This window comes from Puniceibacterium antarcticum, from assembly GCF_002760615.1.
GTDB lineage: Bacteria > Pseudomonadota > Alphaproteobacteria > Rhodobacterales > Rhodobacteraceae > Puniceibacterium > Puniceibacterium antarcticum.
Genome location: NZ_AWWI01000116.1, coordinates 1 through 45216, shown reverse-complemented (window position 1 = coordinate 45216; position 45216 = coordinate 1). Strand labels below are relative to the sequence as shown.

The 45216-nt window shown below is 59.6% G+C and carries 43 protein-coding genes and 1 pseudogene; 12 read left to right on the top strand and 32 right to left on the bottom strand.

Annotated features, from left to right (window positions below):
* Nucleotides 1–296 precede the first annotated feature (296 nt).
* Nucleotides 297–1574, bottom strand: coding sequence for a hypothetical protein (locus tag P775_RS16110; protein ID WP_143520934.1), 1278 nt, complete (start codon nucleotides 1572–1574; stop codon nucleotides 297–299).
* Between the two features lie 373 nt (nucleotides 1575–1947).
* Here P775_RS16110 and P775_RS16105 point away from each other — a divergent pair, with 373 nt between their 5' ends.
* The gene (locus tag P775_RS16105; RefSeq protein ID WP_099911929.1) at nucleotides 1948–2883 is read left to right on the top strand and encodes a 2OG-Fe dioxygenase family protein; all 936 of its coding nucleotides are present in this window, start codon (nucleotides 1948–1950) and stop codon (nucleotides 2881–2883) included.
* A gap of 109 nt (nucleotides 2884–2992) precedes the next feature.
* On the opposite strand, the gene P775_RS28130 is transcribed toward P775_RS16105, so the two are convergent.
* The 13 genes from P775_RS28130 to P775_RS16050 form a co-directional block, all read right to left on the bottom strand.
* Complete coding sequence (locus P775_RS28130) at nucleotides 2993–3160, bottom strand: Pam3-gp28 family putative phage holin (protein WP_180287473.1); 168 nt, start codon at nucleotides 3158–3160, stop codon at nucleotides 2993–2995.
* Between the two features lie 11 nt (nucleotides 3161–3171).
* Complete coding sequence (locus tag P775_RS16100) at nucleotides 3172–3825, bottom strand: NlpC/P60 family protein (RefSeq protein WP_099911928.1); 654 nt, start codon at nucleotides 3823–3825, stop codon at nucleotides 3172–3174.
* Nucleotides 3826–3911: 86 nt separating this feature from the next.
* Nucleotides 3912–4220, bottom strand: coding sequence for a hypothetical protein (locus P775_RS16095; protein WP_099911927.1), 309 nt, complete (start codon nucleotides 4218–4220; stop codon nucleotides 3912–3914).
* A gap of 10 nt (nucleotides 4221–4230) precedes the next feature.
* Nucleotides 4231–6162 carry a DUF2793 domain-containing protein gene (locus tag P775_RS16090; RefSeq protein ID WP_099911926.1) on the bottom strand — a complete coding sequence of 644 codons (1932 nt, stop codon included), beginning with the start codon at nucleotides 6160–6162 and terminating at the stop codon, nucleotides 4231–4233.
* Nucleotides 6163–6200: 38 nt separating this feature from the next.
* Nucleotides 6201–10145 carry a baseplate multidomain protein megatron gene (locus tag P775_RS16085; protein ID WP_099911925.1) on the bottom strand — a complete coding sequence of 1315 codons (3945 nt, stop codon included), beginning with the start codon at nucleotides 10143–10145 and terminating at the stop codon, nucleotides 6201–6203.
* A gap of 6 nt (nucleotides 10146–10151) precedes the next feature.
* Entirely contained in the window at nucleotides 10152–10577 is a 426-nt protein-coding gene (locus tag P775_RS16080) for a C40 family peptidase (protein ID WP_099911924.1), read from the bottom strand.
* Nucleotides 10574–11458: a DUF2163 domain-containing protein gene (locus tag P775_RS16075; protein WP_099911923.1), complete on the bottom strand. Its 885-nt coding sequence runs from the start codon at nucleotides 11456–11458 to the stop codon at nucleotides 10574–10576. The genes P775_RS16080 and P775_RS16075 overlap by 4 nt, the downstream gene beginning before the upstream one ends.
* Nucleotides 11455–12081, bottom strand: a complete 627-nt coding sequence (locus P775_RS16070) for a DUF2460 domain-containing protein (RefSeq protein WP_099911922.1) — start codon at nucleotides 12079–12081, stop codon at nucleotides 11455–11457. The genes P775_RS16075 and P775_RS16070 overlap by 4 nt, the downstream gene beginning before the upstream one ends.
* A complete protein-coding gene (locus tag P775_RS16065; RefSeq protein ID WP_099911921.1) occupies nucleotides 12081–14501 on the bottom strand; it encodes a phage tail tape measure C-terminal domain-containing protein in 2421 nt (806 codons plus the stop codon). The genes P775_RS16070 and P775_RS16065 overlap by 1 nt, the downstream gene beginning before the upstream one ends.
* Nucleotides 14494–14652, bottom strand: a complete 159-nt coding sequence (locus P775_RS27650; protein WP_425439916.1) for a DUF7697 family protein — start codon at nucleotides 14650–14652, stop codon at nucleotides 14494–14496. Before P775_RS27650 ends, P775_RS16065 begins: the two co-directional genes overlap by 8 nt.
* A gap of 68 nt (nucleotides 14653–14720) precedes the next feature.
* Complete coding sequence (locus P775_RS16060; protein WP_099911920.1) at nucleotides 14721–15158, bottom strand: hypothetical protein; 438 nt, start codon at nucleotides 15156–15158, stop codon at nucleotides 14721–14723.
* Between the two features lie 2 nt (nucleotides 15159–15160).
* A complete protein-coding gene (locus P775_RS16055) occupies nucleotides 15161–16099 on the bottom strand; it encodes a phage tail tube protein (protein ID WP_099911919.1) in 939 nt (312 codons plus the stop codon).
* A gap of 24 nt (nucleotides 16100–16123) precedes the next feature.
* The gene (locus P775_RS16050) at nucleotides 16124–16546 is read right to left on the bottom strand and encodes an acyl-CoA transferase (RefSeq protein ID WP_099911918.1); all 423 of its coding nucleotides are present in this window, start codon (nucleotides 16544–16546) and stop codon (nucleotides 16124–16126) included.
* Nucleotides 16547–16742: 196 nt separating this feature from the next.
* Here P775_RS16050 and P775_RS16045 point away from each other — a divergent pair, with 196 nt between their 5' ends.
* On the top strand, nucleotides 16743–17744 hold the full coding sequence (locus tag P775_RS16045; protein ID WP_099911917.1) for an RES family NAD+ phosphorylase: 1002 nt from the start codon (nucleotides 16743–16745) through the stop codon (nucleotides 17742–17744).
* Between the two features lie 95 nt (nucleotides 17745–17839).
* Here P775_RS16045 and P775_RS16040 read toward each other — a convergent pair whose 3' ends face one another.
* From P775_RS16040 to P775_RS16005, 8 genes are read right to left on the bottom strand one after another with little or no spacing between them, the layout of a single operon-like run.
* Nucleotides 17840–18475, bottom strand: coding sequence for a DUF6441 family protein (locus tag P775_RS16040; protein ID WP_099911916.1), 636 nt, complete (start codon nucleotides 18473–18475; stop codon nucleotides 17840–17842).
* Nucleotides 18472–18786: a head-tail joining protein gene (locus P775_RS16035; RefSeq protein ID WP_099911915.1), complete on the bottom strand. Its 315-nt coding sequence runs from the start codon at nucleotides 18784–18786 to the stop codon at nucleotides 18472–18474. Before P775_RS16035 ends, P775_RS16040 begins: the two co-directional genes overlap by 4 nt.
* Nucleotides 18783–19124: a DUF2190 family protein gene (locus tag P775_RS16030; RefSeq protein ID WP_099911914.1), complete on the bottom strand. Its 342-nt coding sequence runs from the start codon at nucleotides 19122–19124 to the stop codon at nucleotides 18783–18785. Before P775_RS16030 ends, P775_RS16035 begins: the two co-directional genes overlap by 4 nt.
* Before the next feature lie 35 nt (nucleotides 19125–19159).
* Nucleotides 19160–21166, bottom strand: coding sequence for a prohead protease/major capsid protein fusion protein (locus P775_RS16025; RefSeq protein ID WP_099911913.1), 2007 nt, complete (start codon nucleotides 21164–21166; stop codon nucleotides 19160–19162).
* A gap of 12 nt (nucleotides 21167–21178) precedes the next feature.
* Nucleotides 21179–22723, bottom strand: a complete 1545-nt coding sequence (locus P775_RS16020) for a phage portal protein (RefSeq protein WP_099911912.1) — start codon at nucleotides 22721–22723, stop codon at nucleotides 21179–21181.
* Nucleotides 22720–22929, bottom strand: coding sequence for a phage head-tail joining protein (locus tag P775_RS16015; protein ID WP_050520797.1), 210 nt, complete (start codon nucleotides 22927–22929; stop codon nucleotides 22720–22722). Before P775_RS16015 ends, P775_RS16020 begins: the two co-directional genes overlap by 4 nt.
* A 1-nt stretch (nucleotide 22930) precedes the next feature.
* The gene (locus tag P775_RS16010) at nucleotides 22931–24862 is read right to left on the bottom strand and encodes a phage terminase large subunit family protein (RefSeq protein WP_099911911.1); all 1932 of its coding nucleotides are present in this window, start codon (nucleotides 24860–24862) and stop codon (nucleotides 22931–22933) included.
* Between the two features lie 37 nt (nucleotides 24863–24899).
* Complete coding sequence (locus tag P775_RS16005; RefSeq protein WP_099911910.1) at nucleotides 24900–25508, bottom strand: elements of external origin; 609 nt, start codon at nucleotides 25506–25508, stop codon at nucleotides 24900–24902.
* 94 nt (nucleotides 25509–25602) lie between these two features.
* On the opposite strand from P775_RS16005, the gene P775_RS16000 reads away from it, so the two are divergent.
* Nucleotides 25603–25812 carry a hypothetical protein gene (locus P775_RS16000; RefSeq protein ID WP_099911909.1) on the top strand — a complete coding sequence of 70 codons (210 nt, stop codon included), beginning with the start codon at nucleotides 25603–25605 and terminating at the stop codon, nucleotides 25810–25812.
* Between the two features lie 11 nt (nucleotides 25813–25823).
* The gene (locus tag P775_RS28125; RefSeq protein WP_180287472.1) at nucleotides 25824–26363 is read left to right on the top strand and encodes a class I SAM-dependent methyltransferase; all 540 of its coding nucleotides are present in this window, start codon (nucleotides 25824–25826) and stop codon (nucleotides 26361–26363) included.
* A gap of 3 nt (nucleotides 26364–26366) precedes the next feature.
* Here the strand turns inward: P775_RS28125 and P775_RS15990 are convergent, their stop codons facing one another.
* The 9 genes from P775_RS15990 to P775_RS15955 all read right to left on the bottom strand — a co-directional run bounded on the left by P775_RS15990 (nucleotide 26367) and on the right by P775_RS15955 (nucleotide 33292).
* Nucleotides 26367–27371 (bottom strand): hypothetical protein, encoded by a 1005-nt coding sequence (locus tag P775_RS15990; RefSeq protein ID WP_099911908.1) that lies wholly within the window; start codon nucleotides 27369–27371, stop codon nucleotides 26367–26369.
* 2 nt (nucleotides 27372–27373) lie between these two features.
* Entirely contained in the window at nucleotides 27374–28240 is an 867-nt protein-coding gene (locus P775_RS27645) for a hypothetical protein (protein WP_143520932.1), read from the bottom strand.
* Between the two features lie 414 nt (nucleotides 28241–28654).
* Nucleotides 28655–29359, bottom strand: a complete 705-nt coding sequence (locus P775_RS15985; RefSeq protein WP_099911907.1) for a pyridoxal-phosphate dependent enzyme — start codon at nucleotides 29357–29359, stop codon at nucleotides 28655–28657.
* Entirely contained in the window at nucleotides 29356–30309 is a 954-nt protein-coding gene (locus P775_RS15980; RefSeq protein ID WP_099911906.1) for a DNA methyltransferase, read from the bottom strand. Before P775_RS15980 ends, P775_RS15985 begins: the two co-directional genes overlap by 4 nt.
* Complete coding sequence (locus P775_RS15975) at nucleotides 30302–31093, bottom strand: ParB/Srx family N-terminal domain-containing protein (RefSeq protein ID WP_245875724.1); 792 nt, start codon at nucleotides 31091–31093, stop codon at nucleotides 30302–30304. Before P775_RS15975 ends, P775_RS15980 begins: the two co-directional genes overlap by 8 nt.
* A gap of 319 nt (nucleotides 31094–31412) precedes the next feature.
* The gene (locus tag P775_RS15970) at nucleotides 31413–31934 is read right to left on the bottom strand and encodes a DUF6362 family protein (protein WP_180287471.1); all 522 of its coding nucleotides are present in this window, start codon (nucleotides 31932–31934) and stop codon (nucleotides 31413–31415) included.
* A gap of 17 nt (nucleotides 31935–31951) precedes the next feature.
* Nucleotides 31952–32821: a helix-turn-helix domain-containing protein gene (locus P775_RS15965; RefSeq protein WP_099911905.1), complete on the bottom strand. Its 870-nt coding sequence runs from the start codon at nucleotides 32819–32821 to the stop codon at nucleotides 31952–31954.
* On the bottom strand, nucleotides 32818–33012 hold the full coding sequence (locus P775_RS15960) for a hypothetical protein (RefSeq protein ID WP_099911904.1): 195 nt from the start codon (nucleotides 33010–33012) through the stop codon (nucleotides 32818–32820). Before P775_RS15960 ends, P775_RS15965 begins: the two co-directional genes overlap by 4 nt.
* Nucleotides 33013–33022: 10 nt before the next feature.
* Complete coding sequence (locus tag P775_RS15955) at nucleotides 33023–33292, bottom strand: helix-turn-helix transcriptional regulator (RefSeq protein ID WP_099911903.1); 270 nt, start codon at nucleotides 33290–33292, stop codon at nucleotides 33023–33025.
* Here P775_RS15955 and P775_RS15950 point away from each other — a divergent pair.
* The 5 genes and pseudogenes from P775_RS15950 (at nucleotide 33291) to P775_RS15930 (ending at nucleotide 37817) form a co-directional block, all read left to right on the top strand.
* Nucleotides 33291–33473: a hypothetical protein gene (locus tag P775_RS15950; RefSeq protein WP_099911902.1), complete on the top strand. Its 183-nt coding sequence runs from the start codon at nucleotides 33291–33293 to the stop codon at nucleotides 33471–33473. The genes P775_RS15955 and P775_RS15950 overlap by 2 nt on opposite strands.
* Before the next feature lie 131 nt (nucleotides 33474–33604).
* Entirely contained in the window at nucleotides 33605–34198 is a 594-nt protein-coding gene (locus P775_RS15945) for a hypothetical protein (protein WP_099911901.1), read from the top strand.
* A 145-nt stretch (nucleotides 34199–34343) separates the two neighbouring features.
* Nucleotides 34344–35609 carry a tyrosine-type recombinase/integrase gene (locus tag P775_RS15940; RefSeq protein ID WP_099911900.1) on the top strand — a complete coding sequence of 422 codons (1266 nt, stop codon included), beginning with the start codon at nucleotides 34344–34346 and terminating at the stop codon, nucleotides 35607–35609.
* A gap of 253 nt (nucleotides 35610–35862) precedes the next feature.
* Nucleotides 35863–36324, top strand: a pseudogene (locus P775_RS15935) (transposase); the annotation flags it as partial.
* A gap of 86 nt (nucleotides 36325–36410) precedes the next feature.
* Entirely contained in the window at nucleotides 36411–37817 is a 1407-nt protein-coding gene (locus tag P775_RS15930; RefSeq protein WP_099911899.1) for an esterase/lipase family protein, read from the top strand.
* Between the two features lie 28 nt (nucleotides 37818–37845).
* Here P775_RS15930 and P775_RS15925 read toward each other — a convergent pair.
* Nucleotides 37846–38774 (bottom strand): IS630 family transposase gene (locus tag P775_RS15925; protein ID WP_099911898.1). Its coding sequence is split into 2 segments (ribosomal slippage): nucleotides 37846–38460 and nucleotides 38463–38774, totalling 927 coding nucleotides; the frame shifts between segments, so codons are not numbered across the junction.
* Between the two features lie 338 nt (nucleotides 38775–39112).
* Here P775_RS15925 and P775_RS15920 point away from each other — a divergent pair.
* The 3 genes from P775_RS15920 to P775_RS27640 all read left to right on the top strand — a co-directional run bounded on the left by P775_RS15920 (nucleotide 39113) and on the right by P775_RS27640 (nucleotide 44594).
* Nucleotides 39113–39913, top strand: a complete 801-nt coding sequence (locus P775_RS15920; RefSeq protein WP_483880069.1) for an IS110 family RNA-guided transposase — start codon at nucleotides 39113–39115, stop codon at nucleotides 39911–39913.
* Between the two features lie 536 nt (nucleotides 39914–40449).
* Nucleotides 40450–42171 (top strand): glycosyl hydrolase 108 family protein, encoded by a 1722-nt coding sequence (locus P775_RS15915; protein ID WP_099911897.1) that lies wholly within the window; start codon nucleotides 40450–40452, stop codon nucleotides 42169–42171.
* A gap of 194 nt (nucleotides 42172–42365) precedes the next feature.
* On the top strand, nucleotides 42366–44594 hold the full coding sequence (locus tag P775_RS27640; protein ID WP_143520931.1) for a hypothetical protein: 2229 nt from the start codon (nucleotides 42366–42368) through the stop codon (nucleotides 44592–44594).
* The last annotated feature ends 622 nt before the right edge of the window (nucleotides 44595–45216 follow it).

The window sequence follows — 45216 nt, the reverse complement described above, 5'->3', positions numbered from 1 at the left end:
TACCAGTAACTACAATGCATTACGCCCCGCCTTCCGCGGGGCTTTTTGCTGTCCAAAATCCAGGTCAACAATAAGTCAACAAAACAACCCAAACTGGGGGCCAAAACCGTAACGTCCGGCGACCATCACCATCCACTCATACGATTGGCCTTGTATCGCCTGGCTGGAGGCGTTCTGTCGAGCTCACACTTAGACCCTAACTTGCGCGGAAAACTTCTCATTCCTGCTTGCACGGGCGTAAAGTGTATCCGATCACGCACCAGGTCGGGGCAGCCAGCGCTAAAGTATCAAACCAACTAGCCGCCCCGCTTCAAAGCGCTGTTGAAAGTGTAATGCATTGTCCTCGCCGGATTGAAAAGAGTCCCCTCTGAATCCGCCAAAAGGACTTTGTCTCCATCGTAAAGACGCTTTTCTACGATTGAAACCATACCTTCTTGCGACACCTTCTCACCATTATGATCAAAAACAGGGTCTTCCATGCTGAAATCGACCTTGTTCCTAAGCCGATCAACCCACTTCGGTTCGAGAACCTTCTTCAAATCGCCAATCTCGATTGGACCGGTATCAACATCTTGGTGTTTGGATATCTCGGTTCGTATCATTACAAATCTGGATGCCAGGGAACCATCTTCAGGATCATTGGTCATTAAAATGCCGTAGTACCCTTTGAGGGGACGTGAGGCGTTTGCAAAGCTCATGACCTTGATCGACGCTCCATGGTCGGAGTGTCCAAGAAACACTACCTCCTGTTCGAATGATATTGCGATCCCATCTGATCTCCGAGGTGCTCCTCCTGCGTCGATGAAGTTTGCAAAACGAACCACAGGAACTTCTTGGCTTGGTCTATGCACCACAGTAAATGACCGTTGCACGATCCCTCGATTGGCTGAGAAGCGATATGTGATAAAGAATATTTTGTCGGAATCTCTTTCGAAAAACAGCTTCTTTTCAAGATCAGCCGAAGCAGTTGCTGGCCGCTTGAAGTAGGAAAGAAACGACTCGGCATCGCGACGCCGGTCGACATCTGTCCTGGGCTTGAGTGGAAAAGGTTTCCGCAAGTCACTTGCGACAACATCTTCATCGGGGTTTTCTTGATCGCCCTCAACGCGCCGATCAGGCTTTATAGACGTCAAGAAAAATTCGACTCGATCATCCACCTCGCCAAATTTCGCTTGTTGGAAAACGCGATACAACGCGACCAGACCACCGCACTTGATGCAATCTGATGTGGTCAGATCCTTTCGAAGCAAAATGTTCTCGCCGACTCCGATCAGTAGTGCAGAGAGAGTGTCGTTTTCGGTCTTATGGCGTCCAGCAAGAAACCTACTTATTGTTCTCACGTCAGGTTGTTGCCAAGGATCAACGTCTTTGTCGACATCGTGTTGTTTGGGCACAGGTTCATTCACAACCGTGCCATCCGCATCGATGATCCTCACCGATCTCGGGCTGCTTACCACGTTGTCGAAAACCGCTGCAATTATGTCCGGATTTGATAACCCAAATGCCTGCTTGACTTCGCCCAATATGGCGCGAAATGATTCGCGCCTTGATTCTGTCCAAAACGTGCCCTGCAACATCCCCCCTTTGGACAAAACTTGTCACTTTCGTGTCACCTGTGTGTCACTTTCGTGTCCGCAGGACGAAAAGGCAAGCTAAGGTTAACATTTAGGCGACTTGACCGACGTTTCACCGAGTCTTTTCTGGCGAATTTGACTCAGTCGATGGCGCGTGAACCCTCGCGCCATGTCTCGCCCGTGGCATTCCCAGGAATGTGAAGGTCTGGTAAATAAGAAGGCCTGTGGTGGTTGCACACCACAGGCCGGGCCCGGACCCGATCTTGTGAGAACAGCCAGCCGAACGGCCTGCTTGTAATCCGGACGATCCAGCTTAGCGCATTTGCGCTGTGTCTGGCAAGCAGGTCGATCGGCTCCAAAATGGAGCGAAACGATGAGAAACTTGGAGAATAACGCCGGGCGATGCCCCGGCTTCAGCAAGTGCGAACAAGCAACGCACCGCTGTGGAAAGCACTGCAAAACGGGCACGCCAAATGATGCGCCTCCGTGCTGGCCCGACCCTACTTCAGCACCATATTCGGCAGTCAGAAGCGACTTGGAAAAACAAGGGTATGCTCGGTTCAACCTTCGCAACCTCAAGTCGGACTATGCCGGAGCGCTAACAAAGCTACGACAAGCCGCCTCCGAAATGCCGATCGACCGTACAGACGGCGGTGCGGGGCGCGCACGCCTTTATGGCCGGTTCCATCTGCACCCGTGGGCAGAGATTGGATCGGACTTGCATCCTGAACCGGCCAGACATCACGAGTTCAACGGACAGTTCGGCTTGGAATACACCCAACCCGCAGCCGTTAATTCTGTGGCCGGGGGAAAGCGCCGCGTGTTCAAAACGTTCGACGAGCAGCTCTACGACAATATCTTGCTTCGAGATCTGATTCGGAACCTCTTTCGATCCGTTCCGTTTGATCCCGATGTGAAGGCAGGTATCTTTGTTGTGGGTGTTCACCTCATCAAGTTGTCACCGACCGGTGCCTGCAATGCTGTTGCATCGCCAGACCTAGTGCATCGAGATGGGGAGCCCTTCACGGCCGGAATATTGATCGAACGGATAAATGCAAAAGGGGGGTTCAACGCTATCACTCACACGCGCTGGCACGATCATCGTTTTGATGATGTCGCCAACAAGGACGTTTACGACATTTTCACCTTGGAAACGCCACTTGAGGGGTACATCGTCGCTGACAGTCGGGTTGCACACTATGTTTCGCCGGTTGCATCTGCAGATCCGCATCTTCACTCGGAACGGACCATCTTGCTTGTGGACTTCACGCCGTCTCGCCCGATGATCGACATGTCGGGTATTGCCTGATCAAAGAATTTGCATGGGGGAGGACTATTCTCCCCCATGCTGCTTTAGCGTGCTAATTGACCCAAAAATTAATCACACAATCGGCACACAATTTTCAGGGTGATGCCTACTAGCGCCAGCGCTTTTCAGCAACCGACCAAATCACTGATCCAAGAGTTAAAAGCCCTCCGATCACCGGTTCAACATCGCTTGCCTGAATGTAACCTTTGGTAACCAGCGTGGCGCCCAACACAGTCAGTGTTTGGCGGATCAACGCATAAATTGCAGGTCTCAGCATACTGATCTCCTTCAGACTTCATTGGTGGTTGAGAGGAATTCGCCGGGCTTCATGGTCGGTAGGCGCCGTAGAAGGGGTGGGTAAGTTGCGGGCCATCGCGCACCGAGGAGCCGGGACTTGGCGATCCGGGCGATGGTGACGGCGTCGGATTGGTTTCCGCCCAGCACGTAGAAATGCGTGTCATCCTGACCGATCGCAAAACCGACATGGCCGCCGGACCCGCGTTCGAAGATCAGCACGGCGCCGGTGATCGGCTGCACCTCGCGCCCAAACAGCAGCCAGTTGCGCGCCCAGTAGGGATTGGTGCCCAGCGCGCCGAGCAGCGGTTCGTCGGGCAGCCCCATGCGAATGCTCGTTTCCACGAAATCCCCACACCAAGGGTTCTTCGACGGATCGCCCAATGAGCGGCCATCCCTTTTCAGCCAATCCATCAGCCAGGACCGGTCACGGGCTTCGTGACGCCCGAGTGCTGATTTGGCCTCGGTGATCCAGGGCAAAGCGCCCGGCGGCGCAACAGATGCTGTGCGGCCGTTCGCGGCCAGCAGTGCTTTTATGGCGCGCGCGGTGCGCAGGCCCCAGAGGCCGTCGATGGCACCGGGGGAATGTCCGAGTTTGTCGAGCCCGCTTTGGATCAGGCGGATGGGTTCACGGGTATCGGTTGGCATGGGGAGGCTCCTTTCGCCCGTCGCCGGGCATGAAAAAACCCGCCTTGCGGGCGAGTGCGGGTAGATCGGGATTGTTGGTGGGGTGGTCAGTCGGTACGGCCGCGCTGGAAGGCTTCAAACATCAGATCGCGCATGGCTCGGATATCGGTTTCGATGCGTTCGAGCCGGTCCGCATCGTCGTCGCGATCTTCGCCACGCTGGCGATCGACGCGGTCACGTTCGGCGGCCAGTTCGCGATCAAGGCGTGCGAGCATGGCGTCGTTGGTGAACGCCTTGCGCGTGACTGATGCCAGAAGTGCGATGGTGCCGCCGATCAATGCAGTGATGGCGGCGGCGATTCCGTTGTCGCGCAGGGCCTCGGCAACCTCCTGCAGAAAGCTGGTTTTCTCAGTCATGGAGAGTCTCCTAGAAGTCAGTTTCGACGTAGACGCCGGAGCAGTCGTAGGCGACGGCCGCAGCGGTCGCGCCGGTGTTCATGTAATTGCGCGGGCTGAGCAGCTGGGTGGCCGCGGGCATGTCGGCGGTGATGGTGAACTCGACAGCTACGCCGCTGACCTCCTCAACGATGCGGACGCCGATATCTGAGCCATTCGGGGCGGCAGCGATATAGAGCGACAAGACGTTGGTGGTGCTGGCCACCGGGAAGCTACTGCCCAGATCGGTCAGCGTTGGCGCACCGCTGCTATCATTGTGCACCAGCTGCCAATTGGTGTGGGTGCCGCGCTGGAAGCCGATGCCGATACAATTCACCGCGGCGGCCAGTGTCAGGGTCGTCGCCAGTGCTGCTGTCGACCCGTAAAGCCCGAAGAACCCCATGCCCGTTGCCTGCAAGGTCGTCATCGAGAGGCGGTTGACGTAGCTCCAGCCGCCGAGACCCTCCGCATTGCCGCGCCAGCAGACCCAGCCTGCTGATCGCTCCTCGGCTACGGCATCGGCCGTCGCGGCACTCGTCACGCGCCAACGGCGCATGCTGGTCGATAGGTTGGTGGTCGCCAGCGTTGGCGTAGCCACGGTGCCGACCGCGGTGCGCGGCATCCCGTTGGTGTTGACGGTCGTGCCGGATGACGGGGCCCATGTCGCGATCCGGTTCACCCCGAAATGCGGTTGCAGGGGGAAAAACCGGCCGGAGGGACGCTGCACATCCAGCCAACCAGCCCCAGCGCGGTCGCGGGCATAGATCGCCAGTTTGCCAGCCGGTGGCGGGGCTGGCACCTCGCTTTGACCCTGCATCAGAAGTGGTTCGGCAAGATCGACCCGGCCAGATGTGCGGTCGACTTTGATTGCCTCAAAGAAAGCCGACCCATCCGGACTGACCTTGAAGCTGAAATCATCGCTGCCCAGGAGCCCGATCAACGCTCGTGTCGAAAACCCGGTCTTGAAAGCGACGGCCGCGTCATTGGCGGGGGCGGCCTTGTTTACCGTTGCCTCGATCCCGGCGCCTGCGTTGTTGAACAGCATGGCCGGGGCGTTGATTGACAAGCGGTTGTAGCTGTCTGCGGTGGCCCCGCCGAGGCCAAGCAGTTGCGCGGTCAAGTTAGCCTGAGGCATCGCCACCGCCGTCACGGTATTGGCAAAGGTCACCGTCGGCGTATTCACCACTGTGGTGCCGCCAGCGCCCGCGGTGGCCGATCCGATGTTGACCACCGTGTTCGATCCCGACGCGCCGCCAGTGCCGATGTTCAGGGTTTTGGTGACGCCGGTTGTCGTTCCGCCAGTGCCCATCCCATAGGTGGCCGTGCCTGTCGCAGTGCCGATCGTTGCAGCGGCGGCCGACACCGTCACGGTTCCCGATGCAGTTAGCGTTCCCGCAAACGTCTTGTTGCCCGTAAAAGTCTGCGTGCCCGCAAGGATCGCCAATTCGCTGGAGGAGTTAGGCAGCGTAAAGGTCCGGGTTGTGCCTGTGCTGATCCCCGCGAGCTCAAACGTGGCCTTCTTGGTCGGATCTGCATCATCGGTCAGCATGAAGGCGGTATCGGTCACGCCAGCCGCCAGCAGCGCGCCAATCAGCGAGACCCAAACCCCTGCGCTGAAAATCAGCGACGTCAGTGTCGCTTCATTCCAGGCGAGCCAGCCATCTTTCGGGGCATAGAATACCCATGCCCCATCCTGCCAGGCAGCGATCTGGGTTGCCCGGCCTGCCCAAAGACCCGTGGGGGCAGGTCCAATAATCCAGCGCTGGCCATCGCCGGGCGACCCTGGCGGCGCAGATAGGGCGGCGCTCTTTACCGAAATCTGCACCAGCACATCGAGAAAGCGCAGCCCCTCGTTTACGGTGACATGCTTTTGCGATTGGCTCGCCGCGAGATAGGGCAGCGCAAGGTTCGTGGATTGGCTCATGCCAATGCCTCCAAGGTTTGTGGTCTATAGGGAATGGATCAGACGAGGGCTTCGGCGGCGGCACCACGGCCCAGCGCGCCGATCTGATAGACGCGGAAACGCAGGGTGGTGACCGGCCCGCCGAAATCCGCGACCATCATCGCGGTTGTGTAGAGGAACGAAGGGGTCGCGATGCCGGACACCGTCCGCGCCACCGACATGCCGTTCAGGATTTCCAGATCATAGGCCTCGGTAGTTTCGCCCAGAGGCACCTCGACCAAAACCCAACTGTCGCCACTGCTGGCCCGGGTGCGCCGCAACCACGTCAGCAGCAGATCGCCGCCGGGCTGCGGCACCCCGCGCAACTGCGCCGGGCTCAGGGGCCGCAGCCCGCGGCCGGATGGCGTGAATGCCAGTTGCAGGTTCAGCGGGTCTGCCGCCGCTGCTGTTGATGGCCCGATCCGCCAGTTGGCAGGCAGTCCGATTTCGCTTTCAGTGATGGCGATCGGCGTGACGGCGGTGTTCAGTATTACGACCCGTGCCCCGGCCGGGGCAGGATTGCCGATCGCGCCCTCAGTTCCAAACTGCCCGCGCAACAGGTGGATCAATCTCCAACGCCCCGGGCTTTGTAGCAATGCCGTGCCGAACTGGACAATTTCCCAGGCATCGGGGGCAGTCTCGATCGCAAGCGCATTGCCCCCGGCCAAGAGCGCCTCATTGTCGAGACTACTGAATGTGCCGGAGGCCATATCGATCCAGAGCTCGTTACCATCATCGAAGCGCCAAACCGGGCCCGCATAAAAATCAAATGCCAGCGTCCCGAGCCGCGAAGGCTGGCCGACCGTGCCCAGCGCGGTGAAGCCATCAGTCGACGGGCTGCGCCAGATCAGGGCTGAGCCATACCATGGCGTCGCGAAGACCGCCGCATAGGGCCGGTGCGCCGGAATCTCGTCGGCAAGTTGCGGCAGGTTCATCAGAATGACTGCCGGTGGGCCAAAGACGGTCGGGGCAATGAACGCAGGCGTGCGTTCGGGTCCGGGCGGCAGATCATAGAGGGTCTGGTCCGTGCGCCGGGCCTCGATCCGCCGCGCACCGCCGTCGGTGATCCGGGCCAGCACATAATCCGGGGTGCGACCGTCATGTTCCAGACGGATCACATCGGTCGGGTCGAGCGCCAGCCGCGAGGGTGGCAGGGCGAACGCCGCATCCTCACGGCCCACCCATTCCTCGTGCAACGCCCGGCGGGCAGCGCGATCGGCGAGTGCGGCTGGGTAGACGATCGGGAACTGTTCAGTGCGGACCCGGGCCGTATCGACGGTGATCCGCCGCGCTTCAACTGACAACGCGCCATAATCTTCGTCAGGCATCATCAGGCGCCATTTCAACGCGCGGGGCAGCTCGGTTTCCTGCGCGCGGGTGAAGCTGATGTCCTCGGCATTGCGCTCGGTGATCACCAGTGTCTCAGCAGCGATCTGGGCCACGGCAGGCTGCCCGCGGGGCACGAAGCGCAATTGCCCGCCGGTCTCAACCACGTCAAATCCGTAAAACTGCGCCAGCGTTGCGATAGACGCGCGAGCGCTTTCAATCGCCGTGATCGCATAGCCCGGCACGGTCGCGGCCAGTTGCGTCACATCGATCAGCGCGTCAGGCACGCCACCGGTGCGGCAAAGCTCGCGGACCAATTCGGCGAGACCACAACCACCGATCCGACCCGTCAACCAGTGACCAAGGCGGTAGTTTTCGATATCGGACCAGACGTCTGAGCGGACCGGAAAGGCCGGGTATGGCCGTGCGTCCCATGTCCAGATCGCGATCTCTGCGGTGTCGATCATCCGGCCTGCGTAGAGCCCGGAGGCCGGGTTGTTCGCGGGATCGCTCCAATATGGATAGAGCGCCTCGATGTAGCGTCGCTGCACCAGATCATCCTGATAGCCCCGCGAATTATAGGGCAGGAAGGATTCTGAGGATTTCGGATCATAAAACACGTTCGGCTGGTTGGTGCCGCGATCGACGGCAGGTGCCCCGGCCTCGGTGAAGCGGATCGGTTTGGATTGCGGCGCCCAAGGAGTGGGTGATCCGCTCTCAACGCCGCCGGGACGGTTGTTGTGCTGGTTCGTCCACCAGCTGCGGATGTCCTTGGTCCGAAACACCCAATTTTTGCCATAGGCGCCATCGGTGATCGGCGTGCGGATTTGGGCGGTGCGATTGCCTTCTGAGGCATAGAACCAATCAAACCCTTCACCGCCTTCGATATTGGATTGCAGATAGGGCAGATCATAGATCGCGGGCCATCCCGCCAGGGCGTCGAGGTGCTGATCACCATCGCGCCAATCCGACAGCGGCATATAATTGTCGATGCCGACGAAATCGATGTTGGCATCGGCCCAGAGCGGATCGAGGTGGAAGAACAGATCGCTGGAGCCATCCTGCGGCTGGTGGCCGAAGTATTCCGACCAGTCGGCCGCATAGCTGATCTTGGTGCCCGCGCCCAAGATCGACCGGCAGGCTGTCGCAAGGCTTTGCAGGGCGTTGACCGCCGGATAGGTGCTGGCGCCGGAGCGGATTTGCGTGAGCCCACGCAACTCGCTGCCGATCAGGAAAGCATCAACGCCACCGGCGGCGACGCAGAGATGGGCGTAATGCAGCATCATGCGGCGCAGGCCCCAGTCGGTCGGTGATCCGGTCCATGACACCGTCGTGCCGGAGACCGCGTAATTGGCTGGCGCCGCCGCCCCAAAGAATGCTGACACCTGCGTCGAAGCCGCTGCCGTCTTATCGACAGTGCTTGCAAAACCCGCGGCGGGCGAACAAGTGATCCGCCCGCGCCAGGGATATTTCGGCTGGCCAAGTGCCGCGGCATTGTCAGAATACGGGGTCGGCAGCGCGTTGCCGCCGGGCACATCCATTAGAACGAACGGGTAGAAGGTCACCCGAAACCCGCGCGCCTTCAGTTCCTGTATGGCTTGGACCACTGAGAAATCGCTTGGGGTGCCGCCATAGGCCGGGCTGCCATCGATTTGCGAGACCACATAGGCGGCCGAGCGGTTCACGCCATTCGCTAGCCAAAGCTTGGGCGCCGTCACCTTGGTGGCCGTTTCCACGCCTGGCCTGATCTGGCAATTGCCCGCGCGCAGGTCGGTGCCAAACCAAGCGACCACCAGCGAGACCGATCTGCAGTTCGGTGCGGTCGCCTCCAACTGATCCAGCGAGGTCAGAAAATCGCATTGCCCGCCGCTGGAATTGACGTTTTCGGGCAGGACCGCCCCATTGGCGATGTTGCGGGTGATCGGATCGGTCGCATAGATAAACTCGCCTGAAGAGGGGATCATGTTTACCGCGGTCATAAGCTGCTCGGCGCTGTCGGGCTCTTCAGAGGGCCGGTAAACCTCAAAGGACAGCTGCGGCAGTCGGTTGCCGAAACTGGCGAGGGGCAGGTTTTCAAAGACGATGTAGGCGGTGCCACGATAGGCCGGTGTCTGGCCCGCACCTATCATGCTCTCGATGAACGGATCAGGCATCTGGGTCTCGGTGCCGCGGTGCAGCCGCCAGATGGCACCCGGCACGTCAAATGCGCTGCCATCGGCCCAGATGCGGCCCACGCCGCCGATTGGCCCGGTGGCGATCGCCACGGCGATGCTCGCGAAATAGCTGTACTCCTCGACGACCACGCCGCCACCGCCGCCTTTGCCGCCACCGCCCTGGCGGGTTTCGGAATATTCCTCGCGGAAATCCGTGGCCCAGATGATGTTCCCGCCGACCCGCATCCGGCCGTAAATGCGCGGGATCACGGCGCCCTCAGTCGCACTGGTGACGCGCAATTCGTCCAGCCGCGCGCCTTCCTGCCGCTGGTCTGGGGCGAAGGAGGCGATGATGCGGGAATCGATCGCGCTGCCGATCATCGAGCCGATGCCACCGCCGATCGCGGCCGCCGACAGGCCAAGGATAGTGCCGCCAATGCTTCCGCCGATTGCGGAGCCAATGCCGCCCAGAACAATTGCTGCCATGCTGTGCTACCTCGGATAGAGAAATGCGAAGGCCGCCTTGCGCGCCCAATGCGGGCGCCAGGGCTCCTCAATGACGCCCGCGCCCTCATAGGCGTGGATCAGACCGGTCTCGCTGCGGATGCCGCAGTGCTTGGCTGGGGCACCGCGCGCCATGCGAAACAGGATCAGCGCGCCGGGCCCGGCGTCTGCGATTGGGATCTCCAGCAGAAAGCGCCGCGCGGCCTCGGCCAGCACTTCGGCCACACCGGCTTCGCCCCAATCTCGGGTATAGGGCGGCGGCATCACGGGCTCGGGCCCATGCAGGTCGCGCCAGATGCCGCGGGCAAGGCCAAGGCAATCGCAGCCCGCGTCCAGAACGCTGGCTTGATGCACGTAAGGCGTGCCGAGCCAGACCCGCGCTGCGGCGATCACAACATCAGGGGCAGCGTTCATAGCGGTTGCCCGGTGCTGCCATCGCCCTGTGTGGGATAGCGCACGATGGTGTCGTCGCCAGGGATCGACGGAAATCCCCGAAAGTTCACGCCATTGCCGAACTTGGCCCGGCAGGTCGCAAACTGTTTGTCGCAGCCTGCCTGCATGAAGAATCCATCACCCAGTGCAATTTTGCGAACGGGGGCTTCGATCAGGGTGATTTGAGCGGTCCCGGCCGAGAGTGTGTGGATCGACACCTCCGCCCGCCGCCCGGCATTTTCGCCGCTGGTCCATTCCACCCGGCTCAACGCGAACCAGTTCGCAGCAAACCCACCGAGCCCGGCCGTCGCAAAACTGCGATCGCCTGAGACCGCAGCGACCGACCCGCTGGCCGAATAGCTGGGGGCCGCCAGATTGACCCCGCAGCGGGCGTCGCCGAGTTCCGCATCGCAGTAATACTGATAGGTCCGCCCCACAGGTTGATTGAGAAAATGCGTGAGTGAGCGCACCTCGGCGACGAACACCTGCTTGCCGCGCCTGATCTGGCCGAGATTGCCGCGCCGCATCAGCACCCGCTGTGCGACATTCTCCCAATTCACCCGCCAGACCTCGATGGCCGCATTGTCCCAGCGCCCGTCCAGAATGTCGGTCTCGGTGATCCGGTCGGAGCGCAGCGCCCCTTCGGCATCCTGCCCGTCAACCGAGAAATCGGCACTGGCGCGGATTTCCGAGGCGGCAAATCCGGTGTCGGGCTCAAAGACGGTTCCTGCAATCAGCAGCGATCGATCATGATCGGTGAAACCAAAGATCACGCCATCGGCCCGCTCAATCCGCCAGCACCACGCCAGCGTGGTAGTACCGTCGTCGAGATGCGCCTGCATACCAGAGGGAAGGGTTTTCATCTGCGGACCTCAATCAGGGGAATGGATGTGATCGAGCCCAGCCGCTCGAAATCGAGGGTGACGTCCAGCGTGTCGGTGTCGAACCGCACGGGCACGTCGAATTCAAAGCCCGCGGTGATCACGGCGCCGGGGGCCGGAGCCGCAGCGAAGGTGACCACGCCGGTGGTCGTGTTGATCGTCCAGCCGGTGATCTGCGTCACGCCGTTCAAGGCCGCCGCCACGGTCCCGGCGACGGGCTTGGTGATCGCGCGCGTCCAGGACTGCGCGCCGCTGGTGTAGAGTTTCACCAGCTGGAAGGCGGTCGCAGCACCGGTGCCGACACCAATCGGTTGGTCGGTTGCGGCAGTTACGACCGATGGCAGGCAGGATTTGTAGTCGGCCCAGTCCTTCCAGCGAAACCCGTAAAGCCGCCCGCGCCGTGCCTCGAAAAATGCGGTCACCGCGGCCAGATCGTCGGCCTTGCGGATGCCGTAGGAGGCATCATAGCGCCGCCGCGAATCCGCCCAGGAGCCGTTGCGCTCTTCGTCACCGCTGGCCATTTCGACAATCTGCGTGCGCCGTTCCGGCCCGCCCCGCGCACCGCGGCTGATATTGTCGGGGAAGCGCACCTCGTGAAATGCCATCACATGCCCCTCCGGCCCATCGAGACAGCGCGGGCAATGTCGGATGCGACCTGCGTGCGCGATTGCCGAAAGCTTTCGGCGTCGCGGGACATGATCGTGACGTTGACGGTCTGCGCGGCGGTTTGTCCTTGCCCATAGCCAGCCGCCTCACGCCGGGACAAAACCCGTTCCCCGCGCTGCAGGATCGCGGGCACCTCGTCAGGCTTCAACCCGGCCCAGCCGCCGGAATGCATGCGGGGTGCGTTGGCAAATGCCATGGCTGGCACCATCCGGCGGCTGCCCGCCATGCCGACCGTGCCACCGGAATGCAGGATGTCCGCGAACAACCCACCCGCACCGCCCAGCGCGCCAAAGAGCGCATTTGCGATCGGGCCGAGAATGAAACGCCGGGCGGCCAGCTTGGCCAGATCGGCAATCATCGAGGAAACCAGGTCGCGGAAGTCGAGCTTGCCGGATTTGACGAACTCGCCCACGGCATTCTCGGCCGAGGTGAACGCCCCAACTAAGGTGTTGCCAATATCGCCGCCGATGTCGCGAGCCTTGGCGGCATAGTCGGCGAGGGTCGCCACAGCTGCGGCCCAGCCGGTTTTTGCGGCTTCGGCACCTTCCACGGCGGCCGCGCCCGCGCTATTCGCCGCCCCTGACGCCGCGCGCCCGGCTGCCGTGATGGCATCGTCAAATTGGCCTGCGGCATCGGTTGCGCCAGCAAGTGCAGTTTCGCCATCATTGCCCGCGCCCGCGACCGCATCCTGTAACGCCTGCCAGCTGGCGAGTGGCGCCAGCGCTCCCGCGGCCAGATCGTTGGCCGCCGTGCGGTAGGTATTCGCCGCGCCGAGCGCTTCGCGGGAAATGTCGGTCAGACCAAAATCCGGGACTGCCAGCGGGTTGTCTTCAAAGGCCCGGTCGAACGCGTCACTTGCGGCCGTGCCAGCCCGGGTCGCGGCTCCGGCGAAGCGGTTTTCGATCTTTCCAAGGTCCAGATCGCCCAGGATGGTAATCCGGCGATCAGAGCCCAGCGCTTCCAGCCCGGTATTGATCCCCTCGATGAAGCCGTTGATCCGTGCGACCACGCCGTTCAGCATACTCTCAACGCCTTCGATCAGACTGTTCGCCGCTTGGAACACCAGATCGCCGATGGCGGCGGGTAAGAGGCCCCAAATGGCTTTGATCGCCTCGAATGCACCCTCAAAGGTATTGGCGGCAGCGTTGCCGAAACCGACCACGCTTTCGATGGCACTCTGCATCCCGCTGGCCGCATCTGCCTTGATGTCGAAAAACATGGCCGTCGCCGCAGCCCCGGCGGCGGTGGCGCCCAGTTTAATACGATCCCAGACCTCAATGACGACGTCTTTCAGCAACCCCATAGCAGCGCCAAAGCCACCGGCACCGGACACCAGCCGCGTAAACTGAAACACCAACTCGCCCGCGCCGACGATCAGCGCGCCGATGCCGGTCCGGATCAGCGCTCCGCGCAAGATCACAAGGCCGGTGGCCAGGCTGCTGACGGACAAAGCCGCCGCTGCCATGCCCGCCACCCAGCGCCCCGCCATCAGGGCCGCAAACGTCGCGGCATAGGTGGTCAGCCGCCCGATGTTCTCAAAAAGGGTTGTGATGGCGATGCCGATCGGTCCCGTCGTGCGTGCCATTGCCGCGAGGGCGTTGGCGATCGCTTCCAGCGCAGGGGCAGCGGCGACCGTCAGTTGGTTCGATACCCCGCGCCAGATCAGCCCCAGACGAGAGAGCGCGTCATTGGTGCGTTCGATCTGATCGGCATCTTGTTCCGAGACCACCAACCCGAAATCGCGCACATCCTGCGTGGCCTGCCGCAAGGTCGCGCTGTCGATCCGGGACATCGCAATGCTGCCTTCTTCGCCGAAAAGCTGCCCCGCCACTGCTGCACGCTCGGCCGCCGGTACGAAATCCGCGATCGCTTGGTTGATCTGGCCGATACGCGCGTCGAGCGGCAAGGCCATCAGGCCAGTTGCGGAAAGGCCCAGGCGATCCAGCGCATCGGCCGCCGGACCGGTGCCAGTAGCCGCCTGCGACAAGCGCCGCGTCAGGTCCTTCGTCGCCTGTTCGATGCCGGTCATGGCAACCCCTGCCAAACCGCCTGCGCGTTCCAGCACCTGAATACTGGCGACGGTCGTGTCGAGCGACTGGGCCAGTTTTGCCTGGGCATCCACGGTTTCCAGCCCCGAGCGGATCATCGCCACGCCAGTGGCCGCCGCTGCCGCGGTTACTGCCGCCAGCGCCAAACCTACCCGGCGCGCAAAGCCCACCAAGCGCGCGTTCGCCATTTCCATCTCAGAAGAGAGGCGTCCAAAGCCACGGGCTCCGGCTTCACCCACCCCTTCCAACTCGGCGCGCACCTGTCGTCCGCCGACCGCCGAAAGGCGGACGCTGACTTTCTTTTCAGCCATGGTTTTCTCCGATTTGTTCGTTCAGCTTGCGCACCATCACCGCCTCGATCTCGGGCAGCAGTTCAGCAGCGATCAGGGTACTGACGCCCAGCGCCTGCGCCAAAGCGAGGACAGCACCCATGTCCCAGCCCAAGACCGCGCCGGGGATCACACGCAACTGCCCGCCCAGGCGGCCGACCAGATCCCAGACCTGCCAGCCGTCCTGTGTCTGCGGGCGGTTTAGTCTTGCCGGGCAGTCTTCACAGAGGTCTGCGCAGGCGGCGCAGTAGCGATCGCCCCCGCCGAAGGACCAGTCGGCGAGAGCGCAGAGGCGTTTTTTTCCGCGTCCAGGATCAAGCCCCGTGCGACATATTGAGTCTGGAACGCCTCAAAGACCGGCCAGATTTCCAGCAGGGCGTCGATGCGGTCGGGCGTCACGGCAACGGGCTCGCCCTCGGCATCGCCAACACCCTCCCAATCCAGCACTGCGCGGCGCGCGACGGCTTTCGCCATAGCAAGCGCCAGTTCTTCGGTCGTGGCCGTGTCCGGCATCGCCTCGATGGCGGCATCGGCCCGCGCAGAGACCATCAGCGCGGTGGTGAGCGGGCCCACCAGCAGGCGCAGGCCGGGGGCAAGATCGAGCCATTGCGGGGTGGCGGTCAGGTTCAGTCGGATCATGGTCAATAACTCGCGATGCTGTTGATGAGGGTGGCGGTACACATCCGGGCGGGACTGGCGGCTTTCGCGGCCTGCCAGTCGAAGCTGGCCTGCACGCCCTGCGGCCCGGCGATTTCGATGCGGGGGATCGGCAGATAGACGGCATGGGCCGTGAAGGTGAAACTCGCGTTTGCCCCAAGGCTGTAGTTGAACTCCAACTCGCAGGGTGTGCCGTCGATGGCTTGGGTGACGAGCGTGCTGTCGGAGAACCGCACTTCGATCCGGCCGGTCAGCGCGGCCATGGTCGGGTCGGCCCCATCGATACGGCCATCACCGCGAATGGTCTCGATCCGATCGAGGTTGTTGGAATAGGTGATATCGGCTGAGACGACGTTGCCCAGGCTGCTGCCATTGCGTTTCACCGTGCCGTTAAAATGGCCGAAGCGTTGCAAGCCCAACGCGGTAGGCGTTCCGGCGGCCGTTGCGGCGGCGATTGTCTCGCCTTGAGCGATCAGCTTGGCCGAGGCCGTCAAAAGGCCAGAGCGCTGCATCTGCCAGGAAAGCTGATCCAGCACGCAGCCGGAATACATGGCGAAGCGCGGCACTTCTGGCATCGCTGTTTCGATCGACATGCTGGGCAGGGTCCAGTTTCCCGACTGGAACGTATGGGTCTTGGGCGTGGTGCCGGTGGTTGTCGGTTGGCCGAAGGCAGCCTTCAACCAATACCCAAATGCCTCGACATCGATTGGCACGACGACGTCTCCATCGGCCGTGACCGCATCCTTGATCGGGGCCAGCGGATCGCGGCCGTAACCCAAGAGTTCCGATTCCAGCAGCGGCTGTTCCGAACCCAGCGTCGTCCGGGCAAAAGGCATCAATCGGAACCCACTGACCGGGGGGGAGCCGTAAACTGTCTCAAAGCCAAGCGCCATCTGCGCCCGGGCGCCTTGCGCTCGTGCCATGTCTTTCTCCTCATTGTCGGGATTTCAGGCCAGCGGGCCCGTGGTGGTGTAGTGCAGGTTGAGTGTGATCACCGCCGCCTTCAGGCTCGCGGCGCCCTCGACGGGCATATCGACCGAGGCCGGGGCTTCCGCCTCAACCCAGTCGCAGAGGCCGCCAAGCGTGCGGTCGCTTTCAAGCGTGGTGCCGATGGCAGCGATCAAGGTGTCAAACGCGGTCGCCCGCTCCTTTGCCGCCTGGACGACCACCTCTAACTCGGCGCCGTGCTGATAATGGTAGTGCAGCGGTGACAGCGTGACCTCCGGTTCGCCGGGCTGGCCGTCGCGCAGGATGATCAGCCCGGCTGGCGGAATGCGTTCGGGCAAGACCTCGTCGCGCAGGACGGTGGCGGCAAGGGTTTGCAGCCGTGCGTGCAGCGCGGCGAGGATGGTTTCGCGGGTGGTTGGCATTCTCTGCTCCAAAGGTATGGTCAAAGGCAACGGTGGCAAAGAGCCCTCTCGCGACATTCAGGTGGTGTACAGCAACTCATTTCTTCGGTGCAAAACGCAGTATTTTCACTAGAGTATTGTTTTCAGCGTCTCGACCGCCGCCGATCATGTACAGCGGTTACACTCTTGTGAGACATACAAAATATTAGGTGGAAAATTGAACTCATCTCTCCCAACTCACCCGCATGACGAGGCCGCCTTCGAAGACGTTTTTCTTCAAGAGCTCGATTCTTGGTATTCGGCGGACATCGCGTGTTGCGACCGGTGTTATAAGAAATTCCTACAGATTTGGCCGACAGCATATTCGGCCGAATCTGAAGAATTTCAGCGCAACCAGATTCAGCTTGATACTTTCTACGATGGCTCCCGGATCAACGCCTTTTACTCGAGGGAGCAGTTCGAGCGCTTATTGACAAATATGGACTGTCCAAGATGTGGTGAAAAGTTGGGCCATACGCTCTACCCTTATGAGCTGCCATTTGATGTTCCAAAGGGTTTCGAGGAACACATCGTGGCTATCAGCACTATCGCAAATGAGACGCCATTTTTATTGTTGAAGAACGAGTTTGCTCAAACAGTCCTCAAGACCTTAGAAGGGCTTTCTCAAACGACCAACGCTACGACAGTACCATTGAACTTGTTCCGAGCACGTGGCCTGCAAGGCCTGAAAGAAATATCTGCAAATCAGTTCGACTTTGCAGATCCCAGGTTCGTCGGCGAAGGCCGATACAACCACGCAGGGCAGCCGGTCCTTTACCTTGGGGATAGTAAGGGAACCTGCTTTCATGAGCTGAGAGGAGCTCATTGCGCAATTGCTGAAATAGCTTTGGATGGTGAACTAAAGGTTTTAGACCTCACAAACCCGTACGATAGCCATAAAGATCAATCAGACTTGTTGAACGCATTGGCGTTTTCTGCGCTCCTCAGCACGCCTCAGGAAGGAACGGGGTATCAAAAGCCAGCATATGTGTTTTCAAGATTTGTTGCGGACTGCGCCCGATCGGCTGGATTCGACGCCATCCAATACCCTTCAACACGAACATCAGCGCAAGCGTACAACCTTGTTGTACTAAATGCGGAATTCTCGATTGGAAGGCGTTCGCGCCTGCTTAGCCTGTGTATTTTCGACGGCGAACAGTCTAAAGCGATTGAAGTTTAGGCACGGCAGTTTTGTTTGATGTAAACGGCTTGCGGTAGTCGCGGATAACGCGCGTGCTACCGCTGCGACTGTTCATATTGCCCTCCTTGCAGACATCAGCCCAGTGCTCCCTCCCTCCAGTATGCCAAAATCAACCCCGGCAACTTCGCCTCTGCCACGCGCGCCGGGCCTTCTAGGCTCAGCCGTTTGGGCAGTTTCACCTGCGGCACGAGGATAAAAATCGGCACAGTGGCCAGCCCGCGCCCGGTCTTTGACCTTGAGACGACAGCGCGACCTTTCGAGTTCAACCGTGTTTCGGCCACCAGCAAGCTTGGTTGGCCGCGCCGAAAGACGAAGCGCAGGCGTTGGCCGGTGCGCTGCTCCCAGCCGCCGGGGGTGATCCGCTTTTTGCCGATACCTTTCTTGCCCGCGGCGGCCGTCGGGATTGCCAGCCAGAACCCAGTTTTTGACCGGATCAGGGCGCCCCGGTCAAAGGCATCGACCACGTTCGAGGCATTGGAATAGACTACCGCGGCCGCCCGGATCGAAGCTCCGGTGTTTGGATACATCTTCTTGCGGATCGAATTTGTGAGCCCCCGGCCCAGAGCGGCTCCGGTGATCTGGCCGCGCCAGTCCTGCTGCAAGCCGCTTGCCGCCTCAGAAACGCCCGCCGCGACCGCGCGTTCTGCGGCTTCCACCTCCGCCTGCATCATTGCGCGGAGATCGCCCTGAATATCGGCGAGGAGTTTCACAGCGCCCGCGCCTCTGCCAGCCAAAACAGCCGATTGGTGTCCCGGGTTGGGGTGCCGCTGATTTCGTGGAGCTGGCCTGCAATCTCCACGGTGTCACCCGCAGAAAGCTCTGCCGCATCCAACAGTCGGATGTTTAGCAGCACGGTATCGACAACGAACCGCCCGTCGCCGAAATTGGCAAAGCGGTCCGGCATCGCGCGGATGACGCGGATAGCCTGCGCAGGACCGATGCCGCCGAGGCGCAGCAGCGCATCGACGGCAAGGTTTGGATCGTTGAACAGCGTGTCTGTCGCCAGATCGAAGGCGGTCAATTTGCACTCGCTGCGGTGAGGCGGACGCGGCCAGTAGTTTCACCCGCGCCGCCACCAACGGCCAGAACCGCCACGCCGATCAGCTTGTTGGTGGCAACGGTGCTGGTCACGCGGGAGGTGGCGACATCCCAATAGATCAACTGGCCGACAGTCCAGGCTTGCGAAGCAGTCTTGGTCAGATCGAAAATGCCGTTGAGCACGAGGACAAGCGGATCGCCGATCGCCGCCGCGTTCTCGGCGATGCCGAACAGCGAGGCGAAGAGAACTGGTTGGCCGGAGGTGACGGCAGATGTGGCCGTGAGGGTGACGCGGTTGCCCACGCCGATGAAGTTTTTCATCAGGTTTCTCCAGAGTTTTGAGGGGTTGAGTGCGATCAGACGCCCGCGTTGCGGAAGAGGCCGCGCCAGTCGATGGCCTTGGAGGCGAAGTCGTGGCGGGCTTTGATTTCCATACCGTCGACCTCGAAGCCCATGCGGGTTTCGGTGTAAACGCCGTTGCTGCCATCGAGATAGGCATATTCCACGGTGTCGATTCGGTTCGGATCGGCCGCCAGAAACCACGGGTCAGCTCCGGCCGCGGGGATCAGGCGGGGCTCTTCGATCGGCTCCAGACGCCCAGCGAAGGCATTGACGCCCGCGACGGCGTTGGGCGTGGTTGCCGTGACGTTCTTGCGCGCTTCGACCGATCGGGTGCCCGGAGGGGTGATCAGATAGCGCGGCTGGACCGAGATTTGCCGTGCTTCCAACCCGCGCTGGTTGCCGAACAGGCGATACGCTTCTGCGAGTGTGGTTTCGGAAATCGCCCCCGCCGTGCCGAGGTTGCCGTGGCCGGAATTGAACAGCGCCACGCCGTCGTTCATCAGCGGGTTCGAAGTCAGGATCGAATAGACCAGATCAGATTCAAGGTCGGCAGCCGAGGCACCGAAGGCGGACGGGATGCGGGTGAAGGCGTCGAGGTCGTCATTGATCAGGGTCTGGCGGGTGATCCCGATGATCCGGCCATAGGTCAGCAGGGCATAGACTTCGCGGCCTTCGCCCATCGTTCCATAAGTAAACTCACCGCTTTCGGGCACGCGCAGCAGGTCTGGCGCTCCGGCGAGCTGAGTGCGCTGGACCGGGCGGAAATCGGTGATCGTCGCCTGCCGGGCCCAAGCGGTGAAGGTCCGGGGCGTGCTGTCATAGGCTGAGCGCAGGGTCTTGTTGGCGACGTTTGCCAGGATGAATGGGAAATCGGCGCTGGAATGATAGCCGGGCCCGGCGCGCTTTTGCAGAGCCTCGGTTGCCAATTCCATCCGCGACATGCCGCGCGTGCTGATGCCGCGGCGCTCAAGTGCGTGGCGCGCCATATCGAGCAGGTTCAGCCCGCGAAACTCCCGCCCAGCGTCGGTCAGTTGGTGCAACCCGGGGGCATGGCGGTGCATCAGTGCGTCTGTCACAGCGTCACGATAAGCGATCTCGGTGGCGCCGGTGTCACGGGCGGCGGCAGGAACGGTCGCACCGGTGCGGGTGCCGAGCGTGTCACCCTCTGCCAGCCGATCCAGCACGGCGCCACGGGCCGCATCGAGCGTGACACCGCGGCCAATCAGATCGGCAGCGAAGATGTTGTCGAGGCCGTGGCGCTGGCAGAGCGTCAGAATGTCGGCCGCTGCGCGCTGGGCTTCGGCGCGGATTGCGTCGGCGTTGGGTGTCGCCGGTGCAGGCGCAGGCGCCGGGGCGGCCGGTGTTGGATCAATCGCCCGCGTTGCGGGGGCGGGTGCCGCGCTCGGGGCCGTGGGTTCGATATCGTCGGGCATAGGAGCCTCCGTGTCTGGGTTTGAGGTGCGGATGAGAGTGCAAATGTTGAGCGCGCGGGTTGCGCCTGTGTCAGAACGAACCCGGGCACCGGGATCGGCGCCGATGGCGACGGCTGAGATTTCCAAGGGTTCCCAATCGACGGCGCGCCACAACTCGGGCGCACCGTCGCGTTTGGTTATTTCATAGCGGTGGACGCGGTAGCCGACCGACACGTTGCGGATGATGCCGCCCGCGATGTCGCGGAAAATCGGCTCGACATCGGCCCGCTCGCTGAAGCGGATCGTGGCGGTGCCCTGGCCATTGGCAATCCGTGCCGATCCGTCGACGACAACGCCAAGCACGGAGGCCAGCGATCCCGCGTCATGTGCATTCAGGAACGGCGCACCGGCATTGAGGCGGTCCAGGCGGATCATGCCGGGATCGAGCGAGAGTTCCTCGTCAACCGCCTCGTCCCAGAACCGGGCGCGGCGGACTGTGGCACCCGTGGTCCAGATGATCTCGACCGTGCGGGCGGCTTCATCGATGCTGCCCGCACGCACAGAGGCCATCCGCCCCTGAAGGGGCAGATCGATGATTTCTTTCGGCATGTGGGGCTCCGTTCAGCTTTGGCTGGGGTCTTGCGGTGGTTTGCCGGGCTCGCCGTCGAGCGATCCGGGGTCTTGGCTTTGAACCTGCCCGCCGCGGCTGACCTTTCGGGGATCAGAATCGAAGATCAGGTTCATCGTATCGGCCAGGAGGGCAAACTCCTGCCATTCTTCCAGCACCTTGCGCGGATCATAGCCGCGTTTGGCGATCTGCTGGGCGATGGTGGAGAACCCAGCGCGGGTTTCCAACAGGTCGGTCGTGGCATCTTGCAGCGGGTTGACAGAGTCAAATTTTGGCGGGGCCCACTCGACGGGGATATCAGCGGTCGGGATTAGCCCGGCCGCAAACGCCGCCTCGCAGAACCATTGCCAGATCGGCTGGCAGAACATCGGGATGATCATCTGCCATTGCATGGCCTCAATCATCCGGCGGAATTCGTTCAGGCCGACCCGGCTTGATGAAAAGTTCACCTGACTGAGATCGCCGGTCATCAACTCGTAGGGCACACGCCAGCCTGCGGCGATGATGTGCAACTGCACCCGGTGCCATTCATAAACGCCCGCAGTCGCTGCGGGCTGATTGAACTTGATGTCCTTGCCGCCGCGGGCATAGGCGATCAGCCCCGGTTCAAACTGCTCAATCCGGTTGCCGTCGGCATCCTGCACCACCGGTGCGATCGATTGCTGGGTCTCGTCGTCACCGAACACGATGCCAACAAGGCAGGCTTCAGTTTTCTTGCGCACCAGTTCGGCACGTTGCCAGTCGTCGACATCGCGCAGCGCCGCCATCGCCGGGGTGCCCCAGGGCACGCCGCGCGACTGGACTCGCTGGCGTTCAAAGAGGTGTGCCACCCGGTCGGCGGGGATGCGCACCGATTCAAATCGACGCGTAAACACCGGGGCCGCATCGCCTGGATGATCAGGATACATCCAGTAGGCCGAGCGCCGCCCAGCGCTGTCGTGTTCGATGCCGTAGCGGATGCGGGCCCCACCGGGCTGATCTGCGAACTTGGCGCCATCAAGGTGGTCGGCTTCCTTCAGTTCAATCTGCAACGGCACGACCAGTCCGGCGGATCTGGGACGGCGCACCCGTAGGGCGAAGACGTCGCCGCCTTCGATGGTCTCGCGCATGGCCAGCGACAGCAGCCCGTGGAAATCGGTGTGCCCATCGGCGTCACACTGATCCGCCCAGCGCGCCCAGAGATCGTCGACCAGTTTGTTCAGCGATTTGTCTGCGCCCGCCGCGCGGGGGCGGATGCCGGTGCCGACCAAGCTGTTGACCAGTACCGAGACAGCCTTGGCCGCCATTGGATTGTTGCGCACCAGATCCCGCATCCGGTCGCGCAGGACGGGTGCAGCCATACCGATTTCAGCATCGGCGGCTTTGCCACTGGTCGTCCAACCGTCCGTTCCGCGACCTTTGGCAGACCCGTCATAGGCACGCCGCAGATTGCCCAGTGCGATCCGGGCCGCATAGCGTTGCGAGGCCGCCTGCGGCGAGATCAGCGCCACGGCCCGATCAATCAGGCCCCAACGGATCGTGGGTGGGGTTTTGGTCACCGCTCACCCCGGCGAAAGCTGGCAAAGCCCGCAACCGGCAAAGGCGACCCACCAGCCTGCGCCATCTCTGACTCGATGATGCGCATCCGGGATAACAGATCGGCAGCATTGCCATATTCCACAGTCCGGCCGTCCGACGTCACGCGCAGCGTTCCCGCCGCGTAGGCCCGCTTGAGCGCGTCGAGTTCACTTTGCGTCCATGCCATTTCAGAACCATTTCTTTCTTGGGCCCATCCAGGGGGTGGGGCGTTTTGCCTGTGTTGCGGGCGGTTGCCGGTTAGGCTGACCGGCTGGCAGTGCCTCGCCCGTTCCGGTGGTCATTTGGGCTTCCAACTGCTCCCAACGCAGATTGTCCCAACGATCGATCCCCATCAGCCAGGCGGCTGCGCGGGCATAGACCCTGCAATCCAGCGCCTCGTTGCGTTCGCGGGTCTGCTGCCATTCCAGCCGCTGGAAGCCTTGCCGGGTTTTGATTGTCATCAGTTGTTCGGCCGTCAGCTGCTTCATCCATTCGGCGGTGGTGCCTTTCGGGATGTGCACAAACCCGTGCGGCCATTCCCCGCCCTCGGCCAGTTCTTCGTCGGTCGGGGCGACAAGGCGCAGGAACCGATAGGTCTCGGACTTGAACACCGCGCCCGCGACCTTCCAAAGCTGGACACCGCGCCGCAGTTTGCGCCCGGCCTCGGTCACCTCGACGTAGGTGGGGCCATCGACCGGCGTCGTGCGATCAAAGCCCGCCACACCCTTGATCGCGATCACCTGTCCACGCCCGGCAGCCCGCACCCACGAATACACCGCATCGGTGGTGACGCCGTCGCCCGAGTCGATCGCCATCCGCGCCAGCGCTATCCGGCATCCCGATACGTGCTCCCATGTTTGCCCCAGAAACTCCGACAGCTGCGCCCAGACTTCCGGCCTCGCGGTGTCGCCTTCCAGGACAACGTGGTCGACGAGCCAAGAGCGCAGATTGCGCCCCCAACCCCAGACATCGACCTCGATCCGGTCGCGCTGCACATCCGCCCCGGCGGTCAAAAGCAACACGCCGTCAGGCGCCATCCCAAGCTGCCAGTCCGCACGCCGTTCATAAAGCCGCTGCCAATCCGGCGCCTCGCCACGCTCCTGCCAACTCTCTCCAAGGATGGTGTTTTTCAGGGTTTTTAGGGCCGCATCATTGCCCAGCGCGCTCTCCCAGCCGCGGGCGATCTCTTCCCATGACAACCACCCCAGTGGCGAATAGAGGCCTGAGATATGGTAGCCGACCACGCCAGCCGCCTTTGCCGCTGCCTGCACCTCGGGCGCGGCGGTGGCTTGCCAGCCCGCGCCATTTTCCTCGGCCATCATCCACGTCTTATGCCGCTCGGCGATCGGGGCGTCGCAATGTTCGCAGAGATATTGCACCGTCTCGGCTTTGCCTTGCTCCCAGCGCAGCCGCTCGAATTGCAGCCATTGAAGCCCACCGCAATGGGGACAGGGCACGTGATAGCGCTGCTGGTCCGACAATTCCCACTCCCGTTCGATCCGGCTCAGGCCCCTCAGCGTCGGTGTCGAGGCCAGAAACACCTTGCTGCGATGGCCGAAACTGATGGTCCGCGCTTCGGCCAAAGCGATCGGATCGCCCTCGCCATCAACGTCGCCCGGATAGGCGTCGACCTCGTCCAGAAACACCCAGCGCGCAGGCATCGACCGCAGGCCCACGGCAGAATTCGCGCCAGTGAGGATCAACTGCCCGCCCGGAAACCGCTTGCCCAGAATAGTATTTCCGGCATCCCGCGACCGTGATGGCAGCACGAGCGCCCGCAAATCCGGGCTTTCCTCAATCAGCGGGTCGATCCGTTGCTGCGACAGGCGCTTGGCCAGATCCACGGTTGGTTGCACCGCGAGGAACGGCCCTGGCGCGCGGTGCATGCAGAAGCCGATCCAGTTGTTCCCTGCTTCCGTCGCCCCAACTTGCGCAGCCTTCATGAACACGACCCGCTGTGCCGGATGGCGTGGTGACAGCGCGTCCATCACCGCCTTCATGTAGGGCGTGCGCGCCGTGCGATACGGTCCGGCTTCCGACGCGGCGCGCGACGACAAGACCCGATGCCGATCGGCCCATTGCGAGACAGTCAGCGATGGATCAGGCGCCAGACCGGCCATCCATGCCCGCCGGACCTCTTCAGCGCCTCCAAAAGCTTCAGCGGAGCTCAATTTTGACCTCCGCCATCTCGGCCAGATGGGCGCGCAGATATGTGTCCAAAACCTGCTCCATCCGGTGTGCGTCCACACCCAGTTCCGCCGCCATGTTTGCAGCGACGCGGGGTGGCCAGTTCAGCCAGGCATCGCGTTCCCGGCGGGCGAGATCGAACACCATCGCCGTGGCCCGGGCCCGGTCGATCACCTCCGCCTTCATTTTTTCCAGCCGCACCTTGGCGGTCTGGGCCTTCAAAACCTCGTTCGCCATTCGGGCGCGCAGGAAGGATACCTCGCCACCGGTCGCTTCTGTGCCTCCCGGATCAGTGCCCGCATCGCGCAACGTATCTGCTACCGCCTTGAGGGCCGCCTGCGGCACAGGCTTGGTCGCTGCCGCCCGCGCGGTGCCTGCCGCCGTTTCCGCGCCCATCTGCCGGGCATGTTGGCCGCGCTGTTTCGCCGGATCGGTCTGGGCGCCCCATTCGGCATTGGCGCGATCGGGGTCAATCGTCCCGTCCGGGAGGGTCGTGATCCGCCCTGTGGCAATGGCTTTGCGCACCGCCGCCTCGGAGACGCCGCGCTGCGCCGCATAGCTTCTCCGGGATACTCCCATTCTAATCGAAACCTCATTTATTCAGTGACTTAGGAGTTGCTCTCTTTTGGTTCCGTGCGCTGTCTGCAGCCATCGCAACCCAACGGAGACCGCCATGAAACCCCTGACAACCCACGAAGAATTTTGCCTCAAGAACGCCGCCCATTTTGTCGCGGCCCGCGGCCGCACGCCTGCCACCCGCACGCGCAAACAATTCGCGACGCTGACCGAGGCGCAGGCCTTTGGGACCGCGATCGGCGACGGCCGGACGATGATCTACGCCGTCACAGACCTTGGGCATTCCGCCCACATCACCAACGCCTGAAGGAACCGGATATGAAAACCAAATCCCTCACCGCCGCGCAGATTGACACGCTCGCCCAGCGCCTTTCCGAAACCCCGATCGAGGCGAGCACAAGCGCCAAGAAGGCGGGTGATAACTTCGCTCGCTTGCTAGCGGCGCAGATCGGCAATGACCGCGCGGCGCTTGCCTTCACCTCAATCATGACTACCGCCACTGCCGAGCAGGCGGAGGCCCGGCTGACCTTGGTGCTCGACTACAGCAACACGGAACCGGCGGGTGAGCCGGTTCCGACTGAGGCGGAAGAGCCGAAGGCCGCAAACGTCCTGGTGATAGGCAAGCGGCAGGCCATCCTCGATCAGGCGCGGAGCGGAGTGCTACCGCAAGCACCGGATTTCTCCAAACCGACCCACGCGCGGTTCCGCACCAAGCTGGCCCAGATTGTGGCCTTGGCCGAGGCGGGCGACATCGCCGCGCTGCAGGCCTTCGAGATCAATCCGGTTTCGTCGAGTCCCAAGGCCATGGCTCGGTATCGCGACCTTTGTGTTATTGCGCTTATGAGTTCGAATTCTTGACTGCTAGGCCCCACTCCTGGGCCTGGTCTTTCGAATCCCTCTGGACTTCGAGATTTCTTCCATAAGATGGGCGCGAGCACGCGGCTTTAGGACGAAATCAGGTACAGAGTTTAAATTTGTTGTGCAATCATTTCTTGATGTCAGTAGTCGTACTATTTGACCTTCCGCGCCCTCTTCAAATTCACCTTTGTTTTGTGAGAAATACTCATCGTAAAGAGCAAGTAATAAGTATCTTAAGCCTGGAACCTTGGAAATTGCAGCAAGAGATGCCTTGGAGCCGACGAGGCGATGCACAATGTATGGCGCACGCTCCCATTTCCCGGAGGTGAATCTAATGTCACGGAGATCTGATGACCGGACTGCATTTACAAAAAGAGGCAGGTACTTCATCGAAAAATTGTCAGAATTTATTATCGAGTAATGGCAGTGATAAAAGATTGAATCTATCAATCTCGCTTCATGGGGCCAAGCAGGTGCAAAAATATCGTCATCTGATCCAACCTCAAACTTCGAAAATGCAAAGTCTTCGAATTTCTCCACGCTAAATTTTCCAGATGCTTTGACAACCATGAAGTTGGTGATGGTATTTTTGGGCAGGTTGTCCTTGACTTTTACCCAGCACCCTATTCCTTTGAGTGCGCTTTCCACTTGGAATGCAGCAGTTGCTTGATCAGAAAACTCAAGTGACTTAAAAGCGACGCTTCCGTCTGGTTTTGTTTTCTGTCTCTCTTCGAACCTTATCCTTCCCGGAACAAAGGAGCATTTAAAAAATATTCCTCTTTCGAATAGAGTATTTCGGACTCTGCGATAGAAATCGTAAAAGTCGTCGATTCCCTCCGCTTCAAAAAATGCACCATCACTAGCAGCAATGCATTGGCCGTTCTGGAAAGAGTCGAAGTGATCAAAAAGTGCGGAGTGAAAATCATCAAGGTGTGCTCTTACATCGCTGAGCCCAGAGGCGGCTGCCTCCCGGGTCCCCAAGATGTCTATGTAGCCACACCAGCTCATCCTTAATCTCCTTCTAAAATACCGCTAATAGTGGGAATGCCGTTCATAATTTCGATATTGAGCCCCACTGCAAATCGTGACCTGATTAAATCTTCAACCACATTCTTTTGTGATGAGAAATCTGTTGCTGACAAAATTCTAAAACTATTAACTCGCGCATTTTTTCCAAAAATTGAGAGTATTCTATTTTTAGTCTTTGGGTTCTTTCGAGCGGTGCTCGACTTTCTCAGGATAGCAATCAAGTATAACCCATCAGGCAGTTTGCTGGCGGTACGTCTTATTGAGCGTGCGGGAAGCTGGCCGCCAAGCTTTGGAAGTTTCTCAATGCTGCTATTGGTAGGCTTAATTGATACGCCAGCACCTGATCCTAAAGATTTGGCCGTCAAGCTGTCGACGAAGGTGGCCCATTGAAATATTGTTTGTTGGGCCCTGCCTTTTATGTCATCGTCATCGACATCATTTAAAGCGGAAAGTGGGGCGTATCCAGCTTCCTTGTTGATCAACGACATCCAGGATTTTCGTGCATTGGATTGGAAGTATCTGGCCTTCGCTTTGTAAAGAGCATCATGGCCATGTTGTTTGATCAATCCTTCGAGTACAGGAGTATTTGCCATCCATCGCCCAATGAAAATGTCAATAAACACATCTTCAATTATTCTCGATGCTTTTCGCGGTCCAACTCGGATCTTGCAGCCATTACTTGAACCACTACTATAGATACCCTGAGAATGAGTGGACTCCTCAATCGCAATTATTAGCTTATTGCCGGGAAAAAAGGACCGTACGAATGCATCGTGAAGTGGCTCGTCACAAAATACGACTCTGACCTGATCGGCATCTGAGCTTCCGTCGTAAATACTACGCAACACCTTTACACCTGACCTCTGAGAGCGAGCATGCGAACGGATTTGGAACGATAGCTCTTTTTCCGCTAGCTTAAGGTCATTACGTATAGAATTTATTACCTCTAGGGCCCGAGACTTTACCGCCTCACAACGATTGCTCGGGTGGAGATCATGGGTACTCTCAACAAGTATTACACCTCGTCGTTCCAACTTTTATCACCTCTTTGCCCCAGTCCAGTTCTAGTTGAGGCTACTTTTCTCGCATTGATCCTGTCAACAACATGATTCCTTGGGAAAACGACTGGTACCCAACTTCGTGTTCTGCCGTTTCACCGTCCATCAAACTTTTCGTATTTCAATCAGATGTGAAGGGGATGCGACGGAAGTTGCTTACGACATGGTCGGGTTTCACCGCCAGCGATGAAGAAAAGAACAAGTTCACCCTCGCGGCAACGGTGCAACGTTCCAAAACAGTATCCGCCCGGGCCCACTCATTGCCACACATAACTCCCAAGCCTTCGCATCATAATGCGGGTCCGCCGGAAAGGGTGCGCCGATAAGCGCCACCTGTCCAAAGGCCCGCGGATAGACGTGAATACGGGCTCCAGCGACGTCCTTCGGCGCCAACTCCCGCCCGATCTGCACCACATGCCGCCGGGCTTTCGGCCATGCCAACGCCAAACCGCGCGCCAGGACGCCCGATCCTGCGGCGCACCAAACCTCCTCCGGTTCAAGCCCGGTTGCCAGCGCTGCTGTGGCGATTGCCTCGATGCCGCCCGGGATATCCGCTCCGAATGGGATTAGCGAGGCCCCGGTATCACGGCAATACTGGCGGGCCCGGCTTTGCACGACGGTGAGATATCCCGGCGACACTGGCACCACCTTCGCCCCAAAGCGGGCGGCTTCCAGCGTCCGGGCGTGTGGTTTTGCACGCTGGGCGACAAAGATCGTCGCTTTCTTGCCCAGCGCCCGGGCGACATGCGCCAAGGCGGTTTGTGCGCCGCCTTCGGGCGGGCTGGCATAGACGGCTTCTCGCACGCCATCGAACACTTTGCCGATGAACCGGGCTTTGGTGCCGCCGGGGTGCAGATCGTCCCGGACCACCCAGATCCCCGAATGGGTTCGCACAATCGGGGCGGTCATTCTTGGGGGGCCTCTTCGCTGGTGCCATTGGCCTCGTCGATTTCGCCGAATTCCACTTGTCCGATCGCCTCGGTGGCGCGCTTGGGGTCGCCCTTACAGAACACCAGCACGTTTTGATGAGTCCGACCCAGCTTGCGGGAGGCCTCGAATTGCCGTCCGGCGCGGATGGGGAGCGATCCGACGGCAGTGACGAGGATTGCATCGTTGTAGAACCGGGCACCGGCTGCCTCGATGGCTTCGACTGTCCGACCCGGCAAGTTGACGAAGAACCCACCCGCATCGCGCACATCACCGATCACCCAAACTGCGAAACGATCGTCGCGCAGGCGGGACACCGCCCCGGCGATGATCCGAGCGTAAGCCTCGAAGAAGGCATCTTTGCCGAGGGTGGACAGATCGGCCGGATCGTCGGAATAGACCTCAAGGTTCCAATACGGCGGGCAGCTGAATATCAGATCGGCATCGACGTCCTTTGCCAACGTCGCGATGTCGCGGCTGTCACCGGTGATCCATTGTGGGGCCGGGCCTGCGCCCAGCGCCGCCTGTGCCTGATTGGCGGCGACCTGTTCGGCCCGGAGTTCTATACCGACGTAGGCCCGGCCAAGCTGCGAGGCGACGACGCCGCGGACGGAACCACCTGCAAAGGGATCGAGGACCGTGCCGCCCTGTGGACAGAACCAGCGGTAAGCGATTTCGCAGAGGACAGGATCGAAGATCGAGGTGCCAGAGGCTGCGGGCGCATCAGAGGCCTGATAGTGATCGGCAAGGAAGGCTTCGGTGGTCAGCTCGTGGCCTAGTTCGGCTTCCTTCGCGCGCTTTTTGGCATAGAAGCTGGGATCGCCAGAAGTGTGGGACGGCATCAGTACGCCACCGTTGGTCTTATCGCCGCCGACCACATGCTCGCCGCGCATCAGGTCTTGGCCGAAGGTGCGAGCCGGGGATTTAGCCATGTGCGGCCTCCGTTTTCTGGCGGCGGGCGGTGGCAGCCATGGCGACCTTATCGGCAAGACCGCCACCGCCAAGGATCGCGCCGTCGGCGAACGCCTTGGCCGCGCCGGGCTTGTAGTTCTTGCGCGACCCGTTACCCGGCATCGGACTGCCGCCGGGGCAGGCGCGATCGCCTTCGCCACGGCCCAATTCAGAGCGGATACCGAGATCCAACCAGGCGCGTTTGCGGTCCTGCCACCAGCCCTTGCGAGCATCAAGGATTGAGAAAGGCGGGATTCCAAAGCGGACAGCGAGGCTGCCGGACGACGATGCGGCCGATGGGGCGTCGTTCCCGCCGACATTGCCGTCCTGGCCCTCGCCACCCAGCGCACCTGCATCGCCAAATTCAAACCCCGCCAGCAATTCATCCAGTTCAGCCTCGTCAAAGCCAATCATGTCCAGATCGAAGTTCTCGTCGCGCAGCGCGGCTAGTTCCGAGCCCAGCATAGCGTTGTCCCATCCGGCGTTTTCCGCGATGCGGTTGTCGGCGAGGATGAGCGCCCGGCGTTGGGCCTCGGAGAGATGGTCGAGCACGATCACCGGCACGTCGGTCAGTCCGAGGCTCTGCGCCGCCATCAGTCGTCCGTGCCCGGCGATGATCACATCGTCCTCGCCAATCAGGATCGGGTTGGTGAAACCAAACTCGGCCATCGAGGCCGCTATCTGGGCAACCTGATCGGCGGAATGGGTGCGGGCGTTGCGGATGTAGGGCACCAGCCGGGCGGTAGGCATCATGTCGATCTGCAAGGCGTGATCTCCTGAAAGGAAAAGGCCCGGTGAAGGACACCGGGCCAGTTAAGGCGGGACAGGGAGGCTGAAACGGCGGTCGAAAGGCTGGGTGCGTACCTGCGAACCCAAGAGTGCGTACCCAAGGCGCGAACCCAGAAAAAATGTTTGACGCTAGAGACTTATCGCGCCTCTGCCCCCCGCATACACAACAGGCCCGGGTGGAACCGGGGGCCCGGGGGGCTGCGAGGGGCGAGGCGCGCCGGTCGGGGAACAGCGTCCAGAACAGAATGGGGAGCCAAGCGATCTGTCGCCCATGTGGTCCCTCATCCTATCGCTTTTATGCCTCAGAACCCGAAGAAATGTCGCGCCTGAAGTTCAACGTGTTTTGCGGGTTGTCCTGCGTGTTGACCACGCTTTCGCGCGGGATTGCGCCGGGTGTTGCAGACGGGCTCTCGGGCGCCTTGAGCTTGCGCTTTGTTTTTGCTTTGGAATTCAGCTTCTTCGCAATCGTCAAAAGTGCCGCTGCCCAGCGCCGCCAGGCGGTCGATCGCACATATCCTGCACGGATGCAGACCTGCCGCCAGCGCATGCGATCGGCCCGCAGCCAGACGATCCGAGCGTCTTGCGGATCAATCAGCATCAGCCAGTCAAAGCATTCCTCCATCCGGGTGATCGCAGCAGCGCTGGGGATCACCCGCATCGGGGCCTCGGGCGTGTAGCCATAGGCATGCTTGGCCTCCTGCACAAACGGCGGCCAGGACGAGCCATAGCCACGGGGACGGTCCTTCTCGGGCAGGCGGCGCAGGGTGTAGGCGGCCTCCTCGAAACGATCCTCGATGTCGCGGGGTGTTAGGGTCATGGTAGTCCTCCGTGGGGTCAATAAATCTGGTGGGCGCGCAGGGTGGCCTCGGTCACCAACCCCGCCTGTAGCAGCGCATCGCGCATCACGTTCGATACGGCGCTGGGCGGGACGTAGCGGCCCGAGTTGATCCACAAGGCGGTGCGCCGCAGCGCGTCCTGTGCGTTGATTGAGGGGCTGGCCGTGGCCACCGTTCCCGTTTCCCCAGGCCTTGCTGCTTTCGCCGCCAGCGCGATCCTATGGGAATGGCGCTTTGCGATCGCCGCCGTGAAATACGCCCATGTCCGGATCGGGTCGGTCCGCTTGCGCTTGGTCCGCTCGCCCAAGGTGGGCAAGATATCCGAGGTCAGGTCGAAGCCCGTGGCCCGCCAGCTATCGATCACTGACCGGGTGGCAGTAATCGCGGCCCTTGCCGCTGGGCTCAAGCCCTCGCCGCAGGCTGCGAGACAGGCCGCTTCGGCCTCGGAGTTTTCCTCCGCCTCACGCGCGGTAGTAGTTACAGGTTCTCTTACAAGGTTACTGTCCAGATTCTGGACATGGCTTTTGCCAAAATCTGGACATGGCTTTTGCGGTTTTCCATGTCCAGATTCTGGACACGGCTCGCGCCCGAAATCGTCCTCGAAGCCGAGAATGTAGCGGGTCGATTTCCGTCTATGCGTGCCCTCGGAATGGCGCCGATGCCTGCGGATCAGTCCCGCCGCTTCCAGCTTTTCGAGATGGGTGTTGAGCGATGAGCGCGAGATTTCAACATCAGCCGCCAACTGGTCTTGCGACGGAAAGCACCCGAAATCCGGGTTGTGCCGGTCGCAAAGATGCCAGAGCACCAGCTTGGTCGCGGGCATCAGCCCGCGCTGCTGGATCGCCCAGTTGGTGGCCTTGTGGCTCATAGCGCCGCCGTCACGGTCAGGCGTTTGACGATGGCCTGCATCAGGGCGATGCGCTGGTCGGCCTCGTCCTGGCGCATTTTGCCTGCCCGCACGCGCGACCAGTAGAATTGCCGCCGCAGATCCAACTCGCGCTGCGCCTCGGCGATCAGCGCGGTGACCGGGATGGTGCCGCTGGGTGTTATAGGTGCCATTGCCACCCCCTTAGCGCCGACCGGCGACAGCGCGGCTGGCGCCCACCTTGCGGGCCTCCTGATCGCGCAGCCAGTCCCGGACAGCCTCCATCCGGTAAAGCACCTTGCGCCCCACCCGGACGCAGGGTGGGCCCATGCGGCGGGTCTCCCAGCGCTGCAGGGTGTCCACCGACAGGGTCAGTTCCCGGGCAAGGTCGGTGCGGTTCAGCCAGCCGGTTAGCAGGCCGGTGTCCACTTCTGGCACCACGTCGTCGATTTCCTTCAAGCCAATGTTCTTCATGTCTTTTCTCCATGCCCAGCGCGCCAAGATCGAAGCGCTAAAATCAGTGAGGCAAGACAAGCACAGGCAAGGCAGCGGCAAAGAGGCAGAAACCGGCAGAAACAAACCGGCAATTCTGCCGGTCGATTTATCCACCGTTATCGGAAGCGCGACCTCGGATTTCGATATGAACAAACAATGAACTCTGACAACTTGAGCGGGAGCAGTTCACAACCAGATTCGCCAGATGGTCACCCCTCACCGAGAGGCTGGGGAGAGGTTTCGTGTGTCACAAAGCCATGACCTCACCGGCGTTCAAACAGGGAGGCAGGCATGGCGTTTCCGGCCCAGTATTTCTATTCGATTCTTGATGTTGCAGGGCGGTGGGGGTGCACCCAGACCGAGGTTATCAATTGGGCAATCTCAGGTGAGCTTGATCTCGTGGCGGGGTTTTCGCCGATCCTGTTTGGTGATGAACCGGCTGCCGGGCTGCTGGTTGTGTCGGCTTCAGACGTGCGTCCGCTGTTTCGCCCGTTCGGAAAAGCCGAGAGGAGGGTCTACCTGCGGCAGGCGCGCCCAAACGGGTCAGATACGTTCAAGCTGATCACCGATCCCGTCTGTGGCGTGCGGCTGACTGCGGCGGACATCATGATCACCGCCCGCGAAATCGACCGTTTCGAAGAGGCCAACAGCATCGGCCGCAACCGCAGCGCCGGGCCCGGCGCGCCCGGAAAATACGATTGGGAGGGCTTTCACATGGCCCTGTTCAAACGCATCTACACGGGCGGATTTCCAGCGCAGCAGCGTGACTTAGTCTTTGAGATGCAGGAATGGTTCATCGCCAATTCCGCCGATGGCGAAGCCCCGGACGAGAGCACGATCCGTCGCCGGATCAAGGCCATCTGGCAGGAGTTGAACCCGGTCTAAATCCGATTCTGCCGAGGCCGCAAAACCACCGGCAGAATTGCCGGTTTGTTTCTGCCGGTTTCCGCCTCTCTGCCGGACCCCATCAAGGAGCAGGTTGCTCTTTGCCGATTCTCTTTGCTCAGTCGGCCTGAACTGGAGGACTGAAATGGGAACGCATCTGACCGAACGGGTTGTAAAGGCTGCCGAAATAGGCACGCGCAAATATGTAATCTTCGACGAGGACTGCGCAGGTTTCGGCCTTTGCGTGTTCCTGTCGGGCCGCAAGGGCTTCATCCTGATCTACCGTGCCGCGGGGCGGCAGCGGCGGATGACGATCGGCACATGGCCCAGCTGGTCGGTGACCGCCGCCCGGGACGAGGCCAAGCGACTGAAGCGCGACATCGATCGCGGCGAAGACCCGATGGATGTCCGCACGAGTGCACGGCATGCGCCCACCGTTGACGAACTGGTCGATCGGTACATCGACGAACATCTGCCCAAGCTGTCCGCATCCAGCAGTAAGGATCAGGCCAGCATGCTCAAGACATTGGTCTTGCCCGATTGGCGATCGCGTAAGGTGACCGACATCACGCCGACCGATGTCGATAGGCTGCTGACGAAGATCGCGGCGGGGCGGCCACGGGTCTGGAAGAAATCCGTTAAGCCGACCAAGGCGCCGCGTGCATTCAAATCGAAGCAGACCAAACCCAATCCCCCGCCCAAGGCTTTCAAACCGACACCCGTCCGGGCCAACCGTGTCGGCGAGGTGCTGCGTAAGATGTTTAGTCTTTCCGTCATATGGAAAATGCGGACCGACAATCCCGCCACCAGCTTCCGCAAGCGACCCGAAACGGCCCGGGAGCGGTTCCTGTCGTTCGAAGAAATCCAGCGCCTCGCAGACGCCCTCTGCGCCGACCCCGATCAGCGTGCCGCCGGGATCATTCGCCTTTGCATGCTGACCGGTGCCCGCTGCGGCGAGGCCCGCACCGCGACCTTCGATCAGTTCAACCTCGATCTGGCGATCTGGACCAAGCAGGCGGCCTATACCAAGCAGCGGCGTGTCCACCGCGTGCCGATCTCGCACGAGGCTGTCGCGCTGATCCGCCTGCGCAGGGGTGCGGTGCCGAATGGCTGCCCGTTCATGTTCCCAGGCGATGTTCCGGGCCAGCCGGTCGTCGATCTCAAGCGGTTCTGGGAACGGATGCGCGTGCAGGCCGACATCCCGGACGTCCGCATCCACGACCTCCGCCACACCTTCGCATCCCTGCTGGTGTCCGGCGGGGCCTCGCTGGAAATGATCGGACGGCTGCTGGGGCACACCCAGATCGGAACCACCCAGCGCTACGCCCACCTGATCGACTCACCGCTGCGCGCTGGGGTGAACGCGGTGGGCGAGATGCTGAAACCGAGGTTGAGGTTGGTGGGCGAATGAATGAGGTTGGAAACTCATTAGAAGGTTTCCGACTGCCCACGTCAGCCCTCTGAATTCCGGTTAAAAACTCGGATTATGCGGGGGGCGCGTTCCGGTGATGCGACTTTCTTAGCTTGGCAAGTAACGAGCTGTTGCCAAGCTAGAATTTCTGCTGACGACCGACATTCCCCAAGTAATCCGCTGATTTCGCTGTCCTGAAGGTGTTATTATCTATATATAACATGGTGTTGACGGATGCGAAGGGCTTGTTATCATGGTTCACCCAGAGAGTGCGGGCTTGCATCGGGGCGATCGGGTGGATTTGGACCCTCGTGTGCAGCTGAAAACTCGCGGCACGCAGCTCAGCACAGACATTGGTCTCTTGGTGATGCGCGAGTTGGATGACGCGCTCGGGCTGTCCGATCTGGCATCAGCAGCGCTGTGCGACAGCCGCCAGGGCAAGAACGCCATCCATCGGCTCGACGGGCTGTTCCGGCAATCGGTCTAGGGTCGGCTGGCAGGCTATGAGGATGTCAATGATGCCGACCGTCTGGTCCTCGATCCCGTCATGCGACAGGTTGTAGGTGGTCGTGATGTCGACGCGCAGGCGGCCTCGGCCTCGCAGAAGGGGCGCTTCGAGACCGGGATGCTGGCGCTGCCCAAAAACCGGGAGGCCCTCGCCGATCTGAACGGTCAGTGTATTGACCGGTTTCATGACTGCAATGGGCTGAAGTATAAGGGCACGCCAGCGTTCAAGGTTGGCTTCGTCCACAAGTCCAAGTTTGATTTTTCTTCAATACTTTGAGCTTTTAGGAGAGAATTATGCCATCACATGTCGTCACGGCGCTTCATCTCAATCTGAGATCCGCCCCCGATCCGACCCAAAAGAATGTCATCGTCGTCTTGCCGCAGGGCACCGGCGTCGACAAGATTGCCAACAGTAGCCGGATTGGCTGGTTTGAGGTCGATGCCGTCGTCGCCGGCACGAAGGTTCGCGGTCACCTAAATAGCGCCCACCTCGGGCTAATTGGGACCACATTTCCGACAGCCCATACGACCACAGGCAAGCTTCCGATCGCCGACCTAGGATCAAGAGCCACTGAGAAGCGCTCGGTGACCGGTGCAAGAGCATATTCCATCGGTAAGTCGGGGAAACCGAGATCAAAAGTATCAGACGATCAGACCGAGGCTGCGACAATACCTGTCGTCCTGCTGTTGCATGGAATCCGCGACTTTGCGCTGTGGCAGAACTCGATCCGACACACGCTTGAAGAGAATGGCTTTGTAGTCGAGCCCCTCAACTATGGGAGATTCAATCTCCTCAAGTTCCTTGCTCCCATTTCGATTTTCCGGCGGCAAGCAATAAAGGCGATTGAAAAGCAGGTCGAAATCGTAATCCAGAACAATCCAGACGCGCCCATCCACGTCATAGCGCATAGCTTCGGCACCTATGTCGTGTCGCTTCTGATGCGTGAAAGGTTCAATCTGCGATTTCATCGTGTCATCTTCTGTGGCAGCGTCGTTCCATTCGATTTCGACTTCGAGCAGGTTCAGGACCGATTTGCGCGTCCCATAATCAATGAGGTTGGGACCCGGGACATTTGGCCTGCCCTGGCCGAGAGCGTAACTACTGGTTACGGCTCGTCTGGCACTTACGGATTTCGACGCCCGCTCGTTCGCGACCGTTGGCACAACGGCGCAAAGCACGGATACTTTCTTGATCGTCGATTTTGCACTGAATTTTGGATTCCATTTCTAAGAACCGGAGAGATAGTCAAAGGCGACGACCAGCCGGAAAGCACACCTATCTGGTTAAACTTGCTACACATATTCAAGATGAAATATGCCATTTCTCTGCTCGTTTTTGCAGTCATTCTACTCATTGTACCTTTGCCGTTCGATCTGGCTTGCGGAGCAAACAAGACCGCAAGAATTCGGCAAAACATCGTCCAGCTCGAAAGGCCGCTGATTGGGATGGGCAGTTCCGCAGGGTATTCGGCTGGCAATCGCGAGCAATGGCTAGCCCTACTTGATGGCCTCAACGCCGACGGTGATGAAGTCTTCTCCGCGATGGTCGCTGAGTTGCGCACAATCGTCATGGGGGCATCTGCCAATGGTGGAGACAATAACTACAACATGTTCGTCTCGAACGAGATGAGCCACAAGCTTCAGGATTTGCGCACCACAATCGAGAACGCGGCCGCGGTATGCAGTCTAACTCTTCCGTAAAGCAGCGACTCACTAAAGCAACCCGCCATTAACCTGAGACATATCCTGCAGCGCTGAAGTAGTTCCAGCATTCTTGAGGCGAGAAGAGATCGCAGACTTCAGCGATGGCGGTGAACATGTCGGTGAATGCGCGCGCGCCGATCCGCCGGAGATGAGCCTTGAGCTTCGAGAATGCCATTTCTATGGGGTTGAGATCGGGGCTGTAGGGTGGCAGGAAGAGGAACCAGCACCATGCGTCCCGCATCGCCTTGGCCGCGGTGGCGTTCTTGTGGGTGGCGAGGCTGTCCAGAATGACCACGGTACCGGGAGCCAACTCTGGGACCAGCACCTTCTCGACATAAGCCGCGAAGGCAGGGCCGTCCATCGCCCCCTTGATCACCCAGGGCGCGATCATGGCATCGGCGGTGAGCCCCGCGATGAACGTCTGTGCCCCCCATGAACCGAACGGTTCATCCATTACGAGACGATCCCCACGCGGTGCCCATCCGCGCAGTCGGGTCAGGTTTGTTTTCACCAAGGTTTCGTCAATAAAGACAACGCGCTCGGGCTGCGCTGACACCGCCAGGATACGATGCCTGAACCAGTGCTCGCGCTGTTGCCTTACCTTGGTTCGACGGCGCTCGGTGGCGACCAGCGACTTTTTTTATGCGTATAACCGAGCTTGCGAAGGACCTTGCCAATCGCGTTGGGGTGCGCGTGCAAGCCGGTCGCGTCATGTCGGGCGGACGCCAGTTCCGGCATCGTGATGTCGCCGTCCTGGGCGATGATTTCCGCGAAGACGGATCGGTACGGATCACGTTTGCCTTTGCCTCGGGGGCGAGCCTGGGGCGCGGCTCTCGCCCGTCCTGTGCGCCGAATTGAAAGACCCAAGCGCGCTCCGGTGGCCGGTGAAACCTTCAACCGCAACGCCGCCGCGCGCCCGCTTAACCCTTCTTCAATCAACTTCTGAAACCGCATCCGAAGTGCGTTTGGCAAAGGTGCTGACCTGATCCATCCTCCCAATCTGGGTGAATCACAGATCGGGCTTCAACGGAATCCCAACGAGTCAGGTTTTTGGCGGAACGCTTTAACGTTGTCAGTCACGTTATGCGCTATCGCAGTTCACCTCCTCCACTGCGTAGGACGTGACAAAACCCATACGTTTCTGTCACTGGCGAAAACGACATGGTTTGATTGCGGCGGTCGCTCTCCAGTGGTGAACGAGGTCCGGTATATTGGCCTCATGGATATAAGCCGTGAGGAGAACGACCATGAAGAAGGATGCCGGACTCGACATATCTCTCAAATAGGTTTCGATCTGCGTTGTCGATGAAGACGGGAAGATGGTGGCGCGTGGCGTGTCACCGGCGGATCCGGACGGGGTTGCAGGCTGGCTGAAGAGCAGATCTCTGACGCCCGAGCGGATCGTACATGAAAGTGGCCAGCTGTCGATCTGGTTGCAGCGCGGGCTCGCCGATCTTGGATTGCCCGCAATCTGTATCGACGCACGCAAGGCCCACACGAGCCTGTCTGCCCGGCACAACAAGTCCGACGCCGCCGACGCGGAAGGTCTGGCTCGGCTCGCGCGGACGGGATGGTTCACTCCGGTCCACATCCGAAGCCAAGAGTCCGATCGCCTGCGCGTCCTGGTGGGAGCACGCGAGCGCCTGATCCGGTTGCGCAGAGACCTTGAGGGGCACATACGCAGTGTCCTGAAGACATTTGGCATTCGCATGACCGGCGTCGGTCAGGGCCAGCAAAGACAGGCTTTCCATGACCAGCTGGCCGCCGCAGGAGAGACTGATCCCGTATTGCGGACCATCGCGGACGGATTCATTGCCGCCGACAGCACACTTTGCCTGGCGGCTGCCGATCTTGAACGGGCATTGAAGGCGAGGGCCAAAAGCCACCCTGTTGCCCGCCGCCTGATGACGATGCCGGGGGGCGGGCCTATCGTCTCGTTGAGTTTTGTGGCCCTGGTCGATGACCCAGGCAGGTTCAGTAGAACCTCGGATATTGGGGCCTTCCTGGGGCTGACGCCTCGGCGGCACCAATCCGGCGAAATGGATTGGTCCGGTCGCGTGCCGAAATGCGTCGATGCAGCCATGCGCGGGTAGCTTTTCGAAGCCGCGTCTTGCGTGATCCGCCAGTTGAAGCACTTCTCGGCTTTGAAGTCATGGGCGGTTCGGCTGGCAGGTCGCCGGGGCTTTCGAAGGGCCGCTGTTGCAACCGCACCTAAGATCGCGGTGCTGATGCTAACGGTCTGGAAGACTGGAACCGATTATCAATGGACGAAGGAGGCCACAGTCTGACCTGAATTTCCGCCAGAAGGGCGGGAAGCGAAGTCCCGACGGGACGGAGGTTGATCGATCTCGCAAAAACAGTTGGGATGTGGCCGATGCTGCTGACCCCGCAAACGATATTGGAGACGGTCCACCACCGAACACCATCATGAGGCGCAACGCGCGACCTCGAAGAGAACCATGACCCCGGACGGACAGATCGCTATCCCGATTGACACAGCCGGAATCAGAGAACTGTTTTAGTCACGCTCGGCCATAGGCCACTTCGGGAATTCGACGTTGCACTTGAACTGAAAGTGGATTTGTGCAATGTTTTAACCGTCTTATACCCACGTCGAGGGCTATTTTTCATGAGCAATTCCATTGCGATAGACTCCGATGTTTCCCGCCTCCATCCTGCGATTCGCGACGCAGTGGCAACAGTCCGAAAACAGCTTCAGAGTGAAAAAATACCCTTTGAGGTCTTCGAGGCGTTCCGTACACCTGAAAGGCAGTCTGATCTATACGCTCAAGGCCGCACTCGCCCCGGCGACAAGGTTACTTGGGCATTGCCCTGGCAGTCGATGCACCAATATGGGCTTGCCGTCGATTTCGTTCTTCGTATCGGCGACAAGTGGAGTTGGGATGACAGTGGTCCCGAGGCGGCTTACTGGACCCGACTACACGAACTGGCTCGCGCGCATGGAATGACGCCATTGTTTAACAGCAAGGGCAAGCTGATCGAAAAGCCACATATCCAACTGGTGGGCCTGTCTTCGGCGAGAATGCAGGCAGGCGACTATCCGGCGGGTGGCGATGCGGTTTGGGCCGATCATTTGACCACGCTAATCGCCAACTGGAAGGGCACGCAGGCACCGCCTCCGCGACCAAACCAGACGACGCAACGCCCAGCCATCGCCGAGGAAGACATCGCCGAATTCGAGCAATCGCATGGCAGCGATGTCGCTAATTCTACTACCGCAGCCATAGAGGCGGTGCGAAAAGACCCTCGTTTCCAGCAACTCCACGCCTTCATCAAGCGGTGGGAGGGAGGCTTCGTCAACGATCCGCGCGACAATGGCGGAGCCACGAACATGGGCATCACCCAAGCGACCCTCGCTGACTGGCGCGGCCGCCCAGTCAGCGTCGAGGAAGTTAGCGCCCTCGGCCGCGATGAGGCTGATGCAATCCTCCGCACCAATTACTATAGCCGCTGCCGTTGCGCAGAGCTGCCCGACCGTGTCGCTATGGTACTCTATAACGGTGCAGTTCTGCACGGGCCAAAAGCCGCGACTAGGTTCCTCCAAAGGGCGTTCAACGGATTGGGGCTACAGGTCGATGGCGCGCCACTGGTCGTGGATGGCGACATCGGCAAGAACACCATGGCTGCGGCGCGGCAGACCGATCCCGCAATACTCGCCGCTGCCTTCATGGATGTTCAAGAGGCGCATCATCGCGGGCACGAGGACTTTGCGGCCTTTGGCAACGGCTGGTTGAACCGGTTAGCTTCATTGCGCGAGTTCGTGACCGGTCTTCCAGCTGGAGAGGGCGAGCGGCCGAAAAGAACTGCGACCGTCGGAGTGGCTTCCGCAGAGGTCGAGCCTTCAAAAGGTACCTCTACCGACCGTGCTGAGATCGAGCGGGTGCTGAACGATATCCTACGAGACCGCTCTGTCGAGCTCGGAGGAGATGCGCAGTACCTCCAACTAATGGACGAGCTTAAAGCCCTAGCGGCGCAGCTGGCAAGTAGTACGGCGTCTAGTGTCAAAGTCGTTCCAGCCGCGCCTGAGTCATCAAACTCAGACAGCGTAGTGGCGGTCGGCCGACCTCTCGATGTTACAAAACGTCCGCCACTCACCCCAGTGAATGCCGCGCTGGGAGAGGGAATCGGGAAACTTCTGAACGGCAAAAAATCGATTATTGGCATCGTAGGCCTTCTTGCGACCGTACTCTTGCCCGAGATCGGGCTTTCAGGTCCTATTGTCGACTTCGTGGAACGGCACGGGACCGAATTAACGACAATTTTGGCGACCTTCACCGGTTGGGGATTTTTGGGCAAGATCGACAAGGCCATCTGGTCGCTGGAGCGGTAGTTTTAGGCGCATGGCATCAGCCTCAGGGTACCCAGAATAACCAACGATGCGCTTACTGAAGGAGGTGGTTAGTCGGTATCGAATGGGCCGGTTTATGGGACTTTGCTCCAACCGAGTCACATCGAAATGGCAAACTAGTCTATGACAAGGTCAAAGAGTTTGCTCCTGATGTTTGAATGGGGTTTTGCGAAAAGATGAATGAGCATACCAGGGAGAGAATTTGGTCAATTTGGTTGCGGATATTATTCCGTTTTCCGGCGTTTCTCGCTGTATTAACTTATCTGTTTATAGCGCATACAAATTATGAACAAATTATTTCCCTGTTGAATGAGGTTCATACTGAAATTCAAATACATTTAATCCTCTTGTGCGCAACTTTGACTGGCTTTCTGTTGACGTTTTTGGCCCGATGTGAAAGAGACTACACGAGGGATGGCATTTACTATCTGGATTTAATCATAGGCATTTCGCCATTAGCAATTATTTCAACGGCGATCGGGCCGTTTGGCGTAATAGATTATTTACTTTGTTTTACATATTTTTTCCTAATCACAGCGATTTTAGTAAAATACCCGAAGCACAATGCTAATAAATGGAAGGCCCATTTTTTGGCGCTTCTTTTCGTCGTAACTGTGTGGCTCTTGCTGTCATTTCTACTATATGCCAGCCCGGTAGATTTTGCGCGAACAGTTGGGTCGGTTTTTTTAACGCTAGTATTCTTTGCCTTATTGCTTATATTGCTTCTGCTTGCGTGTGCGCATCCAGTTTTAGGCATACCGATAATATTTATCGTAACGATCATGTTTTTTATGAACGAACGAGATCATAATCTCAGATTGACAGAGTTTACTGACTATGATGAGTTTCAGAATAATGAGAATCCATTTCGCGCACCAGTTTCGATACAAGATGCATTTGACAAATGGCTTGCAAGCAGAAATGATCTTGAACTTTATGAGGGAGCTGGAAAAGAGTATCCGGTATTCTTGATCTCTTCTGAAGGTGGCGGCGGTTATGCTGCTGCTCACGCCAATTTATTTCTTTCCAAGATGCAGGACCGTTGCCCAAATTTTTCTCAACATATTTTTGCCATTACTGGCGTTTCCGGTGGGGCTGTCGGAAATGCGCTTTTCTGGTCTTCGTTAGACAAAAGGTCAAACCCCGCGGAATTTATGGGATGCACAGGAGCCATCGATGTATCTGAAGAGGTAAACATTCTGGCGCAAGATAATCTCGCGCCAGTTTTGGGAGCGATGTTCTTTCGTGACCTCCCCAACAAGTTATTTTTCGACCTGTTGCCCGGGCCGAACAGATCTGAAGCACTTATATTTGCCCTTTCGGGAACGAATATGCTTGGGGTGAATGAAAATCCACTTTTCGCAGAGCATTATTGGGAGCAGGGTGACGATGGAAGCAAACGCTTGCGTGGTGGCCCAGCCGTAATACCGGTGGCAACAAACTTGGTGTCGGGAAAGCCATATATCATTGCGCCCTTTGAGGTTGATGATCTTCGGAATGGCTTTGAGCAGACCTCCTGTGGAACATGTGATCTATCAAGAACCGAACCGGATGAAGTTGGTATGAGAACTTACGACATAGGATTTTTTGATGCCGCTGTCGCAAGTGCCAGCTTTCCATATATAACACCAAGTTTGGGGCTTGGAGCTTTTGGCGGAAGTCGGATTGGTTTAGTTGATGGGGGTTATTTGGATAACTCTGGTACTGAGGTGTTGTTAGAAATCGCAAAAGCATTGTACTCCCCAAGCCGCTTTTTTGACGGCGCTTCGCCAGCAGCTCTAGATTTTCCAACCAGCACGTTAGGTATATCAGATACTCGGGTCTGCTATGGCAATTTATATGATGGTCTGAACATACTAGTGAGCCCGCGCCCATATGGAAATTTGCGACAAGATAAGGACGGGGAAGTTCACCCCAATGAAGACGATGATGATTGTGAAGTTAGTATCATATTTTATACGATAACAATTCGAGCGGAACCATCTCATGATCGATATTTGGATGGGCAAAACTTTTTTACTGATCCAATTTCCGCGCTTCTAAATGGCCGATCAAGACGTGCGGAGCTTGCGCGTCTCAGGCTTTTCGACTTTCAGTGTGCCGCAGGAGCCATCTGTCCGAGACATGTGGAAACCGGTATTCAAATTGGCTTTTTTGATAGCGTAATCCGACCTCAGGACTTTGCGCTGCCTCTAGGGTGGAAGCTACCTCTGAATGGACTTCGCGAGATGAGCAATATTGTTGCACCGGAACCAACTACCGTTATTGAGCAAAACTACGATGAATTTTCCAACATGATCGATATAATGGCTTGGCAGGCGGATGTCTTCGAGACTGTCGCGGGAAATCCTTCATCTGTGGCAGCAATTATATCTGCCCTTAGGCCAACAGACACTTCCGACTGAGTAGGCTTTCTCGCAATTGATCTATTTTGGCTACCTTCCGAGTTGAGGATAGCGCAGGGAACTCGAAATCGTTTCATGGGCCATTGGGTTGATGGCATCTTCTTCTGCTAGTCGACTCTGTTGTCGAACGATACTGCATGGTCCTTGAATAGCAGCAATGGAAAAGCTTCATCGCAATGTCCGTATTGTCGGCCATCGACTAGTGTTAACCGTAAGTTCACCTGTAGGCCAACGTATATGGGTCAACAATAGGTCAACCTGTTTAGCTACTTGTTTCCCCGTGTGGCCCAGCCTTGTGCAGTTGGCTGCGGCACGATGCGGTTAGAAAACTTCGCCAGTTCAAAGGGGTATTTCGTAACTAATTGAAATCAAAGGACGTCCGTTCTTCTAGGGGATGGGGCTCATAACCTGAAGGTCGTTGGTTCAAATCCAACTCCCGCAACCAAAAAATCACAAAACACTATCATTATCTTATGAGCCTTCCAAAAGGACGGCTATTTGGTTTGTGTTCTACATCAACGCCACCTCAACGTTTGATGAGCCTGACGTTGCCTGACGTTACCCCCAACTTTTATCCAGCGTGAGCGAGACTCCGGGTTTGAGTTTTGCCGATTTGGGCGGG

Coding starts and splice junctions, on each gene's coding strand:
- P775_RS28130 (WP_180287473.1), bottom strand. CDS start 3,160: ATGCTGAGACCTGCAATTTATGCGTTGATCCGCCAAACACTGACTGTG.
- P775_RS16090 (WP_099911926.1), bottom strand. CDS start 6,162: ATGAGCCAATCCACGAACCTTGCGCTGCCCTATCTCGCGGCGAGCCAA.
- P775_RS15950 (WP_099911902.1), top strand. CDS start 33,291: ATGTCTTTTCTCCATGCCCAGCGCGCCAAGATCGAAGCGCTAAAATCA.
- P775_RS16005 (WP_099911910.1), bottom strand. CDS start 25,508: ATGGGAGTATCCCGGAGAAGCTATGCGGCGCAGCGCGGCGTCTCCGAG.
- P775_RS15970 (WP_180287471.1), bottom strand. CDS start 31,934: ATGACCCTAACACCCCGCGACATCGAGGATCGTTTCGAGGAGGCCGCC.
- P775_RS16080 (WP_099911924.1), bottom strand. CDS start 10,577: ATGAACGCTGCCCCTGATGTTGTGATCGCCGCAGCGCGGGTCTGGCTC.
- P775_RS16065 (WP_099911921.1), bottom strand. CDS start 14,501: ATGGCTGAAAAGAAAGTCAGCGTCCGCCTTTCGGCGGTCGGCGGACGA.
- P775_RS15985 (WP_099911907.1), bottom strand. CDS start 29,359: ATGACCGCCCCGATTGTGCGAACCCATTCGGGGATCTGGGTGGTCCGG.
- P775_RS15945 (WP_099911901.1), top strand. CDS start 33,605: ATGGCGTTTCCGGCCCAGTATTTCTATTCGATTCTTGATGTTGCAGGG.
- P775_RS16075 (WP_099911923.1), bottom strand. CDS start 11,458: ATGAAAACCCTTCCCTCTGGTATGCAGGCGCATCTCGACGACGGTACT.
- P775_RS15960 (WP_099911904.1), bottom strand. CDS start 33,012: ATGGCACCTATAACACCCAGCGGCACCATCCCGGTCACCGCGCTGATC.
- P775_RS16030 (WP_099911914.1), bottom strand. CDS start 19,124: ATGAAAAACTTCATCGGCGTGGGCAACCGCGTCACCCTCACGGCCACA.
- P775_RS16105 (WP_099911929.1), top strand. CDS start 1,948: ATGAGAAACTTGGAGAATAACGCCGGGCGATGCCCCGGCTTCAGCAAG.
- P775_RS15940 (WP_099911900.1), top strand. CDS start 34,344: ATGGGAACGCATCTGACCGAACGGGTTGTAAAGGCTGCCGAAATAGGC.
- P775_RS16010 (WP_099911911.1), bottom strand. CDS start 24,862: ATGGCCGGTCTGGCGCCTGATCCATCGCTGACTGTCTCGCAATGGGCC.
- P775_RS15980 (WP_099911906.1), bottom strand. CDS start 30,309: ATGGCTAAATCCCCGGCTCGCACCTTCGGCCAAGACCTGATGCGCGGC.
- P775_RS16070 (WP_099911922.1), bottom strand. CDS start 12,081: ATGGCATTTCACGAGGTGCGCTTCCCCGACAATATCAGCCGCGGTGCG.
- P775_RS16085 (WP_099911925.1), bottom strand. CDS start 10,145: ATGGCAGCAATTGTTCTGGGCGGCATTGGCTCCGCAATCGGCGGAAGC.
- P775_RS16025 (WP_099911913.1), bottom strand. CDS start 21,166: ATGCCGAAAGAAATCATCGATCTGCCCCTTCAGGGGCGGATGGCCTCT.
- P775_RS16050 (WP_099911918.1), bottom strand. CDS start 16,546: ATGCCAACCACCCGCGAAACCATCCTCGCCGCGCTGCACGCACGGCTG.
- P775_RS15990 (WP_099911908.1), bottom strand. CDS start 27,371: ATGAGCTGGTGTGGCTACATAGACATCTTGGGGACCCGGGAGGCAGCC.
- P775_RS15965 (WP_099911905.1), bottom strand. CDS start 32,821: ATGAGCCACAAGGCCACCAACTGGGCGATCCAGCAGCGCGGGCTGATG.
- P775_RS15930 (WP_099911899.1), top strand. CDS start 36,411: ATGCCATCACATGTCGTCACGGCGCTTCATCTCAATCTGAGATCCGCC.
- P775_RS27640 (WP_143520931.1), top strand. CDS start 42,366: ATGAATGAGCATACCAGGGAGAGAATTTGGTCAATTTGGTTGCGGATA.
- P775_RS15955 (WP_099911903.1), bottom strand. CDS start 33,292: ATGAAGAACATTGGCTTGAAGGAAATCGACGACGTGGTGCCAGAAGTG.
- P775_RS16015 (WP_050520797.1), bottom strand. CDS start 22,929: ATGGCATGGACGCAAAGTGAACTCGACGCGCTCAAGCGGGCCTACGCG.
- P775_RS16060 (WP_099911920.1), bottom strand. CDS start 15,158: ATGATCCGACTGAACCTGACCGCCACCCCGCAATGGCTCGATCTTGCC.
- P775_RS15915 (WP_099911897.1), top strand. CDS start 40,450: ATGAGCAATTCCATTGCGATAGACTCCGATGTTTCCCGCCTCCATCCT.
- P775_RS16100 (WP_099911928.1), bottom strand. CDS start 3,825: ATGCCAACCGATACCCGTGAACCCATCCGCCTGATCCAAAGCGGGCTC.
- P775_RS16055 (WP_099911919.1), bottom strand. CDS start 16,099: ATGGCACGAGCGCAAGGCGCCCGGGCGCAGATGGCGCTTGGCTTTGAG.
- P775_RS16000 (WP_099911909.1), top strand. CDS start 25,603: ATGAAACCCCTGACAACCCACGAAGAATTTTGCCTCAAGAACGCCGCC.
- P775_RS16095 (WP_099911927.1), bottom strand. CDS start 4,220: ATGACTGAGAAAACCAGCTTTCTGCAGGAGGTTGCCGAGGCCCTGCGC.
- P775_RS28125 (WP_180287472.1), top strand. CDS start 25,824: ATGAAAACCAAATCCCTCACCGCCGCGCAGATTGACACGCTCGCCCAG.